Annotated in this window: 61 protein-coding genes, 1 tRNA gene, 1 pseudogene and 1 riboswitch (1 of these 64 only partly in view); of the genes and pseudogenes, 21 read left to right on the forward strand and 42 right to left on the reverse strand. The window is 35.5% G+C overall.

Going from position 1 to position 57,671, the window contains the following annotated elements; translation table 11 throughout:
* Nucleotides 1-206: 206 nt before the first annotated feature.
* Entirely contained in the window at nt 207-1,442 is a 1,236-nt protein-coding gene (gene sstT, locus CKJ95_RS14375; protein ID WP_099354134.1) for a serine/threonine transporter SstT, read from the forward strand.
* 55 nt (nt 1,443-1,497) lie between these two features.
* On the opposite strand, the gene CKJ95_RS14380 is transcribed toward sstT, so the two are convergent.
* Together CKJ95_RS14380 and CKJ95_RS14385 are read right to left on the reverse strand one after the other, a co-directional pair.
* Complete coding sequence (locus tag CKJ95_RS14380; protein ID WP_099354135.1) at nt 1,498-2,514, reverse strand: DUF3231 family protein; 1,017 nt, start codon at nt 2,512-2,514, stop codon at nt 1,498-1,500.
* Between the two features lie 133 nt (nt 2,515-2,647).
* Nucleotides 2,648-2,720: transfer RNA gene (locus CKJ95_RS14385), tRNA-Val, on the reverse strand.
* A gap of 215 nt (nt 2,721-2,935) precedes the next feature.
* Nucleotides 2,936-3,085: riboswitch (cyclic di-AMP (ydaO/yuaA leader) on the forward strand.
* Nucleotides 3,086-3,223: 138 nt separating this feature from the next.
* Here CKJ95_RS14385 and CKJ95_RS14390 point away from each other — a divergent pair.
* From CKJ95_RS14390 to CKJ95_RS14410, 5 genes are all read left to right on the forward strand, one after another.
* Complete coding sequence (locus tag CKJ95_RS14390; protein ID WP_099354136.1) at nt 3,224-4,453, forward strand: dicarboxylate/amino acid:cation symporter; 1,230 nt, start codon at nt 3,224-3,226, stop codon at nt 4,451-4,453.
* A gap of 105 nt (nt 4,454-4,558) precedes the next feature.
* Nucleotides 4,559-5,284 carry an alpha/beta hydrolase gene (locus CKJ95_RS14395; protein WP_099354137.1) on the forward strand — a complete coding sequence of 242 codons (726 nt, stop codon included), beginning with the start codon at nt 4,559-4,561 and terminating at the stop codon, nt 5,282-5,284.
* A gap of 115 nt (nt 5,285-5,399) precedes the next feature.
* Nucleotides 5,400-5,915 carry a YjcG family protein gene (locus CKJ95_RS14400; RefSeq protein ID WP_099354138.1) on the forward strand — a complete coding sequence of 172 codons (516 nt, stop codon included), beginning with the start codon at nt 5,400-5,402 and terminating at the stop codon, nt 5,913-5,915.
* A 7-nt stretch (nt 5,916-5,922) separates the two neighbouring features.
* Nucleotides 5,923-6,345, forward strand: coding sequence for a GNAT family N-acetyltransferase (locus CKJ95_RS14405; protein WP_099354139.1), 423 nt, complete (start codon nt 5,923-5,925; stop codon nt 6,343-6,345).
* A gap of 77 nt (nt 6,346-6,422) precedes the next feature.
* Nucleotides 6,423-7,097 (forward strand): DUF421 domain-containing protein, encoded by a 675-nt coding sequence (locus tag CKJ95_RS14410; protein ID WP_099354140.1) that lies wholly within the window; start codon nt 6,423-6,425, stop codon nt 7,095-7,097.
* A gap of 18 nt (nt 7,098-7,115) precedes the next feature.
* On the opposite strand, the gene CKJ95_RS14415 is transcribed toward CKJ95_RS14410, so the two are convergent.
* The 18 genes from CKJ95_RS14415 to CKJ95_RS14500 form a co-directional block, all read right to left on the reverse strand.
* Complete coding sequence (locus tag CKJ95_RS14415; protein ID WP_099354141.1) at nt 7,116-7,358, reverse strand: hypothetical protein; 243 nt, start codon at nt 7,356-7,358, stop codon at nt 7,116-7,118.
* Nucleotides 7,359-7,498: 140 nt separating this feature from the next.
* Nucleotides 7,499-7,753, reverse strand: coding sequence for a stage VI sporulation protein F (locus CKJ95_RS14420; RefSeq protein WP_099354142.1), 255 nt, complete (start codon nt 7,751-7,753; stop codon nt 7,499-7,501).
* A gap of 140 nt (nt 7,754-7,893) precedes the next feature.
* Nucleotides 7,894-8,022, reverse strand: a complete 129-nt coding sequence (locus CKJ95_RS14425) for a YjcZ family sporulation protein (RefSeq protein WP_142353952.1) — start codon at nt 8,020-8,022, stop codon at nt 7,894-7,896.
* Nucleotides 8,023-8,123: 101 nt separating this feature from the next.
* A complete protein-coding gene (locus CKJ95_RS14430; RefSeq protein ID WP_099354144.1) occupies nt 8,124-8,351 on the reverse strand; it encodes a hypothetical protein in 228 nt (75 codons plus the stop codon).
* Between the two features lie 71 nt (nt 8,352-8,422).
* A complete protein-coding gene (locus tag CKJ95_RS14435; RefSeq protein WP_099354145.1) occupies nt 8,423-9,754 on the reverse strand; it encodes a S8 family peptidase in 1,332 nt (443 codons plus the stop codon).
* A 201-nt stretch (nt 9,755-9,955) separates the two neighbouring features.
* Nucleotides 9,956-11,005, reverse strand: coding sequence for a pseudaminic acid synthase (pseI, locus tag CKJ95_RS14440; protein ID WP_099354146.1), 1,050 nt, complete (start codon nt 11,003-11,005; stop codon nt 9,956-9,958).
* Nucleotides 11,006-11,025: 20 nt separating this feature from the next.
* On the reverse strand, nt 11,026-11,721 hold the full coding sequence (locus CKJ95_RS14445) for a PIG-L deacetylase family protein (protein WP_180271522.1): 696 nt from the start codon (nt 11,719-11,721) through the stop codon (nt 11,026-11,028).
* Nucleotides 11,718-12,401 (reverse strand): methionyl-tRNA formyltransferase, encoded by a 684-nt coding sequence (locus tag CKJ95_RS14450; protein ID WP_099354147.1) that lies wholly within the window; start codon nt 12,399-12,401, stop codon nt 11,718-11,720. Before CKJ95_RS14450 ends, CKJ95_RS14445 begins: the two co-directional genes overlap by 4 nt.
* Nucleotides 12,379-12,954, reverse strand: coding sequence for a UDP-4-amino-4,6-dideoxy-N-acetyl-beta-L-altrosamine N-acetyltransferase (gene pseH / locus CKJ95_RS14455; RefSeq protein ID WP_180271523.1), 576 nt, complete (start codon nt 12,952-12,954; stop codon nt 12,379-12,381). The genes CKJ95_RS14450 and pseH overlap by 23 nt, the downstream gene beginning before the upstream one ends.
* A gap of 4 nt (nt 12,955-12,958) precedes the next feature.
* The gene (gene pseG, locus CKJ95_RS14460; protein ID WP_099354149.1) at nt 12,959-14,050 is read right to left on the reverse strand and encodes a UDP-2,4-diacetamido-2,4,6-trideoxy-beta-L-altropyranose hydrolase; all 1,092 of its coding nucleotides are present in this window, start codon (nt 14,048-14,050) and stop codon (nt 12,959-12,961) included.
* Entirely contained in the window at nt 14,047-14,796 is a 750-nt protein-coding gene (locus CKJ95_RS14465) for a cytidylyltransferase domain-containing protein (protein ID WP_099354150.1), read from the reverse strand. Before CKJ95_RS14465 ends, pseG begins: the two co-directional genes overlap by 4 nt.
* Before the next feature lie 30 nt (nt 14,797-14,826).
* Nucleotides 14,827-16,254, reverse strand: a complete 1,428-nt coding sequence (locus CKJ95_RS14470) for a CDP-glycerol glycerophosphotransferase family protein (protein ID WP_099354151.1) — start codon at nt 16,252-16,254, stop codon at nt 14,827-14,829.
* 88 nt (nt 16,255-16,342) lie between these two features.
* On the reverse strand, nt 16,343-17,461 hold the full coding sequence (locus CKJ95_RS14475; protein WP_099354152.1) for a polysaccharide pyruvyl transferase family protein: 1,119 nt from the start codon (nt 17,459-17,461) through the stop codon (nt 16,343-16,345).
* 106 nt (nt 17,462-17,567) lie between these two features.
* A complete protein-coding gene (locus CKJ95_RS14480) occupies nt 17,568-19,205 on the reverse strand; it encodes a CDP-glycerol glycerophosphotransferase family protein (protein WP_099354153.1) in 1,638 nt (545 codons plus the stop codon).
* 54 nt (nt 19,206-19,259) lie between these two features.
* A complete protein-coding gene (gene pseC / locus CKJ95_RS14485; protein WP_099354154.1) occupies nt 19,260-20,453 on the reverse strand; it encodes a UDP-4-amino-4,6-dideoxy-N-acetyl-beta-L-altrosamine transaminase in 1,194 nt (397 codons plus the stop codon).
* A 14-nt stretch (nt 20,454-20,467) separates the two neighbouring features.
* On the reverse strand, nt 20,468-21,412 hold the full coding sequence (locus CKJ95_RS14490; RefSeq protein WP_099354155.1) for a dTDP-glucose 4,6-dehydratase: 945 nt from the start codon (nt 21,410-21,412) through the stop codon (nt 20,468-20,470).
* A 50-nt stretch (nt 21,413-21,462) separates the two neighbouring features.
* Nucleotides 21,463-22,467 carry an SDR family NAD(P)-dependent oxidoreductase gene (locus tag CKJ95_RS14495; protein ID WP_099354156.1) on the reverse strand — a complete coding sequence of 335 codons (1,005 nt, stop codon included), beginning with the start codon at nt 22,465-22,467 and terminating at the stop codon, nt 21,463-21,465.
* A 56-nt stretch (nt 22,468-22,523) separates the two neighbouring features.
* Nucleotides 22,524-23,768 (reverse strand): surface carbohydrate biosynthesis protein, encoded by a 1,245-nt coding sequence (locus CKJ95_RS14500; protein WP_180271524.1) that lies wholly within the window; start codon nt 23,766-23,768, stop codon nt 22,524-22,526.
* A gap of 402 nt (nt 23,769-24,170) precedes the next feature.
* Between CKJ95_RS14500 and CKJ95_RS14505 the strand changes: the two genes are divergently transcribed.
* A complete protein-coding gene (locus CKJ95_RS14505) occupies nt 24,171-24,494 on the forward strand; it encodes a hypothetical protein (RefSeq protein ID WP_099354158.1) in 324 nt (107 codons plus the stop codon).
* A 304-nt stretch (nt 24,495-24,798) separates the two neighbouring features.
* Nucleotides 24,799-25,797, forward strand: a complete 999-nt coding sequence (locus CKJ95_RS14510; protein ID WP_099354159.1) for a spermidine synthase — start codon at nt 24,799-24,801, stop codon at nt 25,795-25,797.
* Between the two features lie 54 nt (nt 25,798-25,851).
* On the opposite strand, the gene CKJ95_RS14515 is transcribed toward CKJ95_RS14510, so the two are convergent.
* Complete coding sequence (locus tag CKJ95_RS14515; protein ID WP_099354160.1) at nt 25,852-26,763, reverse strand: spermidine synthase; 912 nt, start codon at nt 26,761-26,763, stop codon at nt 25,852-25,854.
* 160 nt (nt 26,764-26,923) lie between these two features.
* A pseudogene (gene metK / locus CKJ95_RS14520) lies at nt 26,924-28,067 on the reverse strand (methionine adenosyltransferase).
* A 282-nt stretch (nt 28,068-28,349) separates the two neighbouring features.
* Between metK and speD the strand changes: the two are divergent.
* Together speD and CKJ95_RS14530 are read left to right on the forward strand one after the other, a co-directional pair.
* Nucleotides 28,350-28,766 (forward strand): adenosylmethionine decarboxylase, encoded by a 417-nt coding sequence (gene speD / locus CKJ95_RS14525; protein WP_257215810.1) that lies wholly within the window; start codon nt 28,350-28,352, stop codon nt 28,764-28,766.
* A gap of 283 nt (nt 28,767-29,049) precedes the next feature.
* Nucleotides 29,050-29,430: a hypothetical protein gene (locus CKJ95_RS14530; protein ID WP_099354162.1), complete on the forward strand. Its 381-nt coding sequence runs from the start codon at nt 29,050-29,052 to the stop codon at nt 29,428-29,430.
* Nucleotides 29,431-29,725: 295 nt separating this feature from the next.
* Here CKJ95_RS14530 and CKJ95_RS14535 read toward each other — a convergent pair whose 3' ends face one another.
* Nucleotides 29,726-30,127, reverse strand: coding sequence for a hypothetical protein (locus CKJ95_RS14535; protein WP_099354163.1), 402 nt, complete (start codon nt 30,125-30,127; stop codon nt 29,726-29,728).
* Between the two features lie 219 nt (nt 30,128-30,346).
* Between CKJ95_RS14535 and CKJ95_RS23435 the strand changes: the two genes are divergently transcribed.
* On the forward strand, nt 30,347-31,147 hold the full coding sequence (locus CKJ95_RS23435) for a hypothetical protein (RefSeq protein ID WP_180271525.1): 801 nt from the start codon (nt 30,347-30,349) through the stop codon (nt 31,145-31,147).
* Nucleotides 31,148-31,467: 320 nt separating this feature from the next.
* Nucleotides 31,468-32,313 (forward strand): hypothetical protein, encoded by an 846-nt coding sequence (locus tag CKJ95_RS14550; RefSeq protein ID WP_099354165.1) that lies wholly within the window; start codon nt 31,468-31,470, stop codon nt 32,311-32,313.
* Nucleotides 32,314-32,385: 72 nt separating this feature from the next.
* On the opposite strand, the gene CKJ95_RS14555 is transcribed toward CKJ95_RS14550, so the two are convergent.
* The 8 genes from CKJ95_RS14555 to CKJ95_RS14590 form a co-directional block, all read right to left on the reverse strand.
* Nucleotides 32,386-33,270, reverse strand: a complete 885-nt coding sequence (locus tag CKJ95_RS14555; protein WP_099354166.1) for an S-Ena type endospore appendage — start codon at nt 33,268-33,270, stop codon at nt 32,386-32,388.
* A gap of 182 nt (nt 33,271-33,452) precedes the next feature.
* Complete coding sequence (locus CKJ95_RS14560; RefSeq protein ID WP_099354167.1) at nt 33,453-34,124, reverse strand: DUF2642 domain-containing protein; 672 nt, start codon at nt 34,122-34,124, stop codon at nt 33,453-33,455.
* 189 nt (nt 34,125-34,313) lie between these two features.
* A complete protein-coding gene (locus CKJ95_RS14565; protein WP_099354168.1) occupies nt 34,314-35,219 on the reverse strand; it encodes a hypothetical protein in 906 nt (301 codons plus the stop codon).
* A gap of 317 nt (nt 35,220-35,536) precedes the next feature.
* Entirely contained in the window at nt 35,537-35,887 is a 351-nt protein-coding gene (locus CKJ95_RS14570; RefSeq protein WP_099354169.1) for a DUF1360 domain-containing protein, read from the reverse strand.
* A gap of 182 nt (nt 35,888-36,069) precedes the next feature.
* Nucleotides 36,070-37,428, reverse strand: coding sequence for an arsenic transporter (locus CKJ95_RS14575; RefSeq protein WP_099354170.1), 1,359 nt, complete (start codon nt 37,426-37,428; stop codon nt 36,070-36,072).
* A 439-nt stretch (nt 37,429-37,867) separates the two neighbouring features.
* Nucleotides 37,868-38,272, reverse strand: coding sequence for a hypothetical protein (locus tag CKJ95_RS14580; RefSeq protein ID WP_099354171.1), 405 nt, complete (start codon nt 38,270-38,272; stop codon nt 37,868-37,870).
* A 162-nt stretch (nt 38,273-38,434) separates the two neighbouring features.
* On the reverse strand, nt 38,435-38,758 hold the full coding sequence (locus CKJ95_RS14585) for a hypothetical protein (RefSeq protein WP_099354172.1): 324 nt from the start codon (nt 38,756-38,758) through the stop codon (nt 38,435-38,437).
* 80 nt (nt 38,759-38,838) lie between these two features.
* Nucleotides 38,839-39,135, reverse strand: a complete 297-nt coding sequence (locus CKJ95_RS14590) for a hypothetical protein (RefSeq protein WP_099354173.1) — start codon at nt 39,133-39,135, stop codon at nt 38,839-38,841.
* Nucleotides 39,136-39,430: 295 nt separating this feature from the next.
* On the opposite strand from CKJ95_RS14590, the gene CKJ95_RS14595 reads away from it, so the two are divergent.
* A complete protein-coding gene (locus tag CKJ95_RS14595) occupies nt 39,431-39,700 on the forward strand; it encodes a hypothetical protein (RefSeq protein WP_099354174.1) in 270 nt (89 codons plus the stop codon).
* Nucleotides 39,701-39,744: 44 nt separating this feature from the next.
* Nucleotides 39,745-40,209: a spore coat protein gene (locus CKJ95_RS14600; protein WP_099354175.1), complete on the forward strand. Its 465-nt coding sequence runs from the start codon at nt 39,745-39,747 to the stop codon at nt 40,207-40,209.
* A 475-nt stretch (nt 40,210-40,684) separates the two neighbouring features.
* Here the strand turns inward: CKJ95_RS14600 and CKJ95_RS14605 are convergent, their stop codons facing one another.
* On the reverse strand, nt 40,685-40,933 hold the full coding sequence (locus tag CKJ95_RS14605; RefSeq protein ID WP_099354176.1) for a hypothetical protein: 249 nt from the start codon (nt 40,931-40,933) through the stop codon (nt 40,685-40,687).
* Between the two features lie 87 nt (nt 40,934-41,020).
* Here CKJ95_RS14605 and CKJ95_RS14610 point away from each other — a divergent pair, with 87 nt between their 5' ends.
* The gene (locus tag CKJ95_RS14610) at nt 41,021-41,650 is read left to right on the forward strand and encodes a LysE family translocator (protein ID WP_099354177.1); all 630 of its coding nucleotides are present in this window, start codon (nt 41,021-41,023) and stop codon (nt 41,648-41,650) included.
* Here the strand turns inward: CKJ95_RS14610 and CKJ95_RS14615 are convergent.
* The 4 genes from CKJ95_RS14615 to CKJ95_RS14630 form a co-directional block, all read right to left on the reverse strand.
* On the reverse strand, nt 41,647-42,993 hold the full coding sequence (locus tag CKJ95_RS14615) for an amino acid permease (protein WP_099354178.1): 1,347 nt from the start codon (nt 42,991-42,993) through the stop codon (nt 41,647-41,649). The genes CKJ95_RS14610 and CKJ95_RS14615 overlap by 4 nt on opposite strands.
* A 7-nt stretch (nt 42,994-43,000) precedes the next feature.
* Nucleotides 43,001-44,233 (reverse strand): MFS transporter, encoded by a 1,233-nt coding sequence (locus CKJ95_RS14620; RefSeq protein ID WP_099354179.1) that lies wholly within the window; start codon nt 44,231-44,233, stop codon nt 43,001-43,003.
* Between the two features lie 184 nt (nt 44,234-44,417).
* Nucleotides 44,418-45,053 carry a LysE family transporter gene (locus CKJ95_RS14625; RefSeq protein WP_373604856.1) on the reverse strand — a complete coding sequence of 212 codons (636 nt, stop codon included), beginning with the start codon at nt 45,051-45,053 and terminating at the stop codon, nt 44,418-44,420.
* 173 nt (nt 45,054-45,226) lie between these two features.
* Nucleotides 45,227-45,739, reverse strand: coding sequence for a DUF3231 family protein (locus tag CKJ95_RS14630; RefSeq protein WP_099354181.1), 513 nt, complete (start codon nt 45,737-45,739; stop codon nt 45,227-45,229).
* A 230-nt stretch (nt 45,740-45,969) separates the two neighbouring features.
* Between CKJ95_RS14630 and fabI the strand changes: the two genes are divergently transcribed.
* Nucleotides 45,970-46,749 carry an enoyl-ACP reductase FabI gene (gene fabI, locus CKJ95_RS14635; protein WP_099354182.1) on the forward strand — a complete coding sequence of 260 codons (780 nt, stop codon included), beginning with the start codon at nt 45,970-45,972 and terminating at the stop codon, nt 46,747-46,749.
* 42 nt (nt 46,750-46,791) lie between these two features.
* On the opposite strand, the gene CKJ95_RS14640 is transcribed toward fabI, so the two are convergent.
* Nucleotides 46,792-48,639 (reverse strand): monovalent cation:proton antiporter family protein, encoded by a 1,848-nt coding sequence (locus CKJ95_RS14640; protein ID WP_099354183.1) that lies wholly within the window; start codon nt 48,637-48,639, stop codon nt 46,792-46,794.
* 34 nt (nt 48,640-48,673) lie between these two features.
* Nucleotides 48,674-50,053: a magnesium transporter gene (gene mgtE / locus CKJ95_RS14645; protein ID WP_099354184.1), complete on the reverse strand. Its 1,380-nt coding sequence runs from the start codon at nt 50,051-50,053 to the stop codon at nt 48,674-48,676.
* A gap of 250 nt (nt 50,054-50,303) precedes the next feature.
* Between mgtE and CKJ95_RS14650 the strand changes: the two genes are divergently transcribed.
* Nucleotides 50,304-51,479: an FtsW/RodA/SpoVE family cell cycle protein gene (locus CKJ95_RS14650; RefSeq protein ID WP_099354185.1), complete on the forward strand. Its 1,176-nt coding sequence runs from the start codon at nt 50,304-50,306 to the stop codon at nt 51,477-51,479.
* A gap of 140 nt (nt 51,480-51,619) precedes the next feature.
* Nucleotides 51,620-52,357: a bis(5'-nucleosyl)-tetraphosphatase PrpE gene (gene prpE / locus CKJ95_RS14655; RefSeq protein WP_099354186.1), complete on the forward strand. Its 738-nt coding sequence runs from the start codon at nt 51,620-51,622 to the stop codon at nt 52,355-52,357.
* A gap of 152 nt (nt 52,358-52,509) precedes the next feature.
* Here prpE and CKJ95_RS14660 read toward each other — a convergent pair whose 3' ends face one another.
* The 4 genes from CKJ95_RS14660 to CKJ95_RS14675 are packed head-to-tail and all read right to left on the reverse strand — an operon-like array spanning nt 52,510 to nt 55,283.
* On the reverse strand, nt 52,510-53,409 hold the full coding sequence (locus CKJ95_RS14660) for an RluA family pseudouridine synthase (protein WP_180271526.1): 900 nt from the start codon (nt 53,407-53,409) through the stop codon (nt 52,510-52,512).
* Between the two features lie 18 nt (nt 53,410-53,427).
* Nucleotides 53,428-54,222 carry an NAD kinase gene (locus tag CKJ95_RS14665; RefSeq protein ID WP_099354188.1) on the reverse strand — a complete coding sequence of 265 codons (795 nt, stop codon included), beginning with the start codon at nt 54,220-54,222 and terminating at the stop codon, nt 53,428-53,430.
* Between the two features lie 17 nt (nt 54,223-54,239).
* Nucleotides 54,240-54,881 (reverse strand): GTP pyrophosphokinase, encoded by a 642-nt coding sequence (locus CKJ95_RS14670; protein ID WP_099354189.1) that lies wholly within the window; start codon nt 54,879-54,881, stop codon nt 54,240-54,242.
* Nucleotides 54,882-54,914: 33 nt separating this feature from the next.
* Nucleotides 54,915-55,283, reverse strand: a complete 369-nt coding sequence (locus CKJ95_RS14675) for a UPF0738 family protein (protein WP_099354190.1) — start codon at nt 55,281-55,283, stop codon at nt 54,915-54,917.
* 146 nt (nt 55,284-55,429) lie between these two features.
* On the opposite strand from CKJ95_RS14675, the gene CKJ95_RS14680 reads away from it, so the two are divergent.
* From CKJ95_RS14680 to CKJ95_RS14690, 3 genes are all read left to right on the forward strand, one after another.
* Entirely contained in the window at nt 55,430-56,029 is a 600-nt protein-coding gene (locus tag CKJ95_RS14680; RefSeq protein WP_099354191.1) for a CYTH domain-containing protein, read from the forward strand.
* Complete coding sequence (locus CKJ95_RS14685) at nt 56,026-56,640, forward strand: lytic transglycosylase domain-containing protein (RefSeq protein ID WP_099354192.1); 615 nt, start codon at nt 56,026-56,028, stop codon at nt 56,638-56,640. The genes CKJ95_RS14680 and CKJ95_RS14685 overlap by 4 nt, the downstream gene beginning before the upstream one ends.
* A gap of 196 nt (nt 56,641-56,836) precedes the next feature.
* Nucleotides 56,837-57,671 carry the 5' portion of a ClpXP adapter SpxH family protein gene (locus tag CKJ95_RS14690; protein WP_180271538.1) on the forward strand. The gene runs 5 nt beyond the window's last position, so the window shows 835 of its 840 coding nt (coding positions 1-835); the start codon lies at nt 56,837-56,839; the stop codon falls past the right edge of the window.

Below are 57,671 nucleotides of genomic sequence, written 5' to 3' on the forward strand. Positions count from 1 at the left end.
CTATACCTTCGATAGCATTCCCTTTCTGTCAAAAGAGTTCTGTATTTCTTAAATACCAAATTTTTCACCTAATAAATTCATTTCCAGCTTTTAAATTTTATACACAATTGACAATTTTCGTGTTAAACTAACAAATATTATATTATTCTTATAATATTAATTTCATAAAATAATAATGTGGACAACCATGAAAAGGGGGAAAGAAAATGAAAGAAATCTTTTACAAATGGAATCAGATTAGCCTGGTTAAACGTATATTGGGCGGTATTATCGTTGGAATCCTTTTAGCTTTAGTTGTACCAGAAGGAGCAAAATGGGTTAGCATTTTTGGTTCATTATTTGTAGGTGCACTAAAAGCTGTTGCACCGGTATTGGTCTTATTCTTAGTTATTGACGCCATCTCTAAACACAGAAGTGGAACCCAAACAAATATCAAATCGATTATCGGCTTATATGCAATTAGTACATTCTTAGCTGGATTCGTAGCTGTATTAGCAAGTTTTATCTTTCCAGTAAAGTTGTCACTGGTATCGGGTGCAGAAGACCTTTCACCTCCAAGTGGTGTTTTAGAGGTTCTTCAAACATTACTATTTAACATTGTAGATAATCCGATTAATGCCCTAATGAATGCAAACTACATTGGAATTCTTGCTTGGGCAGTTGTTCTTGGAATTGCATTAAAAAATGCAAACGACACAACCAAGACATTAATTTCCAACGTTAGTGATGCAATCGCTACAGTCGTAAAATGGGTGATCAGCCTAGCTCCAATTGGTATTATGGGCCTAGTGTTCGATGCATTTGTGACAAATGGACTTTCTGCATTGATGGAATATGGAAAAATCCTCGGCCTCCTACTTGGCTGTATGTTCTTTATTGCACTAGTTGTAAATCCTTTGATCGTTTACTTTTACATTCGTCAAAATCCATATCCACTTGTTTTTAGATGTTTAAGAGAAAGTGGAATTACAGCATTCTTTACTCGTAGCTCAGCTGCAAATATTCCGGTTAATATGAATCTCTGTGAAAAACTAGAATTAAATAAAGATACTTATTCAATCTCAATCCCATTAGGTGGAACAGTTAACATGGCAGGTGCGGCAGTAACGATTTCTGTTCTCACTCTTGCAGCTGTTCATACACTCGGCATTGAAGTTGATTTTGCAACAGCACTTATTCTTAGCGTACTATCAGCTGTTTCAGCAGCAGGTGCATCAGGTGTTGCTGGAGGATCACTTTTATTAATTCCTTTAGCATCGAGCCTATTTGGAATTCCAAACGATGTTGCTATGCAAGTCGTTGCTGTTGGTTTCATTATTGGGGTCCTACAAGATTCTTGTGAAACTGCTCTTAACTCATCATCGGACGTACTTTTCACAGCAACTGCTGAATACGCTAAGAAGCGTAAAGAAAAGAAGAAGGTTGTAGGTAAATCTGCTTAAATTTAATATCGGACTCTAAAAAAAGACAAAGGGACTTAAATTTCCCTTTGTCTTTTTAACTTTCGGCCTTATTTTTTATCAATTTTTCTCTATCATCTGTTTGTGGAGGCTCCTCCAACCACCCATGTTTAATCATAATATTGGCCCCATCCTCAGCATACAATGAGATTTCTGGAATTAATGAGGCATATTTAAATCCTACATCTCTCCTAGGGCTAGCGGACATGGCCATTCCAAAATTCCCAATACCCGCTGCAATCATTGCTGATACATGAAACATAATAAGCTTATCAGAGAAAACACTTGCATTACTATCCGTAACAGCTGAATCCCAACTCATAGGAGCAGGAAGATCCTCTTTGATTAAAAAGTCGGTAAATAGCTCTATATATTTTTGAGAAAGTTTCTTTCCTCTTATTAAAAATTGTTTAACATCCTTACCTTTTGCGATCTGTGCAAATCCTGTCATTAGTACCTTGCCAATCGCATTGGTTTGTATATTTAAAAATAAATGACTAATTTCGATTGAAGTTAGAGCTCTCTTTTTTCCAACGAATCCAGCTAGAAAGTGCTGTTTCTCTACAAAATCAACCTTGTCAGGAATAGAAATATATGGAGGTCTTACATAAGTCCCTTGTTTTAACATCAATTCACGTGTTTGGTCCTGCAACTCAACCCCTAAATTTAATATCCGCTTATGAAAAGCAACCACATCTGGACGTGTCGCAAGGCCAAGCGCTCCACTACTACCAGCCATTCCTAGAATGGACATTTGTCTTAAATACATTAATACGAAAGTATCAGAAAAAAGTCTTGGAGCCTTCACATTAACATCCTGATCTGTAAATCCTAACGGGATAGGAAAGTCCTCTCTTTCAAAGATATCGCGTGCGATTGCAATATTCTCTTTAGAAGCTTCCAATGTATATTCAATAACTGGACGTACTTCCTCATCCTCGACTTTTTCTAAAAAATATGAGTTTACACACACAGATAACGTATCGTTTATGTATTGTGTCCATAAGCTCGACATTTCCGCAGCAGTTAAACGAATTTTAGATTTATCCTCCATGTAATCAACTGACCTCCTAGTCTAGACCTACCAAGGATAATTTCTCCAAAAAGCGAAAAAATTATAATACTATCCCCCAAAAATTAAAAAAAGTAAAAAAAATAGCACTTGAGTAATCTCAAGTGCTTCGTGATGATTCCGAGAGGGCTCGAACCTCCGACCCCTACCCTGTCAAGGTAGTGCTCTCCCAGCTGAGCTACGGAATCAGTATATGAATAATTCATAATATACATTCGTTTTGAGGGTTTGTCAATTATATTCTAGTAAATTTTATAAAGGTTATTATTTTTATGAGGTTTGATGGTAATTGATGGTCACTTTTTTGCTATGAAAATATTAACATCGTAAAAAATGTAGAAATATGTTAATATTGACATAAATACATTTTATTTGTATAAATATAATATCAAGGCAAAGTACAATTTAATAATCGCTGAATTCCCATTTTGGGAAACGGGGGAACCAAAAACGTGCAAAAGGGCACACGGGGTGAATCCTTTTTTATAAAGGTAGGAGATACTCTTCATCCGAATCCGACAGCTAACCTCGTAAGCATTTGGAGAGAGCATTGTTGCGCAAATTTTTATGATAAGCCACGAGCCACACTCTCGTGGTTTTTTGTGTCTCCAAAAAATGCTATTCACCGCATTACACATCACCCTTTTGCTGCCCAAATTTACACTCGAATACATCTTAGAGGAGGTTTTTTATGTCATTAACTAAAAAGATTTTATTAGGTTTAGGTCTTGGTGCACTTGTAGGTCTTATCTTAAACGTAACGTCGCCTTCTATTTTTGAACTTGCGAATACTTGGATATTCGTGCCGCTTGGTCAAATTTTCTTGAATTTAATTAAAATGCTTGTTGTTCCGATTGTCTTAGTTTCTATTACTCTAGGAGTTACAGGCCTTGGTGATCCAAAGAAGCTTGGAAGAATTGGTGCCAAAACGATAACTTATTTTTTAGCCACAACAACGATAGCGATTACAATTGCGATCGCTCTTGCTTCCATTTTCAAGCCTGGCGCTGGTGGAGCCTTTGATACGGAAGGGGCTACTTATGAAGGGGCAACTGATGCTCCTCCATTTATGGAAACCTTAATTGGTATTATCCCGACAAATCCATTCACGTCAATGACAGATGGAAATATGCTTCAAATTATTGCATTTGCTATTTTTATAGGTTTTGCACTAACCGTGTTAGGCGAAAAAACAAAAGGTATTGTAAATTTATTTGAACAAGCAAATGAAGTGTTAATGTATCTTGTTAATCTTGTAATGAAGACGGCTCCATATGGTACGTTCGGATTAATAGCGACTGCTATTGGTGGCCAAGGGTATGCAGCAATTAAAGCAATGCTCGCTTACTTCTTAATTGTACTTGCCGCTCTACTTATTCACGCAGTTATAACTTATGGTGGTACGATTGCATTATTGGCAAAACGAAACCCCATTGAGTTTTTCAAAGGTTTTGCTCCTGCGATGACGGTTGCTTTTAGTACGTCAAGTAGTAATGCCACTCTTCCTATATCTATGGAAACTGCACAAAAAAATCTAAAGGTTCCTGAACCAATTAGTAGCTTTGTTCAGCCATTAGGTGCAACTATTAATATGGACGGTACAGCGATTATGCAAGGTGTTGCCACCATTTTCATTGCACAGGTATACGGATTTGAACTAACTTTCACTCAAATTATAATTGTTATCCTAACAGCTGTGCTTGCAAGTGTAGGTACCGCTGGTGTTCCTGGTGTTGGTTTAATTATGCTTGCAATGGTACTGAATCAAGTTGGTTTACCACCAGAAGGTATCGGATTAATTATTGGTATTGATCGATTACTTGATATGACACGTACAGCCATCAATATCACAGGTGATGCTGCGTGTGCTGTATATGTTGCAGAATCTGAAAAGAAACATACGGATGAAGCAGCTGCTTAATATGTACCGAAAGCGACAGGGAGTTTTTCCTGTCGCTTTCCTATTTTTCAAGCGTTATAATAATGATGCGGATATACTTGATCGATTGTTTGGAGGTTTAAAAAGATGACGATTAATAAAGGCACTGTTAGGGAAATGACTATACATAGTAAGGTTTTAAATGAAGAATTAGAGCTTATCGTTTATTTGCCAGCTACCTTCTCCCCTCTCTATAAATATAATGTACTCATTGCTCAGGATGGACGCGATTATTTTAATCTGGGCAGGGTTGCGAGAGTCGCTGATAAGCTGTTTGAAACAGGTGAAATAAGCAATACCATAATTGCTGGGGTTCCTTATAAAAGCGTTGCAGACCGTCGTAAGAAATATCACCCCGATGGTGAGCAGCATCATTTGTATAAGCGCTTTTTAGGGGAAGAACTAGTACCATTTCTTGATCAGGAGTTCCCCACCTATCAAATGGGACAAGGACGTGCATTAATTGGGGATTCACTTGCAGCGACGATATCACTTTTGACAGCACTTGAATACCCTCATACTTTTGGAAAGGTGATCATGCAATCTCCCCTTGTAAATGATCATGTTTTGTTGCAGGTTGAAAGTTTTGCAGAACCCCATCTCCTTGACCTATATCATATAATCGGGACAGGTGAAACCGAAGTAAAAACAACAAATGGTGTTATAGAGGATTTCTTAACACCAAACCGAAAATTACACAAGCTTGTCGCGAGCAAAGGTTTTCCTTATTTTTATGAAGAATTCAATGGTAACCATACATGGAAATATTGGCAGCCTGACTTACCAAGGGCTCTTTCAAAAATGCTCAAATAACCGTTTTTTTATTCTATCATTTTCAAATATTTGTTATAATTATGTTATTATTTTTCGTAATACGACATTAGGTACTTCACGTTTTGAAATTTAAATCTATAGGAGGGCAATAAAAATGAAATATGGCATTGTTATCTTCCCATCCAAAAATCTTCAAGACATCGCAAATTCATATCGTAAACGGTATGACCCGCATTATGCATTAATTCCACCACATATCACGGTAAAAAATGCATTTGAGGCATCCGACCATGAGATTGTGGATATTACGAGGGAGTTATATTCGGTATCAAAACAGGTAGATCCGTTTAAATTAACTGTATTAAAGGTAAGTTCATTTTCTCCTGTTAATAATGTAATTTATTTAAAAGTAGATCCTAATGAAGAATTACAAAAATTACATAATGCACTTCATTCTGGTTATTTTGCAGGAGAACCTGAGTATGCCTTTGTTCCACATATTACAATTGGGCAAAAGCTATCCAGCGATGAGCATTCAGATGTGTATGGTCAATTACGTATGTTAAAAATGGATCACGAAGAGCAAATTGACCGTATCCACCTCCTCTATCAGTTAGAAAATGGTTCTTGGACCGTTTATGAAACATTTCGTTTAGGAAAGGAAAATTGATTACACCATGGAAGCAAGAATTGTAACGAACAACAAAGAAAGAGACGATGCATATACGATTAGAAAAGTGGTCTTCGTCGATGAACAAAATGTACCTCTTGAAGAAGAGATTGATCAATTTGAAGACGAAGCTACACATGTTGTCCTTTATGATCACAATGAACCTGTAGGAGTTGGACGTTTTCGTGTGCTTGACGAATACGGCAAAGTAGAACGTATTTGTGTTCTCGCTTCACACCGAAAGAAAGGTGCTGGGAATATAATTATGCAAAGAATAGAGGACATTGCGAAAGAACGTGGCATTTCAAAATTAAAACTTAATGCACAAACACATGCAGAAAACTTCTACAAAAAGCTAGGTTATGAAACTGTATCGGGTCTTTTTATGGATGCTGGAATACCTCATGTCACAATGGTCAAAGAATTATAGGATGTCTTATAGGACATCCTTTTTTCATGGATAAAAAAGGGTAAACCTGCTCATTCTACCATAGAGGGGTGAGCAACTTGGAATTTTTTAGAATTTCTTTTGATTTAGTGGTTGGTCTTTTAGGATTACTTGTACTTACAAAAACACTAGGAAAAACTCAAATAACTCAAATAACGGCTTTTGATTTTATCTCCGCATTAGTACTTGGCGAATTAGTTGGAAATGCTGTTTTCGACCAGAAAATAGGGGTACTCCAAATTCTTTTTGCTATTACTATTTGGGGAATTTTAATCTATGTGATTGAAATTATTACACAGAAAATTCGAAGGACAAGGCCATTTCTTGAGGGAAAGCCAACAATAATTATCCATAAAGGTAAGTTAATTAAAGAACATATAAAGAAAAATAAGCTAGATATCAATCAATTACAACATCTCCTTCGTTCGAAGGGTGTTTTTTCAATTAGAGAGGCCGAGTATGCGATATTAGAAACAGATGGTTCAATAAGTGTTCTAAAGAAGTCTAAATATGAACCACCTACGCGCCAAGATTATAATATGGCGGAACAGAAGGTTCGTCTCCCTATTACATTAGTAAGTGATGGCATTTTAATTCAAGAAAATCTGAAGGAAAGTGGATTTACTGAGGCATGGCTACATTCGGAATTGAAAAGTAAGGGGATAGCCACATATAAGGATTTACTTTATGCCGAATGGCATGAAGAGGAAGGCTTGTACGTTCAGGAATTTTAACCTTCCCTTTTTTCTTTTTCATATAGACTCGTTGTAGAGCAACCCTTTGCCAGTATATTGAGAGCGGATATTTTCAATATATTGGCTTTGTTTTTTCGTCATTGCTTTCCGTTCAACTTGGTGTAGATCATAGGTACGCTGGTTATTATTCAATGACACTGGATTAACTTGATGTAGCCTCATTAGGTTTGTTTTATAAGTTGTCGTCCGATGTACATATTGATTATATTGTTCATTGTTGATTGGTAATATATATCCCATGTTTTGCCCTCCATTCCTTTTTTCATTAGTTTTATGTATCGAGCATTAACATTATGTTATTTATTAAAATTTTCGAAGCCTCCCCTGTATTTGTAAGGGTAGTATTAGAAAAGGCCTGGCAACTTGGCCAGACCACTCGCTTATTTTTTATTAATCATTTTCGAAATAGTGTTGAAGTCCATTTTTTGGTCGCCATTTACAATGCTATTTACAATTTTATCTTCAAGCTGTTTGTTTACTGGCTTATTGGCAATTTTAGAAACCTTTTTAATTACATTACGAACTGTATTTTCATCCTTAAAATTTGCATTTTGCAAAGAGTTTGCTAACTGGAGTACCTCCTGCATATTTACGCCTGTTTTCTTTTCGATATTCTTAAAAAAGTTATTGTCCATTATGAAGCCTCCTTACATTGTGTTATATCGTATGACCCTCGCCTAAAAGATGTGCAAGGTCCTTGAAAAAACTATTTCCGTTCATAAATGTAGAAAGTACGAGCCGATTGACTCGTACTTTACTTGGGGGAATGTTGTGATTAGTTATAGAAAGAAGCACCTACAATAATTAATAGGATGAATAATACTACGATTAATACAAATGTATTACCATAGCCGTATCCGCCACCGCCATAACCGTAGCCGCAACCGCCGAATCCGTAGCCCATATTTTGCACCTCCTCTTAAAAAGAGTACATTATAAAATATGTTAGACTTAGTGATTTGGTGAGGACATGAACACAGGGCATACGCGGAAATTCAGGAGACATTACCTATCTAATTTTTTATCTAACTCTTGTTGCTTTTTAGAAAACCATTGTTCCAGCTTTTCCATTCTTGTTTCAAGCTCTTTTTCGAATTCTCCCGCCTGCCTATCTAACTGATTTAATCCCTTGTCTGTTTCGGCAGACCACTTATCTAACTTACCTTTCGCCTCATCATGGTCTTTGTAGTAATCCGCAACAAAACGTTCAATCTCTTTATCAAATTTGCTCAAAATACCACACCTCCAAGTACTATATAAAATGATAAAAACAGGCTACCTGCGCCTGTTTTTATCAAATCAATTTACTTGATTGAGTTTTGTGCATTAATATAGCCAGCACCATACGTGTTGTAATCAATGCCCTTCCATTTATCTGCACCTTTTAGTAGTTCCTTTTTTATATCATCAGGAGTAAAGCTTTTATTCTGTTTTTTCTTGTTTTCAATCATTAATGCTACAACACCGGCACAGAATGGGGTAGCCATCGAAGTACCAGATAAGGTGATATAATGTTCATCAACCCTACTTGCTTTTTGGAACTTATCCAGATATGAGTTAGGAGATCGTAGTGAAACGATATTTACACCTGGAGCTACAATATCTGGCTTAGGAACATTATAAATTGTCGGTCCTCTACTTGAAAATTCTGCGATTGTATCATCTGCTCGCTCATCTAGTGTATTTTTATCATCAAGTGCTCCAACCGTAATAACTTTATCGCTAATACCGGGACTTGCAATTGTATTAGGTTCATCGCCTTCATTTCCTGCTGCCACACATACGACGATTCCACTGTCCCATGCTTTTTCTACGACTTGTACCATTGGATCAGCATCTTCATTATTTAACCTCTGTGCTGTTGCACCAAGCGACATAGAGATAATATCGATTTTGGGTTTGCTCGGATCCTGATTATTTAGGATACACCACTCAACACCCTTCATTACTGTATCGAGTGAACCAGATCCTAGTTTATTTAATACTTTTACACCAACCACATTTGCTTTATGTGCAGGTGCCTTATATTTTCCTCCAGAAGCCATCCCATTGCCAACTGCATCACCCGCACAATGGGTACCATGTCCATTATCATCATAAGGCTCCACCTGACCACTCACCAAATCTTCAAACCCGATAATTCTTCCTTCCAGATCTTGATGTGGATAAATTCCAGTATCGATAACTGCTACTGTTACACCTTCACCTGTAAGCTCAATTCCATTTCGAACAACTTGATCTGCTCTTCCCGCTGGAGTCGCAACATTTAACAGAGCTTTTACTTCCGAATTTAGATAAACTCGTTTTACATTTATACATGTTTGTAAAAGTTCCTCTAAACCAGCAGCTGTAACGGTTGCTGAACAACTTGGAATGGTTTTAAATTCATAATCAATACTGCACCCATAATGACGTTTCATCACTGCCTTTACATTGTCCTTAACTTCATTTTGATCGGTGTACTCGATGATTACTTTAAATTTCCTAGTTTTCTTAATTACTTTTTCGAGTGTTTTGTGCAAAAAACATGGTGTCCATTTAAAGGGGCGATATAAATTCACTAGATTTTTTCTGAGGTTTTTGTCCATTTTTGAACCATAATTCCTTGTAAATTGAACCATTGAAAATCCAAACAATTCTCTCACCTCCTTAATTTCTATTAGTTAATGTATGAAAGGTGAGAGAGATTTGAAGCGGTGTTTGTCCAATTACAACCGCCTATTTTTCTTGTATTCATACACCTTTATAGACTTGCACTTCTTTTTAATTTAATGTCTCTTTAAAATAAAAAAACAGGCAAAATCAGCCTGTTTTATCGAATCTATTTATATTGATTTTTATAAAAGATCCCATGTTAATGGTGTCCCACGTTTTGAATCTCTTGAAATTTTTTTCCCTAATAAACTGCCATAATACCTTGGATGTAATCCAAAACCCGGTCTTATTGATTTTAAGTTTTCAGGAGTGAAGACATCACCTGCTTTCATATCTTTAGTAATGTATAGTGAACGACGATATTTTTTTGAGGATATTTCATGATTAGTTGGTCCATACATGATTTCTCCAAGTGACTGCCAAGCTCTTTTTGTCTCAGTAACAAGAGACTCCATCTCCTGAGGTTCAATTGAAAATATGGAATCTACCCCACCATCGCTTCGGCTTAATGTGAAATGTTTTTCAATAACTGTGGCACCTAAAGCAACACTGGCAACAGCTACACCAATTCCCAAGGTATGATCTGACAACCCTACCTGACATTGGAATAATTCCTTCAAATGAGGAATCGTATTAATATTCGTATTTTCGGGTGAGGCTGGATACGAGCTTGTGCATTTTAACAAAATAATATCTTTACATCCCGCTTCTCTTGCTGATCTCACTGCCTCTTCGATTTCTGCTACTGTAGCCAAACCTGTTGAAATGATCATAGGCTTACCTGTTGAAGCTACCTTTTTTATCAATGGAATATCATTGACTTCAAACGATGCGATTTTATAAAAGGGGACTCCTAATTCTTCCAAAAACTCAACTGCAGTTTCATCGAACGGAGTACTAAACGGAATTATATCCAACTCTCTACATTTTTCAAAAATTGGTTTATGCCACTCCCATGGGGTATATGCCTGTTGATAAAGACTGTATAATGAATTTCCGTTCCAAATGCTGTCTGAATCATTTATATAAAAATCGCTGTTTTCGACATTAAGTGTCATTGTATCTGCAGTATACGTTTGAATTTTCAAAGCATGTACGCCTGACTTAGCTGCTGCTTCTACTATCTTTAAAGCTCGATCTAACGACTGATTATGATTTCCAGACATTTCTGCAATAATGAACGGAGAATGGGTGGACCCAACTAATCTTCCTCCTAGACTTATCTCCTTCATAAAGATCCTCCCTCTCTTTATTATGATTGAATTTTCCGTCCTAAAAGAAAAGCTTCAGCAGCCTGTTTACCTATATTCGCCCCTCGCCAACAGGCTTGGTATTCTAATGCTTTTATAGAACGAGCATGTGGCCATTCTCTCATCTCATAATCATAAGCCTGCAACGATTTTAATTTTAAAGACAATGTGTCTGTAATATCTACATACCAATTAGGTACAAATGGCGGTGCTGAGCCTGTTGTCATCCACTCCGTGCTTGAGGCTGTTTCAAAAAATAAAAGTTCCTCGACAAAGTTATTTTGAGGGAAAGGGCGGCAGGCTGTAATAACGGCTTCATGAATACGTCGGTGATCAATATTAACATCGCCTATATGGTGCGTGTAGATAATATTAGGTTTAATCTCATTTATAAGCTCCTCAACTATTTTGATAAGATCTAAACGATTTAGTGAATCTAAACGATTATCAGGTAAGTCTATTAATTTCAGGGAATGTACACCTAAGATTTCATTAGCCCTTTTCGCTGCAATACCTAATTCAGATAATTCTTCTTTATGCGCGTTACGATTTCTTGTTTTATCTCTACTTGTAATACCTTCAGCAAGAATAACAGTATGAACTTTATCTCCCTCTTTTACATGCCTTGCAATTGTTCCTCCACACCCCAACACCTCGTCATCTGGATGTGCTGCAATCACTAATACTGTCTTAATCATGTAACATCCTTCCTTTTTCTTATTTTTACATCTGCATGTATGTGATCATGTTTTAAAGAACATCTTTCAAACTCTAATCTAAATTCCCCTAATTCTATAAAAGCTTTCGGATAGCCATCTGCATCTAACATTCTTATATTATCAAAAACTTGTTCTATTGTTTTTAATTGGCTAATATCCCCATCTTTAGGCTTTCTTCTCTTAAAAAAGACTGGGTCACCTTCCTGCATTATTGGGGTAGGCTGATGATCGATGATATAAATAATCATTTCTTTTATTATTTTGGCAGCACGCATGTATATCTCTTCAGCATTACCAAATAAAGATAATGGTTTCTTAATATAAACCGGTCCAGCATCTAATTCCTTCTCACACTTCAATGCAGTAATTTTTGTTTCATAAATACCTCGACTGATCAGATTTTGTAATGGGCTCCCTCCTCTTCCATAAGGAAGGTCAGTCATATGGAAAATAACACTTTCAAAGTGTTCATATATTTCGGAGGGGATTATAAAAGACCAATGAAGAAAAAAGACATACCTTGGATTTATTTCAAGTAGTTTTTCCTTTTGCAAGTCTTCTTTCTTATCTATCCAATAAACCTCATGTTCTAACTCATTAGATAATTCTTGGAATACCGAGTGATACCGCTCGTGATTAGCAACTATAACTATCTTCATATACATCAATCCCTTTACATACTAAATCATTCAAAATAAAAGGTCGTTGGAATTCATACCAATCTTTACTTAAGAGACCATAAGTATATACATCTATAAAATTATCATCCTTTTTTATGTGACTCTTAAATAAACCTTCTTGTTTAAATCCTAATTTCTCATGGAACTTAACACTTGCAAAATTGTATGCTAGTATCTCTCCATAAATTTTGTTCATTTTTAGTTTTTTATACGCAAAATCGAAAGCTAGGGTTGCCATTATCGTCCCCGACCCTTTAGTCGCATCTTCCCTTCCAATATAAAACCCCCAATAGCAATGCTCATGTTGATGGTCAATTCCATTAAAGTAAACCAATCCCGTTGGAATTTCATCCATATAAAATAATAAATAAACATCTTTTTTGGATTGAAGGATATGTTGAAACCATGCTTGATGTTCTTCCATCGTAATGACTTTTTCATTGTACATATTTTTTCTAATTCGGTCTTGATTACGCCATGATAATACGATATCTAAATATTCGGATGTCAGAACTTGTAATTTGTACCTCATCATTTTATTTCCTTTCACAAATTGCATGAATAAGAGAGTGTAATTTATCCTTTTCAATTTTCAATAGATCTTTAGATAACCTTTCCATTAGTTTTAATTGTTGAGGGTTATCTAATAAAGATTGAAGTGTTGAAGTAATACATTTTTCAGTAACCTGCTCTTTTGGACCTAAATAGCAAATGATCTTATGTTTACTTAATGTAGATGCAATTAATTCTTGATTCTTTGCAATCGAAATTAAAATTGTTGGTAATCCCATCACACATCTTTCCCAAGTTGTTGTTCCCCCTGCACCAATACACAAATCAGCTTGATTCATCAACTCCGCCATATTATTCACCTGAAGATGGAATGTAATATTTTTACTTTTATTGCAAATAGTCTTTAGATGTTCCTTGTTTTCGTTATTACTTCCTACCACAACATCAACCATGATATCTTTTCGGGATAATGCCTTAATAGCGTAAATCGCCTTCAAAGTTTCGTTTGAAGGGTCAATACCTCCAAAGAAAATTAAAATTCGGCGGATCTGACCATCTCGGTTTCTCAAACAGCCTTTCCTATCCAAGAACTCTTTTCGCAATATTGCGAATTCAGGACCCAAAAATTTTTCACAATTGTCTGGTACTAAGGTTTTGTATCTGGTATCCATATTCTCGTAGAAATTCTGATCTAATAGATAGTGACATTTATGTTTTCGATCTGCTAAATCATCAATTACCATAATTCGTTCTACATAAGGTATCAATTCTTTTTCCCATTCAATATCGATTGCATAATGATCAATAACTAGTAAATCAACACATTTATCTTTTATAAAGGAGATTGTTTCGGCTGCATCTACTTTTTGTGATACTTTAAGCCAATTGGCATGTAAGACATGCCCCCGAAAATGGTGTGCCTCTTTTCTTGGCAACACGATTACCGGGAATCCCTTACCTTTTATATAATCACAAAGATTTCCTTCATGTTTCCGACAAATAAATGTAATTTGTGCTGCACCGTGTTCTTTTAATAGTTCTGCTAGAGTTAAGCACCTCATCACATGCCCTGTCCCTATTTCAAACGAAGCGTCTACACGAATATATACATTCATTCAGGTATATTCTCTCCATCACTTTTTTGTTGAACATGAGCATTAAGAAGAAATAAATCACTTCGTTTTTCTAATAAACGTATAATATCTTCTAATTCAAAATTAGGATTTTTCGGATAAAGAATTTCTATAATGTTTCTTATTAACTCATAGTCCTCTTCCGTATCGACTGTAAGACGATATTTACTTAAATCCCTCTTATATTTAACATTTTTCATTTGAAACTTGGTAGGGTTTCTGAGTATATAAGTGGTGACATGCTCCCGATACAAATATTCGAAACCTTCCTTATATGCCTGTTCCAGTGCGTTGAAGGCAAATACCTCGGTATCGAATCCTCTAGGATAAGTCCTTTCAATCGTATTTGAAACGAAATCATATCTTGGAGCATTTTGTAAAAATGTAGTGATGACTTGATCTATTACACTTGGACTAATCAGTGGACAATCTGAAGTTATGCGTACGATAATATCGGCCTCCGATTCCAAAGCTGCATTGTAATAACGTGCTAACACATCTTCTTCAGAGCCACGGGTATAATCGATTGATAACCTCTCACACAAATCAATAATTGCCTGGTCGCTTTTCTTTGTCGTTGTTGCCACTACAATTTTGTCAATTATTTTTGACTTTTTTAATCTTTCTATTTGATATTCTAATAATGGTTTTCCTAATACTTTCTTTAATACTTTTCCTGGTAACCTAGTGGATCCCATCCTAGCCTGAATAGTAGCTACTATTTTCATTAAAATCACCTTTTGATTTTCATAGATTAATTATTCATTATTCGTCAATCGATTAACTAAACGTTTTATTCGTTCTCCCGATGTTGTATCCTGAGAATAGTTATACGATAAAAAATTCATTCTTATCCTTTGTTCATAATTTACAAGTTTACCATTTAAATAGTTTATAACCTGCTTTGCAAGTTTTACGGGATCTTCTTGGATCAATTTCCCTAATGAATTAAAATACCCTGAGGGTGCGGAAAACTCATTATTAAGAACAAAAACTGGTCGGTCAGCTAACATAGCTTCTAATCCTACAGTAGAATGATACGTGACTACTGCGTCAACGTTTTGGATAATATCATAAAGTTCGACATTCATTGTTGGAAAAACAGAAGAATACTCTTTCGTTAGTTTATAGGGTTTTGTGCTAGGATAGTCCTTGACAATAATATTGACATCCGTTTTTCTTAAGAGGGCTTGAATAAATTCCCTCCACCTATCTATATCTTTCTCACCTCTAACGATCATTAATATTGTATTCTTTTTTGGATCTAAACCTATATTTTTTTGGAATTGATTCTTAGAAAGCGAAGGAGATTTAAAAATTAAATCAAATCGAGGATGACCAATAACTTCAACGGACTGATCCTTAACTCCCATTTGTCTATACCAGTCAACTTCAAATTTCCCATATACAGCATTAACCGTTGCTATTTTGGGAAAATAGCCAAATTCACTTGAAATAATACCATGCTGCATACAGATTGTTGGAATTCCCATTTCTGCTGCAACAAGTGCTAAAGTTCGACTTTCTGGATAATGGGTGGAGGCAAATAGGATACAGGATGTGGGAACACTGTTCAAAAATTTCCTTGATCCATTAATAAGTTTTATCGTTTTCTCAATTTGATTGCATAATACTTGTTGAAACCCCTTATCACTAAATAGTGGATGCTTATTATAAGTGTTAATAATTTTTATTGCACTTTGAGTATTTTTAACTATTCCCGCTTGTTCTCCACTATTTTCAAGATATTGATTTAAATAATAAGTCGGCAAACCTAAAGATTCATTTTTTTCTTTGCTGTTTGTCGTTATCATTTTTCTATCCCTTAGCATAATCGTATTTGAAGGATCGAAATGTTGAATTATCGTTTGCTCTGGAAAACGCAATAAATTTGCAACATCATGCAATACGACTTTTCCATCTTTCCTATTTACTAACTTCTCACTTTTGTGCAAGTTAATAAATGAATCGAATTTGGACTGAACCTCTTCCGTGCTTTCTGTAAGGTTATTTAAATACTTGCCAAAAGACTCGTCATGTAATGCATTCAACAGTTCTTTATTTTTTCGAATTAAACTTCGAAAATGAAATAAATAAGGTAGTGAGATGCCTTTATACGTTAATCCTTTGAAACTATCAATAAAATCAAGGTATAAAGACCAATAATTTCGTTTATAGGTGTCCATTATAACCTCCCAATTATATATTTACTGTTCTTACGGCTTCCATTAAATAAATAGAAAGTAACTAAGCAATCACTTTAATGAACTATAACTATGGAAGCAGCTCCAACAATGGCTTAAATTTTGTTGTCCAAAGGTTATCAACGGCTGTCAGGGTATTTTTAGTTTTTGGGTAACCGTTTTTTATTTCTTTCTTAAACATCTTAATTGCCCTATAAGAAGGATTTGTTTTCCTCATTTCTTTAACCATTTCATTATTTACAGTAATCATTTGATCTGCTTGTTGTATAACCGTTTTTGAAGCAGCTGAATATCCCAAACCATTTACTGTGGCCAAATGACCTAATCCCCTGCCATCTTCAGCTATTAATAAACTTGGTTTTCTAGTTCTAAGAAACCAAATATGCGCATGAAGTCTAAATCCTATATGAACATCGATTTCATCGTAAAAAGCTAACTTCTCAGCCCCTCCTGATAAATCAACCATATTCACCAATTCTCTATTCCAACTTGGATCTAGTAGTTTTTCAAATCTCCCACGATAACCATGAAATGTAAGATATACCTCACAAGAAAACTCTCTCTTTAATTTAAGTGCTAACGAATACGCCATATGCCAATGACTTTTAATATGGGGCATAGATATTGCTATTTTTTTAATCTTTTCTGGAAGTACTGGTTTTGTCCCTATTAAATCATAATCAAATAATGCACAGTCCCCTGTTGTTCCATAACACTCGATCCCATTATTTCGTAGTAGATTTTCAGTGGTTATATCTCTACATGAAATCATACCTGCTTTATTCGTTTCATTAGTTGCTCCAAAGTATTGTAGTAGATCTCTCTTCTCAACTTCATCAATTTTAAGTTGGTTTGACTGTTTGATAGTACCCGGATAAGTACTCCAGCCAGCTCCTATTGCATATATGGGAATGCCCATTTTTTTCGCATTCTCTAGAAAAAGTGTTCTATTTTTAGGAGCAACTTTACTCCCGTTTAATGTTGGCCTTAATCCTGGTGCAAGCACGGCTTTATATTTTGAAAAATCTTTTATAGCTTCAACTCCTTGATCAGGAATACTAATAATATCAATTTCAATATCGTTTCCTTTTATTTTTGTTAATAGGTCTGCAAGACTTTTACTTATTAAATCATCACCTGAATTCTTTGAACCTGTTCCAGGATAAGTTGAAAGAATTAAATACGACATTTTATTCCCCTCCTTGATAGTAATAATATTCAAATATTCATAGATTCCTATAAAGTTTAAGTTAATTTTTAATTATCCTATTCTTCTAATAAGAAAATGATTGGACTTATAATGATTGTATTTTCAATCCATGTGGTATCTTTAAAATTATGCTTTCTTTGACCAACAAAATATCTTGGGCTTTCGAAATTGAATTCAATGCCTTAGAATGAATCAATCGTTTCATACCATTTTGGATTAGATAGATTCTGTTACTCGAATCTTTTATTAGCCTCCCTTCAAATTTAGACTTAGGTGATTGATATGGAAAAGTTCCAGTGAGTTTATAAACAGTCTTTGCGATATTCCTGCCAGCAAATACTTCGGGATATGAGTATTTTATAAACTCTTGAATTTTTTGAGTATATTTTCTACTGAATAATTCTGAATGAAAATATTCGTTTATCTTTTTTGCTAGATCTTCAGGATTTTTATATGCAAATTTGCCTATACTTTCGAAGTAATACTGATTATCCATATTGTAATTCGTGCTTTCCTTCATAAAAAAGACTGGTTTGTTAAATAACATCGCTTCAATAGCAACAGTTGATAACTGTTGAACAACTATATCTACATTCTCGAGCAAATCATATAATTCCATCTTTGTACTTAAATGAACAGATTCTGAAATTGAGGTTATTTGACGATACGGTTTTAATTTATTCCTTAAAACTTCCTTTGGATGGGGTTTTATGATGATTTCTAAAATTGGATTAAGCGAGAGTTTTTCTACCAGTGATTGGAGTGCTTTCTTATTCTGAATAGCATTAGTGGCGATTAGAACGATTTTCTTATTTGGTTTAATATTAAATTTGCTCAGAAAACTGGTTTTAGAAATAGTATGATGGGTAAAGATTCTATCAAAACGTGGATGACCTGTAATCTCAATCCTATCCTCGTTTACCCCTCTAGTTTTATACCAATCCTTTTCGTAGTTACCAAAAACAGCATGCTTTGTAGCAAAAATAGGTAAGAAACCTATTTCATTCGCGATGATTCCGTGTTGGGTACAAATACTTGGAATACCTTTCAAAGCTGCAACCTGCGTTAACGTTCTGGTAAACATCCCATTAGTGTTTCCGACAATTAAACTAGAAATAGGAACTTTTTTCAAATACTCTTCAAAAGCAATGATAAGTTCTATTATTTTAGGTATTGCACTTAGAAACTTGCTCCTAAAATTTTCATGACTAAAGACAGGATGTTTATAGTACTTTTTAAAAATATCATTTGCTTCTTCAATAATTTTAGTAGAAGTAGACTCACTACTTTTGTAGTCATCTAAATAATGGGTAGGACCTATATTCGGATGAATATAATTATTCGTTATTTCTTTTTGTGGATGAAGGAATATACACTTGGTTGGGTGAAAATATTCTATGAATGTTTCAATCGGAAAACGTAAATGATCACCTTTTCCTTGTAATATCAAGGACTTCCCCTTTTTGTTTCCTATGTTCTTATATGCTGAGACCTTTAGATAGCGATCGAAAAAAGGTTGAATTTCATCCGAACGTTGGAATTGATTTTTTATATACGGTATAAGTGTTTCACTTTTCATAATCTCTCTAACTGCTCTGTTAGTAAGATAACTTTGAAAATTCCCGACCAGTGTCAAAGGGATATTTCTATAAGTCAACTTTTCAAAGGCCTCAACAAAATCTGCAAATAATCCCCAATAGTTACGGTAATAGATTGAATTCAATTTACGTCCACTCCAATTATTAGTATTCTTTCTTTACTACTAAATAAAGATGGTTTATTTAGAATAAAAAGAAAGAACCTTAGTAACTCCTTCAATAACATCTTTTACATCTGTTTTAGACATTGCAGGAAATAATGGAAGACTAATAATCTCTTCATAAATCTTCTCAGCATTTGGGCAAAGGCCTTTTTTATATCCCAGTTTTTGATAATACGGATGTAAATAAACAGGTAGATAATGAACATTTACACCTATATTTTCCTTTTGTAAGGCATCATAGATTTCCCGTCGACTAGTACCCAAGCTTTCCAAATCTAGTCGAATGATGTAGAGATGCCAACTACTGTCAATCCCAATTGGTATAATCGGTATCTGTACCTCTTTTCTATTCTCAAATGCGTTGTTATACATTTGGACATATTGCTTTCGTTTTTGGATAAATTGTTCTAACTTTTTCAACTGGGTTAGCCCTAACGATGCCTGAATGTCTGTCATCCTATAGTTAAAACCAAGAAACTGCATTTCATAATACCAAGATCCATGAAAATCATTTAATTTAGCGGTATCCCTTGTAATACCATGACTCCTAAATTGAATTAGTTTTTCATAATAGTCTTTATTATCAGTTGTAATGATTCCTCCTTCCCCTGTTGTGATATGTTTAACTGGATGAAAGCTGAACATTGTCATATCACTGATAGAACCAATTTTATTCCCTTGATATGTGGCTCCTAGTGCATGTGCGGCATCTTCTATTACAATAAGGCCATGCTCTTTTGCAAGTGACATTATGTGATCAAGTTCAGCTGGCTGCCCTGTAAAGTCAACTGGTATAATGGCTTTTGTATTTTTTGTGATAATTGGTTTAATTTCTTTAGGGGATATATTGTATGTTTTGGGGTTAATATCTGCAAAGACGGGTTTTCCTCCTAAGTAGCGGACGCAGTTTGCACTGGCAGCAAAAGTCATTGGTGTAGTTATTACTTCATCGCCTTCTTTAATACCCGCTACAAAACAGGCAGCATGTAATGCAGCTGTTCCATTAGAAAATGCTACTGCATATTTCGCTCCTACATAATCAGCAATCTCTTTTTCAAACTTAGAAATCATTGGACCTGTTGTTAAGAAATCACTTTTTAACACACTTGTAACAGCTTCTATATCTTCATTGTTTATGAATTGTCTACTATAGGGTAAATATGAATCTCGGACAGGCTTTCCGCCGTGTATCGCCAGTTTACCTACCATTTATTGGCCTCCTTCTATACTAGTTTAGTATTTTTTATCCATGCCTCTGTGCGCTTAATCCCTTCTTCTAAACTAATTTCAGGTCCCCATCCCAATAGTTTTTTCGCTTTTTCATAGTTACACAATAATTTGGGAATCTCACTTTGAGGATGAATATGTTCGACATGTTTGATTTGCGAAGAGTCTCTCGCAATTAGTTTAGCTAAATCATTAATACTGATATCTCGGCCTAAACCTGCATTTACAATTTCTCCATTCACATTATTTGAATAACCTGCTAATACTACGAATCTGGCACAATCTTCAACATAGAGTAGGTCCCGAGTTTGTGTTCCATCTCCATAGATAAATAGGGGAATTCCTTGAAGTTTATTTTTAATGAAGATAGCTACAACTCCTCCTTCACCGCCAGTTTTTTGGAAAGGCCCATATGTGTTAAAAGGCCGGATTACTACGGCGGGGAGACCGTATGCATAATAATATGACAACACCATATTCTCTGCAGCAATCTTGGAGCCTGCATAAGGAGATGCTGGTTTAATAGGGTCTGTCTCCTTAATACCATCAAGATTCGTAGCTCGATCATAGACCATACAGGTACTCATAAATACTAGCTTTACATTATTTTCTTTGCATTTTTCTAGTATATTGAATGTACCGATTGTATCATTTTCAAAGGTAGTTTTCGGATCATCAATACTATCTTGGACATTAATACTTGCCCCTAAGTGATAACAAATATCAAATTCATTCTTAAATAATTCTTCAAGTAAACCTACATCATTTATGTTCCCTTTAATAAAATCCCTAAAGTTTTTATCTTTCATAAGTTCTTCAAGATTTTTTTCTCTTCCGTTAGAAAGGTCATCTATAACCCAGACATTATGGCCATCATTCAAAAGTTTTTTTACAACCCATCTGCCAATAAAACCTGCTCCACCTGTAACTAGAACATTCAAATCGTTTCATCCTTTCCATAATGAAATGTGTAAAAACATGCTTTTCATCTTTAGATTAGTTGTTCATTTATTAGTAATTGCCGTAATTCCTCAAGCGAGAGAGGATTTTGATTCATTGAACTGTAGGTACTTTGCTTTGCCATCTTTACATCTTTATAATTTAATTCTTTCTGATAGAGTCCTGGAATCACATACATATTTGGGAGTTCCAGTGCCGTTTTTGATTCATCATATGTCATCAATTCCTCGTACATTTTTTCCCCAGGTCTAAGACCAATTTCTTCTATTGTTATTTCATTAACTTCTAAGCTATATTTATTACATGTTTCCTCGACTACAATTTCTGCCAAATTACCTATTTGAATAACAGGCATTTTTAATACAAAAACTTCTCCTCCTTTTGCTTCTTGAAGGGCTTTTAATGTGAGTTCGGTCGCCTCACTTAAAGTCATCATAAAACGTGTCATTTTATGGTCCGTAACAGTTATTTTTTTGTTTTCTAAAATTTGCTCCTTAAACAATGGAATAACTGATCCCCTAGACCCCATAACATTTCCAAAGCGGACACTTGCAAAAATTGTGTTTCTTTTTCCTTTACTATATTCAGCCGATGAAATTAATCTTTCCGCTGTAAGCTTAGTTGCACCATAGGTATTCGTAGGTGAAATTGCTTTATCTGAGCTTGTAAATATTACCTTTTTAACACCCTGTGAATTAGCGGCTTTAATGACATTATAGGTACCCTGTACATTTGTTAAGACCGCTTCAAACGGGTTATATTCACAAGACGATACGTGCTTCATCGCAGCTAGATGTAAAACATAATCAACATCTTCCATAGCAGTATATACGCGTTCATAATCACGTACATCTCCAATTAAAAATCGAACATTATCCCTCATACCTAATTCGTTTTGAAAATGGAATTGTTTAAATTCATCACGACTAAATATCCTTATAACACTTGGCGCCTCCTTGAGAATAGACTTAACGATGCTTTTGCCAATTGTACCAGTTCCTCCTATTACTAAAATTTTTTTTCCTTTAAAGAACATCTCAATCCCCCTTCTTTCGTGTTTCCCGATATTCCTTTTATTTGATTCGATAGTTCTTAATCTTCTATTGAAAGACTAATATCGAATAAGTTTTCGTCAATTTTATTAATAATCACATTATTATTTGCATTATCAATTACATCGATTTTTTTAAAAAAGCTCCTAATTTGTTCAATCGTTAAGGTAGTAAATTTATAGGACTGTTTACGAGAATCGGAAGCAGATTGATAACTCCCTCTTCCGTTAAAAGGTTTATTTCTAATGGTAATTTGATTTAAAAGTCGAATAATCTTTTCATAAGAATATCGATCATCCATAACTCCATAAAAATAAGATAAATAAGTGTTGGCAGTAGGATTATGAGGAGTATACGTACCACTGCTTGAGGAATATAATTGTACAAAGTCTATAATTTCACTAGTGTTATATGCCACTACACTTAATTTGTTCGGTAATTCTACATCATAGCTATCACATGTAAATGGTAAGTAAGCAATAACTGGCTTTCGAAGTAGAAATGCTTCAATACCTGTAGTGCATCCGTTATGAATGACAACCCTAGAAGCTAATAACCAATTAATCACATTACCCTCATGTATAACATGAATATTTTTATAATTTGAAAGCTGTTGTTTATACGTTGAGAAACTCTCCCCTGGATGTGGTCTTATCACAATATTCATAGCTGGAAATTCTTCTGCTAATTCTGTTATCATTGTTAAGAAACTCTCAAACAAGTTCTTCATGTATTGAATACCAGGATTCAATTTGGTATTTCTCAAACCCGTATAATGATTGTAAATAGGAAACCTGGTATTTATGAGTATGAAATCACCATAATTTTCTTGGATTTTATCAGCACTGTCTTTATATAGTGAATGAAATTTTTCTTTTAATAAATCAAACCTCGGATTGCCTACTATATGGCACTTTTCGCGAAATTGAGGATAGGAATTAGTAATAATCTCTTCCTGAAATTTCCCCCAACAGTATTCTTGGTCCACATAAGTAAGCAAATCATGTCTCATTCTATCTTTTAAATAATTACTAGTATCATTAATAATCAAACCCTCTTCATCAAGTTCAACTAAAATATGACCATACTTTTTCGCATTTCCTAATACTCTTTTTCGATAGCGATTAGGATATCCTTTTGAAAAAAATATCCCATTCGGAAACACAAACGATGCTCTCTCCACTCTCGTGTGTTCTCCTATAATGACTCTAAAGTTCTCCTTAACTGCGTAATAGGCTAATAGTAATTTTGCATCTAATTCTCTTACCTTTGTTTCTACAGGCAAGTATAGCCACCTTTGCACACTCTGGTTTTGTCCCACTCCTTTTCCTCCATTCACTAACAAGATCCAAGAGATTAGTAAATATGGATTTCACATATTGTTAAATATATGAAACTAGGTATTAAAAAGGTGCTAGAAATCAATGTCCAATTTAAAACTAGTCTTTTTTATGTTTTTGAAATAATGCTAGATTTGCACTTTAGACTCGGTAAGAAATGGCATTAAAATTTCCTCATTTTAGTATTACTAGATAAAATAACTAGAAACTAATTAAATTTTCCCTACAAAATATCCTAAATACACCATTAATTTATAAAATGTGCTTTTTTTATAGTAGTTTTGCCGTCCCCTTTTTAAGAGTTAGCTTATATAATTCAGTATTGAGATGAAAGGAGGGAAATTGATATGCCTAAACATCATAATCATGATCATAATCATGACCATAATCATGGGAATGGGAATGGGAATGGAAATGCAGGGCAGCAACTTGGTGTATTATTTATCTACTGGAATTTTGATACCCAACAAGTTGTTGAAGTTCACAAAAGCCCAGAATATTATGACACAGGTTGCCCATTACTTGGACCTGGTGATTCGATTCTTGATGCCCTTGCTTGTTTATTTGCACAAGGATATCAACTTCAACCTGGTGCTGTTGTTGTAACTAATGACGACGTAAGCGATGCAGAACGAATTGTACTATACACTTTAGTACGAGGTGTAAACTAAACATTTGCTTAAAAAGAGAAACCAAGAAGAATATTTCTTGGTTTCTCAACTTCAGGATACAAAACAACCCATCATTTATTCTTTGATTGAACAACCATTTTTCACATCCGTTGAGTACTGACTTAAATATGTCTACATAATAAAAATGTTGCAATTTACTCAATGAACCCCAGAAAATTTTAGGCTTTTTTATCAATTATCGTTTATATAGGCATCAATACAGGCTATTCCTAGAGTAATTTTATAGAATAATATCATGATATGACGTTTGTCTATAATATTTCATTGATTGGTGGGAATAGAAATGTATAATCCTAAAATATGGCTATCGGAAGAAGTAACAAGAATTCCTCACTCTAATAAAAAGGGAAAGCAAGGAAATGATCATACATCAAAAATTACGACTAATAAAAACCACTTTAGGGGCGACGAGTGGGACCGAATAAATCTTACCGAAATGTTAAAAAGTCCTCACAAAAAACTATATGCAGGTCAAAGCAGCTTTCAAAACATTCAGGTTTTGGAAGCAAAAGAAATTAGGATGTTTTTAGATGGACAATTACAATTTAGTTCATTGGATGAACGGATTTATCATGAAGCATTCGTTCATGTACCTATGTCTCTCTCTATGTCGCATGAACGTGTCTTAATTTTAGGAGGCGGTGACGGTCTCGCATTAAGGGAAGTTTTGAAATACCCTGATGTAAAACATGTAGACCTTGTTGACATTGATTCAGAAATTTTACGTATAGCAAGAGATATACCTGAGATTGTATCGCTTAATGAACGAGCATTCTATGATAAGCGTGTGACTGCCTACGCTGAGGACGCTCGGGTCTTTTTACAAACCAACAAAAGGAAGTATGATTTAATAATTGTTGATTTCCCAGATCCTACAGATCCTGTTTTAGCAAGCTTATATTCAATAGAAATGTTTCAAGCATTAGGTGACTGTTTAACAAGTAACGGTTTGCTTGTATGTCAGGCAAATTCTCCCGAGGATACTCCTATCGTATATTGGAGCATTGGATTAACAATGGAAAAAGCAGGATTTTATACTCAGAGCTACCATACAATCATTCCTTCATTTGGAGATTGGGGATTTCAATTAGGATCTAAAACTCCTGTATCCACTCAACTAAGAGAAATTAATGTTCCATATCGAACATTACCTACAAACTTAGGTAAGTTGTTTCATTTTAGCAGTCAGTTGTTATCTTATAGAGCAGAGGCAATTGTTAATCATGAAAGTAATCCTCAATTAGATAAAATTTTCCAAGAGGAAATAGTTAAAGTATATTAAAAAATTAAATTACAAAAAAGCTACCCCCGGGTAGCTTTTTTTGTGCTAATTGTATTAAAACACTCTATTCGTTATATCAATTAAAACAGTATTTTGATCTGTTTGTACCTTTCCGGTGTTTTTATTTATTTTAAGATAATATGGCAGTCGGAACATATCCCTTAATCGATTAGTTGTTAAATAATCAGCTTTAGTTATCATAGATAAATTTTCGACTCGAACATTGTTTGTCGTAGCAAGACAAAATAACCAATCCTCTCCATCTTCTGGTTCAAAGTAATGGTATGGAAAAACATTAAAGCCAGCTTTAAAGAGAGTTTTATAGACACTCCATAAATACTCAGGGGTTGTATCCGCAGTCGAACACCCTACACTAATGGCTCCTCCTGTTTTTAAACGACTTTTTATGAGACTGTAAAACTCCACACTAAAAAGACGAGAAAGAGATGGATTTTTATCCGTGGGCTCTGGGAGATCTACAATTATTACGTCCCATTTGGTTGTATTATTTTCTAAAAATTTTCTTCCATCTTTAATTATTGTTTGTACTTTTGGGTGGTTCAACGAACCGTTATTAAATTGAACCATACCCTTTAGTTTTTTACCGAAGTATACCATCTCTTTATCAATATCTAATGTAACCACTTTCTCTACATCAGAATAAAGTAGAACTTCTCGGGTCGTTATCCCACCTCCACCTCCAATGATCAAAACCTTTTTCCGGTTTCGAGCAGCAAGCATCGGAGCATGTACCATTGCTTCCGCAAATCTACGCTCATCAGGTGTTGTACCAAACATCATATGCCCATTACTATAAATCAACAGTTCACCATCTTCTTCTACAAGTGCTATTCTTTGGGTCGGCGTCTTATAAGTTCGTAAAACTACATAATCACCATCAGGTTCTTCTTCCAAACTAATGTAGTCTCTAATAGAATCATAATCAACATCCTTATAATTACTCATAACCACAACTCCTTGTTATTAATGTCTTTTTTAAATGCTATTCATTGGATATTGTGGATGTTCGTAATATCCGCTCTTGTAGTAATAATATGGACCAATTAATTGTTAAACCCAAATAATAAAATCGATTTTTATACTTTTTTATGGTGTATACACGTTTCTAATTTCCTGTGCCTCTAGCCCCTTCTTTTAAAACCTCTATCTTATCCGTTTTTTCCCAAGGTAAGGAAAGATCTGTTCTACCAAAGTGTCCATAACAAGCAGTTTGTAAATATATTGGCCTTCTTAGGTGTAACATGTTTATAATACCTGCAGGGCGAAGATCAAAGTGTCGGCGTATTAATTCAACTATTTGGCTATCTTCTATTTTGCCAGTTCCATAGGTTTCTACAGCTATAGAAACTGGTGAAGCCACACCTATAGAATATGCCAGCTGTACCTCACATCTTTCTGCAATACCCGCTGCAACAATATTTTTAGCAACATAACGTGCTGCATATGCTGCAGAACGATCTACTTTGGTTGGGTCTTTACCTGAAAATGCTCCACCCCCATGCCTAGCAAAACCACCATACGTGTCAACGATAATTTTACGACCAGTTACTCCTGCATCCCCCGCAGGTCCCCCTATAACAAAACGACCTGTTGGATTTATGAAATACTTTGTCTCATTGTCTATTAAATTTCGGAACCACATGTGAGATTACATGATGGTGCAGATCCTTTTTAATCTGTTCAATCGATACTCCAGGATCATGTTGCGTTGAGATAACGATTGTATCAATACGAATAGGCTTTGAATCTTCGTACTCCACTGTTACTTGTGCTTTCCCATCTGGACGTAAATACCCAATCGTCCCATCCTTCCTTATTTCTGATAAACGTCTTACAAGTTTATTAGATAAAGAGGTTGCTAAAGGCATTAACTCTGGCGTTTCATTACAAGCAAACCCAAACATGATTCCTTGATCTCCGGCACCAATTGCTTCAATGTCACCTTCATTCATAGCACCTTCGCGTATTTCTAATGCTTGGTCAACCCCCATTGCTATATCAGGAGATTGCTTATTTAACGCTACTAAAATTTTACAAGAATCCGCATCAAAACCATACTCAGGATTGGTATAACCAATGCTCCGAATTACATCTCTTACAACTTTTAAAAAATCAATCGAGCAGCCCGTTGTAATCTCACCAGATATTACAACTAAATCTGAACTAACCATGGTCTCACAAGCTACACGAGCGTTTGGATCTTTTTGATAAATGGCATCTAAAACAGCATCAGAAATTTGATCACACATTTTATCTGGATGTCCTTCAGTAACAGATTCTGTCGTAAATAAGTGTCTTTGTTTTTTATACAAAACACCTCATCTCCTTTCAATTAAAACCACTACAATATGCTACGATTAACCGAAGTTTCATGCTTGGACTCCCATCTACTTTACATAAATTCCTACCTCTATGAACCAAAGGTATAGCAGACCATTTTCAAGTAAATAAGGACAACCGTACAATCTATTTCTTTGTATACTCATAACATGATTGAAAAGGAAAAATGAGGGGAATGATGTATTTTGATCATGGAAGGGCAGCATATTATTATTGATGCTTTCGAATGCGATGTTGTATATTTAAACGATATCACTTATTTAGAAAAATTGTGTAATGAAGCCGCTTTAAACACAGATATGGAGGTCTTATATACTTACTTCCATCAATTTGAGCCACAAGGAGTAACAGGCATGTTAGTTTTGTCAACATCACATATTTCAATTCACACTTGGCCTGAAGAAGGTTACGCCTCATTAGATTTTTATACGTGTGGCGATCATAATCTTACTTCACAAGTTAAATTTCTACTACAAGGCTTATCTTCAAAAAATGCAATGGTTTATAATTTTTCCAGGGGCGTGTCCTATCCACAAATTATTCAATGTAAAAACATACGATTCAACGACACTATGCTAGATGATAACTCTGACTTACAACAAGAATAAGAAGCCTAGATGAAACACATTAGAAACAGTAGTACTCCTTCGTATCTAAATCTGTTTATTACTATTAATTTAATGAAAAAATAGGGTAGATAGAAATTAATACCAACTGCTATTTTAACAAGGCATGACTTCTACTAGTCATGCCTTATATTTTGTTTCTACATTTCTATCAAATGATTGAGGAAATACTCTATGAAAAATGGTTAAAATGGCTGTTACTTCTGTCCACGCTATTTCAGAATACTTGCATTTAATATAATACGAGCCAAGAGGAGGTGAGATAATGACACGGGGATTTTATGAAAATGCTCATTTTCCCGACTTTACAGAACGACTTAACGATAATGCAAAGAATCTTGCTTTAGAAAATAATTTTAATGAGGAATCTTGCGGGGTGACTGTGGTAGCTGAGAAAAGTCCCAATACTACTTTCATTGGTACGAATCCACTGATTCAAATTGAAAGTGAACATGTTACTCTAGAAACCCAACTTACCTCTAGGGTTGTTTTGTTTATACCAGGATTTCGTTTAGATGATCATATCAATATTGTATTAAGCGGAAACGAAGAAGACATTGAAAAAGTAATGGTCTATGCTCTACTTGAAGATCCGTCTGGTGAAAATTTTCTTTCTACCGAAATAATAACTGAAAAAGAAAATTAGACAACCTTGCAAAAAAAAGTAGCAGATCCCTTCTATGGAATCTGCTTTACCATTATTTTGATTGTCTATTTTTCCCGCATCCACATCCACCAGTACTTTTTTTCTGTTTAGGTTGAATTTTAGATGATGTAATAATTTTTACTCCAGAGCGATTTTGCGTTCTTTTGTTCATAACTTGATTCCTCCCTTAGTACATGTTACTAACAAGTTATGAAGTTATAAAATAAATTGACACTACCTCTGGCTAATTTTAAAAAATATATTGTTGGCTTCTTTAATAATTGTTGAAGGTTCTCTATTTCTTTTTATCGTGGTCCCATTCAGAATTGAGCGGTCTGTTATGGCGTTTAATTGCATTTTGATTTTCTAAATTATTTACAAACCAAGAATTCAGCGATTGCTTTTTTCCACCTTGGTCAAAATTTATCTCCTGATTTTTTGCTCCACCATTACTTCTGAGAATCCTATTTTCTGTTTTTAACTCTTCAACTTGTTGCATTAATGTATTTATTCTTTGTTTTAATTCTGTTACCTGATCCTCCAGTATTTGATTGTTGTCATTACTATGAGTGTTTTGGTTTACCTGAGCATTTTTTTCGTATTTCTTTAATCGTTCCTTATATTTAGATACCTCAGATTGGTAATGAATGAGTTTTTGTTTTAACATGATGTTTTCATCAGATATACTTTTCTTCAAAGTACCTCACTCCTTTCCTCATATGATAAATATCTATAATATATGTAATTCAAAATGCTAGGTATTTATACCACTAAGTTAAGATTTTCAGAGAAAATTCCGCTTTTGTCACAGAACATTTGACTATTAGATTCATACTATACAGTAGCCCCGATACCCAAAGGGAATATTATTTAGAACCAGCTCAAGGGTAAATATTTTTATATAGGAGGAAAAAAGGTGAGTAGATTTAACCATAAAGAAAAAGAAAAAGTTTGTATTAAAACACGTAAAGTTTATGACTGGATTACTCGTCAAGTAGAGGTTCCAATCATCAATATGGCCGACGATAAGCTTGATGCAAAGTTTAAGTGCAACAGCGGAGGCGGCCACGGTGGTGGAGGCAACCACGGCGGCGGCGGAGGCGGCAGCCACGGCGGCGGAGGCGGTGGTAAATCCGGCGGTGGTACAAATGATATCCAAAAACTTTGCCAAATTCTTGAAAATGCAGGTGATGATTTTACAGTAAATTGTTTCCTAAGTGATGAAGATGGACGTAGAATTGATCCTCGCATGGATAGCTATGATTTTACTTGTAAAGAAATCGTACCTTCAAATGGGCGTACTCCAGTAACTGTTACTTTACCAAATGGAGATACAGTAACACTTCAAAGAGTAAAAGCGTTAGTAAAAGGGTTTGTAGCTGTTCAAATCCTTAACGACTATGGCGAAGTTATCTGCTCCTCTAAAGGGATTCCATTTGCGACTGTACAAAATTTCTTATTATGTGCTCCTGATGGAACAGATTTAGAATGTCATGTATCATTCTTTGAATGTGATGCTAACCTAATTTGTGCCCAAGATTTCCAACAATTAGATGTATCTCTTACACTATGCCTTGAAGTACAAGTTGAAGCAGATGTAAAACTTGAAATCGAAGCAAAATTCTGCCACCCACGTGATGAGATCCTAGAACCAGCACAACTTTGCCCAACGGATATTTTTCCGCCACAATGTCCTGAAATTTTTCCAGCATATTAGAAACTTTAAAATGTAGGGGCTGTTGAACAATGCAACAGCCTTTTCTTTTTTTATCTTATTTCATCAAATTAGAAATCCTTTTTAAAAATATATGACTACTCGCCCTTCTACATCACATACATATAATATAAAGGCATGTAAGGAGATGTTCAAAAAGTCATCTTCATAAACTTATTATGAAACTTCAAATCAAACGTCACTCCGCCTATAAGGTTTTCATGTGTTTAAAACATTTATTTTTTTCCTTATAGGGGGTTCATGAACATCTCACTTCTGATTTGTCGACTTTTTGAACACATACTGTAAAGGAGGAAAAGCTCTTGAGTAGAGGTAAATTTGATGATGACTTCCAAAATAAAGATTCAAAGCTGCAACTACAACAAAAAATTATTCATTACCGTTCGGAAGTCATTACATTGCAAAATAAATTAAAAAAAAACGAGCAGGAACTGGAAAAAGAAAAAATACGAAATCAGTACCTCCAAGAGAAATTATTTGAAGCTCAAAACACAAACCTTGAGTCATATGAGAAAGAAATTTCTTCTCTCCAAATGCAACTTTTAGCCAGTGAAGTTGCCTTAGAAGAGGAAAAAAAACGCGTTAAATTGATTCAAGAAAAGCTCATACAATCAACTCAGATTGAAAAACAAGTGATAGAAGCAAAACCAGAACCACTACTAGGATTACAATCCTATTTTAACTATTCTTTTTTGTATACACCTGAGGAAGAAAGATTCGAAGAGGAAACCGGGTACCATGATATTTCAATCATTGGTGACTGCCTAATTGAAAATTACGGTACAGCTGACCTTCAGCAGCCGATTATTTGTATTCGTATAACTCCACACACTGCTGGACATTTAAGTGGAAAAATTGCAACAAATAGATCAGAACTAAATGACGAAATCGATGATAATTCACGACAAGAAGAATGGCATTTTGTACATGACGATTGGAAAGAAAGAATCAAAAAAAATGGGGAGTATTGGATTAAACCCCAAAAAACCTCTATTATTCAGCCAAAAGGTAAACTCACTTTTTCCAATTTTGAATTGACTATTAGAAGTCCAATGGAACATAAATCAATCATTCTAGAGGCATTTGCTTATTGCAAGGAGTTTCCAAGCGGGATTCCATCACTAAATAAAATTATCATAAACCTGTAGTTACTCTTCCATAATCAATGGAGATCATCTTTATTGATTATGGAAGTTTTAATACAATCTTAAGAAGTCTCATCAAACAATTCTTGGTTTACTAAAGTGACCTTCTACTTCTACAATCACCTCTTCAACAGTCATTATTTTTTGATAGAGGGTGATTTTGAGCTTAATTTCAAAGGAAGGACCAATTTCTCCTATATTAGTTTCAACTACTTGACAATCAGCCTCTAGTACTTTACAATCCACCCTCGTCTGTTTAGGTGCTTTAAGCAGCACTTTATCTTCAGCTTTAAAAATAATCGGTTCTGTCGTGAAAACACAATCACTATTGTAAAAAAATTGTAAAATGACAAACCCTTCCTTCAGCACTTTAACCTTTTGTAATTCAACGGTATTCCAATCAGGTAGCGTTAAAGTTAAGGAGTCTCTTCCGTATATTTGTGGAACTTCTATACACGTAATCGGCGGTAATTTATGTGAAAGGTGTAGTATCCCCTCTTTGTTAGAAAGAAAGCATTTCACATCCGAACTGTAGAGCCAACTTAAAAACAAATGTGGATTAAATCCAATCTCAAATAACCCCATAAATTCCCCTTCATCACCTTCACTGCTTACTTCTATAGTCTTTAAATGTTCGGTCTCAAATGTAAGACATTCCCCTTCACTCAGAGTGTATTGCACTTTTCCATTTACCACTATGTTCATCTCCCCTCCACAGCCACTTTCAAACAAGATTGTCACAGCAGCAGGGAGTCCTTTTGTAAATTTGTGATCCGCACTCCATACAATCTTTGGGGCTTCCCCAGTAGGAACAATAAATTCATCAACAATTGTACTAAAATCAACATTTTCTAAAATATCTGCTATCCATTCAGTTCGAGTAAGTTGGTACGTCCAGTCAGTAAACTTTGTAACTTTAATACAATGTGTTTCACTTTTATTTAGTTCATTGAGAGTCAATATCCATACACCCCCATTGCTACACATATAGTATGTGACAATAGCGGAATTGTTCCGGACCGAAAGTATATAGACAAACACCCTTTAGAGGGAACCACATATACTGATAAGGAATGTACAATCACGAAAAAGCAGGAGTTTCCAACATAAAAAAACCTTCGAAACGAAGGTTTTCTAATCGGTTACGAAAAGTGCAAAGTTTTTATATGACGAGTATTGCTAAAAACCGTTTCCTCCCGTGCAGTAACCAATTCAATAATATTATCTTTCACGTTTTTTAGTTGACCTATCTTATCTTTATCTTCACCTAAATCAAATACGACCATCTGTCCTTGTAGCTTTTTAACTTGTTCCTCAAACGTTCTAGCCAACGTAATTGAAGAGGGATTAACTGGAAACTTCTGCTTATCAAGTCCATAAGGAGTTTGATTTTGATTATACGGAATTAACCATTTTAAGTGCTGGAATGGGATAAACATTGTTTTAAAGACTGGTGAATAAAATACGATATAATCATTCATTAAGTTTGTCACATACCCGTGAATGGAATTTTTCGAGGTAACACAAAGTTCAACGAAAAGACCCTTTGCATTATTCACGATTTTTCGTAAGGAGATCTCATCAGTATAAGTGTTTATTGGTGTATTCCCGGGATTCGTAATTTCTTCTGTCTCATCCAACCTTGGAATTTTCACTTTTTGTATATGAAAAATAGGCATGTAGTAGAAGTTTCCTTCTTTTGTATATAAGACGATTATATCAGAACCTATTTCAACAAGGATGCCGATTATTTGTTTATGACCAGATATTTCAACAACAACTTGTTCATCGATATAATGGCTTAGATGCTTCAAAAAACTCACCTCAATTCTAAAATTTTTTACTTTTGTACAGAACATGTACACTTTTATAGACATAAATTACTTTTAATCTACCAGGATAAGAAAAAAGTATCGGCATCTTTCGCATGAGACACCGCATAACGCAAGAAGAGACCGATACTCTTTGTTATCTATTTCTTAACCATTTACGTTGTAAAGATGTTATAGCCTCGATTTTGTTGAGCCACTGTACATTTTGATACTAAATGATTTTTTGCTGTCATTTTTGTTTTGATTCTTCTGGTTGTTGGAATCATTATTTTGATTTTGGTTTTGGTTTTGATTGTTGTCATTAGATTCCTGTTGATTTTGATTATTTTCTGCATTTTGGTTATTTTCTTGTTTTAACACATAGCTAATGTTTCGAATATGGAAAGTTGCAATACGACAAACTTCTTTCTCGCAAATTAGAACTAAATGTCCGTCTGAGCTATCCGCAAGAACGCCTTGCATACTTTCTGGACCACCGCGATTAATTGTAACCCATTTATATCTCATATTTTTTAATAACTCAGTAAAGTTATCTGCTTCGACATATTCTGGTTTTACAAAAGTTGCCATAGACATCATGTTCCCATTTTGTGCTTGATTTTCATTATTATTTCCTGATCCATTTTTATTGTCGTTCACTGCATAACTCAAACTCTTCACATGTTCCAACTGATAATAAACAACCCCGTCTTTCTCAGTGTAAAGAACTAAATAATCACCCTTCACATCAAGTAATCTACCATTTCTTGCCTCTGGCCCGCCTCGGTCGATACGAACCATATTGTCTTTCATTGCTGTTAAGACATCTGAAAAAGTATTGGTTTCCTCAATCATCGACATCGTCGTCATTACAGATTCATTATTATTTGTGTTCATGCTTGTTGTTGAATCTTCAATTACACTCTTAATATGACTAGTCTGATAAATGATAACCCCCTCTTCATTTGTACTTAACACTAAATAATCAGATTTAACTGAGATTAGTTGGCCTGTTCTGGATTCAGGACCACCTTTAAACACTTTGACTGCTTTACCTTGTAAAGATTCAAGGTAGCTTAGATTAATATTTTCATTCATCAACATTTGCCTCCTTATCAAATATCATTGTGGGGTGTTTATAATGTATCTATATGCGTAGACAACGTTTTGGTCCTAATCTCTTGCCTATTTCTATAAAAATAAGCATTTGTCCATCAGAGAAAAACCTAGATTCCGATTCAATCAATGAAAATGTCCCAATTTTGTAATAGATTCCGTTGAGAAACCGTTAAAAACATGGTTTCATTGTTAGATATTTGAACCGAAAGGAAAATCACCTATAAGGTATTTATTAAGGAATCTATTTAAAAAACCTGCACCGAGACAGGAATCTAGTGCAGGTTTCTAATCAATAATTAATTTATTGTTTTTTCAATAGCAGCTTCAATTATTGCTGCAAATCCAGCTATGGCCAGAATCAAGATGAACGGTTCTATCCATCTGAGATTAAAATAATAGGCCCCATAAAGTAATAGGGAACTCCAAATCCCGGTACACCAGTAACAACTTAATAACTCACCAATCCATTTACGTAAACCTTTTCCCTTTATATGAAGATAGGATTCAACGGTTCCGTCCGGAAGTTCTTCTTCAATGATCTCATGAAAGGGACGACGCATAAAAGAAGTAATTTTATCATAGATTAATAATCGTGTTAATCTAAACGATGCCAAACTAATTAAGATAAATTCAAACCAAGTAATCATGTATTTGGACCTCCTCCCCGTATTACATTTGAACAAGAATAAATAAACATATAACCATTTTATGCATAGGATATAGGAAGGAACATTGGCATTTTAAAAATGGGCATTTGCATCAAATAAGTTATGGATACATCTATAAAAAAGAGACGTCTAAATCATTGATTTAGACGTTACACTGAATGTTATAGAAATACCAACTTTATCCAGGCATTTAGAATAAGTAGGGTCACTATTGTTGTTATTGGAATAACGATTATCGTTATCTTTAAATAATCTTTCCAAGTCACTTTTATCTTATTTTGACGTAAGATGTGCATCCAAATCAACGAAGCCAGGGTACCTATTGGTAGTAATAATGCACCTATATCACTGCCAATTATGTTCGCTAAATAAATGGTCTGTAGCGTAAGTGTATCGAGCTCCATTTCTGTCAATGCAATGGTACCAACCATTAAAGCAGGATGGTTATTAAAGATATTAGACAAAATGGAAACTAATCCTCCCATTACTAAGCTGGCTTGAAATATCCCCTCATCTACTATTGGTTTAAAAGCGGAAACTAGTAATGTCGTTAGACCTACATTGTGAAGTCCATAAATTATGACGTACATTGAAAAAGCAAACACTAAAATGTGCCATGGCGTCTTTTTAATTAAATCAATTGGATTTGTCCCTAAATAATACCACCTGAACATTAGCAGCACTAAGGATCCAAGAACTGCAACAAACTCAATTGGAATAGAGAAATAGGATGCAACAAACAGAAGACATCGGATTACTAACACAAATAATATAATTTTAAACATAAAATTTGTGCGTTTTTTCTTTAATTCTGGTGGTTGACTACCTACTTTTAATGGATGAAAATCCGGTGTAACAATAGACTCCTTATTTTCAGAAAGTAAGATTGGAAGCTTTTTCGGGATCTTATTTTTCACTAATAAGAACATTAACAGTGACATGATTAGTAATCCTAACATTGAAGGTACAAACATCATTGCAGTTTGTGTATATAGGGTCATATTTACAATCTTCAAGGCAATTAAATTTACTATGTTACTTACTCCAATTGGTGCACTCGATGCTGTTGCAATTAATGCTCCACTCAACAAATAGGGGATCTGCTGTCTAGGTTTTATACGAAGGTTTTTTAGGAGGATTATTAGGATAGGTGTTGTGATTAATATACTTCCATCGTTGTTAAATAATAACGTCATTAGAAAGCATAACAATTGGATGTACCAGTAAAGACGGTATCCCGACCCTCTCGCTAGGCTAACTAATCGCGAAGCAGTCCAATGGAAAAAACCAAAACTTTCTAAAGTAATTGCCATCACGATAGTTGAAATTATCGTTATAGACGCTCCGCCTATCTTACTTATTATATCTGCTATGTCCCCTTGTGTAACAATTCCCGATATCAAGATTAGAAAGGCTCCTACTGATGCTGGCCATGCTTCATTTAATCCTCTAGGCCTCCAAAAAATAATAGACATTGTTAGTATAAAGACACTTACCGCTATCCATATCTGAACATTCATTTTTTCACCCCTTTCAAATGCCTTACATTGACATTTGTCCTTACTTGTCTTATACACTATATTTATATTCTTTTTTAGAAATATGGAGATAGATATACGTCTAATTCTATTAAAATTGTACGCTTGTCATCACGGTCAAAATGTACCACAGAGAGAAATAACTAGAAAAATTCTAGCAATAGTTGTACCTTAGGGTGAAATGACTAGAATGTATATAGTGAGGATATACCAGAATGATAAATAACCAAATTGCAAATAACCCTTAAAACGATAGCATTCACCTACATTTACCTAACACGAAGCAAATAAAAAATGACTCCAGTAAAAATCTGAAGTCACTTTTATTATAAATTTATAACGATGAGGATTTGAATAAATAATCTATTGTCATGGAGTAATTTATATCTTATATTATTTGATTTTATGAGTAGAGACCTTATTATCGAACATACGTGTAAACAGCTCCATCACCATCTTCATTATTTAAACTTGCTACAATACGGAAACCTTGTTGGTATAAACATGAATTTGCTTCAGTAAAAGAGGTAACACCATTTACAATTTCGCAACCGCTGTCTTGAGTTTGTGAACTTGTAAATACTTCAGTCACTAAATTATTTACAACATCGACTAGAAGGTTCACAGTATCTCCAGTATATTGATCGTGATGGTGTTTATGTTTCGCATTAGCCTGACCTCCAGCTTTTGCGTTACCTTGACCTGCAGCTTTTGCATTACCTTGATCTACAGCTTTTGCATTATTTTGATCTGCTACTTGTGCGTTTTCTGAAGCATCTTTGTTGTGTCCATGATCTTTGTTGTGTCCATGATCTTTCTTAGGCATCTAATTCCCCCCTTTCTGCGAGTCTAATGTATTATATAAATGTTTCCTATTTTAGAAACGGCATTTATACTAGAATATATGTCTATTTTTTGGGGACATAAAATAATAATCTATTAGAAAACCATTCACTCTAACTTCTCTTATGTAATAGAGAAGTTACAATTATCTTCTCCATATATTTTCATTAAAATATTTCACATTTGAATTTCGTCTCTTTTTAGTTTCTCGATATTTGTCGGTTTGATCTAATAATTTCTTCGCAGCAAATTCAAACTCTTCATTTGATATTTCCTTTTTAACAAGTGACAGACATAAAAAGGCAAGCGCAATTGGTATCACATCGACTTCCACAAAAACATTGACATCGACATCTGAATTTCCGCTTTGCTTTACTCCCGCCTCCACAATTTTTGAATTTGATAGTCTATTATTAGTTGATGCACTGGACTTTCCCCTGAAGACATTGTCATTAAATAATGATTCCATAAAAAAACCTCCAACTTTAAAATTCAATAATACGGGGTATATAAAAATACACCCCGTAAAGTTCTCTAATCAAGATCACCTTAGATATTAAACTCTTGGTTCTGATCTTGATCTTGTTCTTGATCTGAATCTGCTTCAGCACGAGTTCTTGCTCTTGCTCTTGAATTTGAATCAACATCAATATCAACGTCTACTCGTGAATTACCACTGTGTGCGATCTTTGCAATATTTACATTTTTATCTTTTACTCTAACATCGTTTTCGTTATCTAGATCGTTGTCAAGTCGCGCATCGACTTCAGCATCAGTACGATTGTTCGCTTCATTTCTTGATCTTGTATTGCCGCCAAATATATCTGGGTTTCTCCATACACTCATGCTATCCCCTCCTTCCAATTTAGATAGTTTATATTATTCCAAAGCTAGTAAAACGTTTGGACAAAGGTCCATTAAAATGATAGACAAAGGTATATTTTTTGAAAAATACAATAGATTATAATCCTTTCGTATAGGTTTGTAAGGGGCATCTCTTGTTTCTATTAATAATTAGGACACTATCACGAAGGTATAAAAACACATTTATTAAATTCAGTAGATTTCTCCACTAATTGCTTATACACATTATTTGACAAGTACATAAATTAATCATGAAGAAAGTAAAGGAGGGGAGCAAATGAGGTTAGATTCATCAAATCTACAAGAATCCCAACAAAAACTTATGGAAATTCTTGTAAAGAATGTTTTTAGGAAACATGGTATTAAACCTAAATCAAATACCCTAACAAGTCAGCAACGCCAGGAAATTCGAAATACAATGCAAAAGTTGCAAAAACAAACTCAACATTTTTTAGAAAACGCACAAAAGAATGTTACAGAGAACGATGTGAACACACAAACTCATTTAGCTGACAATGTATCAAACCGAGCCAAAAAGAAAAAGTAAGGCTTCCCAATAAATTTTCAAAATAATAAAGGAGGAAATTATTAATGAATCAAGAAACTTATCGTTTCAATACTGCAAATCAAGGAAATAGATGGTCAGCTCTTGACCCAACTTCAAACCATCCTTGTTTTAATGACGACGATGTGGTACAGGAGGGCACTCAAGTTGCTTCAAACTTCCAATTAAATGAGGAATTAATTTTTATTAAGGATTCTTGTGATGTAACTGTTACAACTACAGATACAAAAGCTGCACTTAATTTACAAGCTGCATTACAAGCTGCTATTGCTCTAGTAGTAAGTATTTCTATAGCTGATGGTAATGAAGCAGAGAGAGTGACTCAAGAACTCTTACAATCTACTAGAAACAAACAGATCTCTCGCCAAAAGACTGTTATCGAAAATTCTAGAAACGTAAACGTTACAACTACAGATACTCAAGTTGCAATTAATATTCAATTATTACTTCAACTTTTAATTGCACTATTAGTAGAAGTAGATATTCTCTAGTCACTTTCATTCAACAGTATATGTATAAATACCTACTGTTGCCATTTGCATCCTAACTTTTTACAACTTTATATTTGTTATCTAGCTATGGAACAGCACTTTCAAAAAGACACAAACCCACGAAAGTATCTGTGGGTTTGTGGTTTACACGATTCTTAAAACACAAGAGCTCAGGAGAATATTCTCCTTTCCATTAATAAACTGGTTAGTGAACTATATAGTACAAATTTATATTAAAGGAGGATATAAATTGGGAAAGGTTTACTTTGAGAAATCAGATAAATCAAAATGTAAATGTAAAGATAATGAGAAAAAAGACAACAAAAAAGATAACAAAAAGGACTAATAATGCTAGTACAAATCTATCACTTTACTAGTCCAATTTTTGGGGGCTGTTTTATGTTTTATTTACTTATTTAATGGCCACTTTATAAAAAAACCCCGCTTTTTCGAAGCGGGGCTTCATTTTGCATTGTTAATACTTATTCGTCGCCTCGTTTGCACGTTGTGTTTCTTCTAGCCTACGAAGCAGTGCTTTTGCGCGTATGTATGCCAGATCTTCCGTTACGCCTAAATTTTCTACTTCTCGCAATTGCTCCTTGGCTTGTTGTACCAAGTTTTGAGCATGCTGAAATCGCTCCCTGTCACCATTTCCTTGTGACTCAATTACGGCATGTTGAGCTTCATCAACAGACTGTACAAGTTGATTCAATAGATTATCCAATTTCGTCATCTCCTTTAAAAAAAGTGATACAAGCTCTCCCTCTTGAATACAATTCCTAAGACAAGTCTTTTAAGAGGTGTATATAAAATGGGCGTTCTTTTCAGTTATGTTCTACTAGGTCTCAGCCTTGCAGCACCCATTGGTCCCGTTAATGCTGCACAATTAGACAGAGGTATCAAATACGGCTTCCTCCATGCCTGGCTCGTAGGTGTTGGTGCAGTACTCGCTGATGGAGTATACATGCTAATAGTTTACTTAGGTCTTGTATCCTTCATCAATACCCCATTTATCCAAACGTTTCTGTGGCTTTTTGGGTGTTTTGTATTGCTTTATACTGGTATTGAAAGCATGTTAAGTGCCGGACAAATTAAGATGGAGAATTCCAGAAAGCAGGAACCTGCATTTAAAGCCTTTCTCTCCGGTTTTATCATGTCGATAACAAACCCGCTAACTATTTTATTCTGGTTAGGGATTTATGGCTCTGTATTGGCCAAAACAGCTTCCACTTCAACAAGTAGTGAACTAATCCTCTATAGTGCAGCCATTTTTTGTGGGCTACTGCTATGGGATATAACAATGGCAATAGTATCGAGCGGTTTTCGGAGGATCTTGACCTCGCGCCTATTAGCACTCATTTCCATTGTCTCTGGGCTATCTCTCGTGGGCTTTGGTATCTATTTCGGTATCCAAGGTATCAAGCTTTTATTTAGTCATTAAGTTTTTTGAAGTTTTTCAAATAATGTGTCCATTCCCTTGGACTCTTTCTTTTTACTACCTTTGCTTTTGAAGAAAGCAACTATAAAGATAATTACAATAAAGCCAAGACTTATAAAGAAGCCTGGACGAATTTCTTTACTAAACAACGTGCCACTAACAGCAAGTAAAATAAATAGCACTCCAAGATAATATTTCATTTTCCCAACAAATCCAGGCTTTAATAGTCGATTTGCAGACAGAAGGATAAATAACCAATTGTATAAGAGCATGAGCCCTGCTCCAGTCGTTACATATTCATAAATACTATCAGGCATTAAAAGCGAAAAAATAATTGAAGTTAGTAGGCCGGATGCTGTTAGGATAAAGGCTGGTAATGGCACCTTTAATTTACCTTTCTTTGAAAAGATCTTCGGGGCATCTCCGTCTTCTGACAAGTTCACTAAAATACTCGTTACTCCGTATAGAGCAGCAACCATTGTGGAGAACCCTCCAATTATCAAGGCCCCATTAAAAATATCAGCAATTAATGGGATATTGTAACTATCAAGTGCTACTACAAATGTGCTTTCTTCACCTGTAAAAACCTTCCACGATACGAGCATCACAGCAAGTCCAACGGAAGCCAAATAAATGATGGTTAGAAGAAGAAGCATCATCTTTCCAGCCTTTGGTGCTTCACTCTTGTCCTTTAGCTGGGTTGCCATTAACCCCATTACTTCAATCCCACCGAAGGCATAAAACGCAAAAATCAAAGCGGACCAGAGCCCCATTATTCCTTTTGGGAAATATTCAGGAGGCAGTTGAGGATCCCTTGTTCCATCAATAGCACCTGTTACTGCCAATACTGCAATTACAATGAACATAAGGATTGCCGAGATTTTGATGAGTGCAAAGACATTCTCTAATTTGTTAATCCCACTTGTACCAATCAACAATACAGCTAAACCTAACACACCATAGATGGCAGCAAAGACCCATAAAGGGGTTCCAGGAAACCAAAACTTAGTAAAAATAGACAATGCAGTAAGCTGACTTCCCATGATAAGCATTTCGGCACTCCAGTAAATCCAGCCTATACTAAAGCCCGCCCATCTTCCGAATGCTTGTTTTGCGTAAGTACGAAACGCCCCTTTTTCAGCTTTTTTTGCAGTAAGTTTAGCTAATCCATCATAGACAAAATAAGTTCCGATTGCAGCAATAATAAATAGAATCAATACAGAGGGGCCAGCTGTTCGAATCGCAATGCTGGACCCTAGAAAAAAACCTGTTCCTATTGTACATCCAACCCCAAAAAGGGAAAGTTGCCACCATTTAATTTTTTTCTCACTTTTTTTCTTTGCCATATTTCCTCTACCTCTTTACCTTTTGGAATAAAGAATCTGTTCGAACCCGCTTAGGCGGTTTAATAAAGAATAAGACAAGAACGGTTGCTACAGCAGAAATGCCAGCTACCGAAAAAAATAATATATCATGTGAAAGCTTCATTAATATTGCAAATACAGGTGGCCCAACAGCTACTCCAATAAAGCGGGCACTACTGTAAATAGAAGTAATTGTACCTCTTTCTTCTTTTTCAGTACCATTCGTAATGAGTGCATCCAAGCTTGGAAGAGCGACTCCGATACCAATCCCACAGATGACAAGAGCAGCTATAAAAATGTACAGATTTTCCGTGTAACAAATACCAAAAACAGCTACAGTAGCTGCAAAAATCCCCGAAAAAATAATCCATTTGATTGTATTTTTATCGTCACCAAGCTTCTTTCCGGTGATAAATGAAGATAAGCAAAGTGCACCGAGTGGAATTGCCAGGATTAGACCTTTTATAATTCCATCAATTCCGTACTTATCCTCCAAAATGGACGATAAAAAGAAAAGCATACCAAATAGAATATAAAAACAGATTGCTCCCACGATAAAAATGGAAATCAGCCAACGCCCCTCTTCCTTTAGAGTGCGTTTGATTTTCTTCAGAAAAAAAGAAAAGCTTGATGTATCCACTTCATTATTCTTTGGAGTTTTAACAAGAAATTGAATCAAAAGAATTGAAATTAAGCAAAAAATGGGAAAGGCAAAAAAAGGCATATACCAAATAAAAGCAGCAAGTACCGCACCTAAAATGGGACTTAGTACCTTCCCAAACGTGTTTGATGTTTCAATCAATCCTAGCCCTGTATTCACATCTTTCTCACTTTTGCACATATCACCTACTAGCGGTAAAACAATTGGGGAAGCACCAGCAGCTCCAACGCCTTGTAAAAACCTTCCGATTAAAATGATCAAATATGGACTTTCAAATAGCCAGGAAGCTAGTCCAGAAATTAATCCCCCTATCCCTGCGATTATTAAACTAGGGATAATGACTTTTTTCCTTCCGATTCGATCAGAAAGAAAACCTGCGATTGGGATTAAGATGATGGCTACAACTGAATAGATCGTTATAATTAAACTTGATTGAAATGGTGTAATATCAATTTCTTTTTCCATTATTGGTAAAATGGGAATAAGCATAGAATTACCTAAGGTCATGACTAATGGGATGGATGCTAGTGAGAGCACTCCCCATTTCTCCGATTTTTGCATTTCTCCTATCTCCTTCGGAATTCTAATATTTATATCAAGATTAACCTATCCTTAAACCACACTTACTATGCATGGTGGAAAACTGAACAATATGATAAAAAAACCCACTAAAAGTGGGTTTTTTTAACTAATTATATTTTAGTGGGTCTTTTCCATTGCAGACGGATACAAAGAATAAATCCCCTTAAATCAGGGCTTTAATTCCCTGATAACTAAAATAAACACCAAATAGGATTAAAGACGCTCCCGAAATAACAGAGATTGCAATTAGGGTTTTTACATTAAACAGTTTTCTAAAACCAGTGGTAAGGGCCGCAACAAGGATGTCCCAAAAAGTTAGCCCAAGGAAGATCATACTGCTATAAATCAATAGTAACTCTGTTCCATTTGTTTGAGCCGTTTTCGCCAACACAGATCCATAAATCCCCAACCAAAAAAGAATGGAGAGCGGGCTAGAAATCGATAAGATAAAACCAGTCAAAAAACATTTAAATAAGGAGTCCTTTGCTCTCTGGTATGTTAACGAAATCGTATTTGCATTTTTAATGCTCTCAAATCCAGAATAAATTAGGATAAAGCCTCCAAATAACCAAAGAAAAATTTGTACAACAGGAATATCTAAAAATTGAACCATTCCTAAATAAACCATTAACATAAAAACTCCATCTGCCATCATCGAACCTACACCCACAATCCAGGCATGCCAGAACCCATTCTTGATTCCTTTATCTAGTCGCGCAGAGTTTACTGGCCCGATTGGAGCTGCTAATGTAAAACCTAAAATTATGTAACTTACTAAAATACCAACACTCAAATACATCACCTCTATACGCTTTAGATCAACTTGTAAATTTTATGACAAGCAGTTGGAATACATGTCCAAAATTTATTTAAATAGACCTAAAGCAAAGAGGTTTCCAAGTTAATATAAATTAGCAGAGCTATTCATAAGAATCACTCTGCTAGTCATTTTTATTCTAGTCCTAACAAAAATTAACAATCTCCTTGTTTGTGGAGATGTAACGGTGGCGGAATTAGCCAGCCTTTTTCTTTATTTAATCGAAGTACTTTCGCACCTAATACAGCTTTTTGATTATGGAATTGGCCAAACATCATCGCAACATCTTCTCTGATTGATTTACCAATTACCTGACTACATAGTACTAAACTTGCAGCAATATCCGCTGAAAGTGTAGCTGCAATTGCTGGGTCCGGAACTCTTGCACCTACAGGAATGTCTTCTAAACAAGCTTCAGGTGGTTCTGGTGAGGCTGGTGGTAATCCAATACCATTTTCTTTCAATAATTCCTCCACCTGTTTCGTTTCCTGCTTGCCAAGATTGATGGCTTCAGCTAATAATTTTTTCAGATCATCATCCCCAGCATGGTTAATCAAGGTTTGATAACCTGAAATCATCGCATTTCCAGCTAGTACTGAAGACCAAAGATCAAAAACCTCGCCGTAATGTAAAGGCTCTTCTTTTGGATTTCCACTTAAGATTCCCATTGTTGCCCTCCTTAAAATAGTTGAGATTTTATCCATGTCCTGTGCACTCCTTTGTTAAAGCACATAGTTAGCTTATCCATCACCCTACAATTTATTTATGACCTTTTTTAAAATTTACATTAACACTACTCTTGGGTTAATTACTAAAAAATGATATGATTAGTATCAGATACTAAAACTAGGTATAATAATAAAGGAATAACATTCTTGATGCTGTTATGGAGGTTACTATGGAAGATTTAATTCAGTTAGAAGGTAAAAATATTGTTGTTATGGGTGTAGCCAATGAAAGAAGTATTGCTTGGGGCGTTGCAGAATCCCTATATAAAGCTGGAGCAAAAGTAATTTATACATACCGTCTAGATCGTTCTCGTGAAAAGCTTGAAAAATTATTAGAGAAATACAATTATCCCGCAGAAATGATTGTTAGATGTGATGTGAACAGTGACGAAAGCCTCACACAAGCGTTTAATAAAATCGGTGAAAAAGTAGGAACCATTCACGGATTAGTTCACTCTGTTGCGTTTGCAAACGCAGATGACTTAAAAGGTGATTTTATCGAGACATCCCGTGATGGATATGCATTTGCACAAGATACAAGTGCATATTCCTTAGTAGCTGCAGCAAAAGCAGCACGACCATATTTAGCAGAAAATGCTTCAATCATAACGATGTCCTACCTTGGTGCTGTACGTGCTTTGCCAGGATATAATGTAATGGGAGTTGCAAAAGCTGCACTTGAAGCGTGTGTAAGATATCTTACATTTGACCTTGGAAAAGATGGGATCAGAGTCAACGCAATTTCAGCTGGTCCAATTAGAACATTAGCTGCCAAAGGTGTACCGGGCTTCAATGATATTATGAAAATGATTGAAGAAAAAGCTCCACTAAAGAGAAACGTTACAAAAGAGGATGTTGGAAACATGTCCATTGCTATGCTAAGTAACCTTTCACGTGGAGTAACTGGTGAAGTTATTTATGTAGATTCAGGATATAATATTGTAGGTTAAAAATAAGAGGGCGACCAAAGTGCTTGGTTCGCCCTCTTTCCTTCAGAACTCTAAATCCACTCTTAATTCATCAACATACTCCCTCGAGCCTGTTACGATTAAACGATCCCCAAGCTGAAGCTCAGTGTCACCATGTGGAACAATCGAGTCTTTGCCTCTAAAAATTCGAACAAAGATTACATCCCCTGTAAACGGGAAATTTCGTAGCATTGTGCCATCATAAAGACTATTGTTCATTTCAATCTGATACAAGGACTGCTCCTGATTAGTCAAGATTGTCATGATACTAGGCGCCTCGATTAACGCACGAAGTAATGTATTGGTAGACATTAGTAAAGAGAAGACATCTATATTAAGGTCTTTTAGCTCATCACCAAGCTCGCCTGATTCAATTCTTGCAATTACACGGTCTACTCCATTTTCCTTCGCGAATTTTGCAATTTCAGCATTCATCTCATCAGATCCCGATGTTATCACTAAGATATCCACATCAAAAACATCGGAAGCTTTTAGCGTGTCAATCGAATAATCAGAGAGTTCAACAATATCAAACACTGAATCAGAATGTCTTTTATCAATTTTATCCTGCACAGTATGATAAAGTGTCGTATCATATAGTTTCGAATTCAATTCTCGTGTTACTGGTAAGGTCATCTGGTTTGCACCAATAAATGCAACACGGATAACAGGTTCTTCGACCACTTGCTTTGGAAAAAGCTTTTTAAACCCAATAGGTGAAACAATACTTGCAATAACCGCCACCAAGATTAAAGCGCCTGACATTCTATCATCAATGATTCCCATCTTCTCCCCAACAGTTGCAGCAGCAATAACTAAGGATAACGTTGATGTTAATAACGCACCTGCTCCTATCGTCGTTCTCCAATCATACCATCGCTTAATATAAAGAATCGGAAGCATTTTTGAAATGACTAATGCTATAAATAACAAGGGAATGAGCAATAAAATCTTCGGATCTTGGAAGAGTGCCCATAAATCAAGTTCGACCCCAATCATTACAAAAAAGATTGGAATTAAAAATCCATAACCAAATGAATCAAGCTTTTGCACCATTTCATGGTTTGGAGATAATAATGATACTAAGACACCCGCTAAAAATGCTCCTAAAATATTTTCTGCACCAATTGTCTCAGAAAGAGCAACTAATATCATAATTAACGCAAAAATGGCTCTTGTTCCAATTTGGATTGTTCCCTTTGACATCGTTTCTAGGAAAGAACGATTTTGGAATCTTTTTCCAACGAAGTAGAGGAGTACACCTGCACCGAATAGGATTAATAGTAGCCACATATTGCTCTCTCCGCCACCATAAATTGAAGCAAAAACAGCAAGTAAAATCATTGTCACGAGGTCAGCCACAACTGCGACTAATAAAATAATCTGACCGATATTCGTTTTCATGATTTGTGCATCCTTAAGAGTTGGTACGACAACTCCTAAAGAGATAGTGGAAATGATTAATGTCATTAAAAATGCATTATCCGTAAACCCAGTCCACACAAACATATATGATAATAGTAGTGATAAAATAAATATTCCTGCAAAAACAATTAACGAAACTAAGAAAGTATTTGGAGCCTTTTTGCCATTAGGAAGCTTTTGTCGCTTCTTCCCTCCTGCAAAAGCAGTAAAGTCAATCTCAACTCCACTTAAAAACATTAAAAAGATAAATCCTAATGTAGATAATGTTTCAAGCCACATATCAGGTTCGACAACATCGAAACCACTTTTTCCAATAATAATCCCCATGATAATTTCAGCTACAACGACAGGTATTGCCCGTAATTTAAACCTATGTAATAACAGTGGTGTCAAAAAGGCCACCACCATCACGATAACTAACGAAGTTAATGAAGCACCATGTTCCATACTTTACCCCCTTGTGAATAAGAATAAGATAAAATTAAACTAAATAAGTCATAAAGAAAGTTGCTAACCCGAAATAAATTAAAATACTGATAATATCATTGATTGTGGTGATAAAAGGCCCTGACGCAACCGCCGGGTCAACCTTTAACCGATGCATAAGTAATGGTACAAGTGCACCTGCAAGAGTCGCGACTATCAATGTAACAAATATAGACAAACCAACAAGTAATCCAAGATAGAGGTTTTCTTGCCAAAAATAAACAATAAACATTATTACCGTTCCACAAACAGCACCAGTTATAACTCCTGTGCCGGCTTCTCTCATGATCAATAGCCATTTATTTTCTTCCTCATCTTCACCAATCGCTATTCTCCGGACAGCAACAGCCAAGGCTTGTGTTCCGGTATTACCTGCCATACCAGCAATTAACGGAATGAAGACAGCTAATATTGCAACCTGATCGAGTGTTGCTTCAAATCGCCCAATTAGGCTTGCTGTTAGCATTCCAAGGAAAGATAAAATAATGAGCCAGGGCAATCTCTTTTTTGCTGAAGTAAAAATGTTTTTATCTGCAGAATCAACATCTGAAATTCCCGCAAGTTTTGAGTAATCATCAGATGCTTCTTCATCCATAACATCGATAATATCATCTACTGTAATTATCCCCAATAAATGGTTTTGGAAGTCAACTACCGGAACAGCTAAGAAATTATAGTCTTTCATCCTACGAGCAACTTCTTCCTGATCTTCACTAACAGACACGGAGACAACTCGGTCATTCATAATTTCACTAATCATTGTGTCATCATCAGTTACAAGTAAATCTCGAATAGAAATAACACCCACAAGGTGTTTTTCCTCATCTATCACATAAATATAGTAAATCGTTTCAGCACGAGGAGCTTCCTTTTTCAAAATATACATCGCTGATTTAACCGTTTGATTAGCATGTATCGCGATAAATTCGGTAGTCATGATACTACCGGCAGTATATTCCTCATAATGAAGGAGTTGTTTAATTTCCCCAGCAGCTTCATCATCCATAATTGTTAAGTAGCTTGCGACCTGCTCTTTATCTAATTCATTTAATACGTCAACAGCATCGTCCGCATACATTTGAGAAAGCATATCTGCAACAAAGGTTGGATCCATCTCAGATAGAAGCTCTTCATATTCATTCTCATCTATTTCAAGGTTTTCGAAAACCTCCGCCATTTCCGATGGAGACAAAAAAAGATATACGTGCATTCTAGCATCTTTTGGTAATTTCGCGTAGAATTTTGCTCTTTCATATGGGTGTATATCTAAAAATACGGTCCGGAACTGGTCAATATTCTCATTTTCGAGAGCTGTAAGCAATTGTTCATTTTCTAATTGCTGCTGCTCTTTTTCATTTACCTCTTGTTGTAACATGTAGTTCCCCCCCTTACAACTGAAAAAACAAAAAATTTACATACATTTTCAGATATGTAACATACGACCATTTACTTTTTGTGGCTATATGTATATCATTTTTTATTTAGTGAACTGCTATGTAAAGATTTGCAATCAATCAAAAATAAGCTAAGATAAAATTGGCTATTTATGATAAAGTGGATATTGAATTATACCCTGTTTTCTATAATATAAAACTCGTGCCAGATTAGAAAGGATTTTTTTATCCATGAATAAAGAAAATACTCCACAAAAAATTGATTATACATTGTTGTTTATTTTATTTCTAATGGCTATCCTTAGCGCCATTGCAATCCAAAGTGCACAACCCTTTTTACCGGAAAAGCTTAAAAATATCAATTTCGCTGCACAACAACTTCAATGGTATGTAATAGGAATTGTCGCGATTATTGGAACAATGGTGATCGACTTTGATCGATTTAAAATGATTTCCTGGTATTTATATGGGTTTGGAATGGTGTTATTATTTGGTCTGTTTGTTGAAAAATATATTGTTGACATCCCCTTCGCTTCTAAAGTAAAGGGAGCAACAAGTTGGTACAACTTTGGTTTTGCAAGCTTCCAGCCCTCTGAATTAATGAAAATATTTATGATTATTGTACTAAGTAAAATTATTTCGGATCATCGTGAAAATTATCCTATAAATACAGTAAAGGATGACCTGCTTCTTATCGGAAAGATTTTACTAGCGTCTGCTCCTCCTATTGGGTTTTTAGTATTACAGCCTGATATGGGAATGACTATGGTCTTTATGTCAATCATTGCTACAATGCTACTTGTTGCTGGTATTAAATGGAGAATTATTTTTACAGCTATATTTTCAGCAGTTCTTGCAATATCTACAGGTGTGTTTTTATACTTTTATTTTCCTGACTTTTTCTTTAAATATATTATACAAGACTATCAGATGAGTCGATTTTATGGTTGGCTTGCTCCTTTTGAAACTGCTGGAAATGAGGGTCACCAATTAGTTCGTTCCTTACTCGCAATCGGTTCTGGCCAATTGCATGGCAAAGGATTCCAGGAATCTGAGGTTACGATTCCAGAAGGTCACACCGATTTTATTTTCGCTGTAGTGGCAGAGCAATTCGGATTTGTTGGAACAAGTATTATTATTTCTTTATTCTTCTTATTAATCTATCGAATGATTCATATAGCATTAGAAAGCCATGACCCATTCGGGAGTTATCTATGTGCAGGTGTAATTGGAATGATCACCTTTCAAGTATTCCAAAACATTGGAATGACAGTTGGAATTCTACCAATCACAGGTCTTCCATTGCCATTCATTAGTTACGGGGGTAGTTCCCTAGCAACCTATATGATCGCAATCGGGATTGTACTAAATGTTCGTTCTAGAACAAAGAAATTCATGTTTGATTAACTTAAACATTATGAAATAAAATCACGCCATTTTTCTTATAATAGTGAGAGTGGCGTGATTTTTTTACGTTTATAACTTGTGAATAAGATATATATATGGCACAAAACTGCCGAGAACGCATTTTTAGGATGGTGCTTAAGATGAAAATTGATGTAATTGGTGACATACATGGATGCTTTCAGGAGTTTAAAGAGTTAACAACTAGGCTAGGGTATTCCTGGGAAAGCGGGATTCCACTACATAATGAACGTACATTAGCCTTTGTCGGTGATTTAACAGACCGAGGTCCTGAGTCATTGAAAGTGGTTGAAACAGTGTATCAGCTTGTCGTCCAAGCAAAGAAGGCATACTACGTGCCGGGCAACCACTGCAATAAACTGTATCGGTTTTTTATTGGGAATAAGGTTCAAACCACACATGGCTTGGAAACAACCGTTGCAGAATATGAGGCGTTGTCCAAAAAGGAACAAGAGTCAATCCGTAATCAGTTTATTGAATTGTACGATGCCGCCCCCTTGTACGAGAGGTTAGATGGAGGAAAGCTAGTAATAGCTCACGCAGGGATTCGTGAGGATTACATCGGCCGCAATGATAAAAAAGTTAAAACGTTTGTGTTATATGGAGATATTACGGGAAAGAACAACCCTGATGGAACGCCGGAAAGACGTGATTGGGCTAAGCATTATAAGGGATCTTCGTGGATAGTCTATGGGCACACACCAGTGAGAGAACCTAGACGGGTAAATCATACACTAAATATCGACACCGGATGTGTGTTTGGCGGTAGTTTAACTGCATTAAGGTATCCTGAAATGGAGACTGTATCTGTGCCTTCTACAATGCCTCTTGTTGAGGAGAAGTTTCGGGAGTTTGGGTAGGTGGTGTTGGATTAGAGCTTGGGAACGTGCTCGAAACTGGGTCTTACGTTTCCCCTTTTGTTTGAGTTCCTCGGCGATCGGGTACGATTCACACCATTTTGTTCGAGATTCTCGGTAAACAGGACACATCCTCCTCCACACAAAAAGCGACCTCACAAGGTCGCTTTTTCCAATAATCCCCTCATATCCTTAGGTAGTTCTGCTTGAAAGACTAACTCTTTTTTATCCATTGGATGCCAAAATGAAAGTTCTCGGCAATGGAGTGCTTGCCTGCCCATTTCCGCTTTCTTCCCCCCATACAGATCATCTCCTACAATCGGATGGCCAATATGAGATAGATGGACGCGGATTTGATGGGTACGTCCCGTCTCAAGCTGCAACCACACATGCGTCCACTCACCAAGCTCTTGAATAACTCGAAAATGAGTAACCGCCCTTTGTCCATCCTGCCGCACTTGGCGCTCAATAATACTATCGTCCTTCCTGCCGATTGGGTCATCAATCGTTCCAGAATCCACTTCCAATTTACCGTGTACAATCGCTTCATATGCCCTTTTCAATCTTCCAGTTTTCTGCTGCTCCGATAATAGATGATGAATATGGCGATGTTTAGCAACTAATAATAAACCTGACGTATCTCGATCAAGGCGATTAACCAAATGAACGGTCGCATTAAGACCTGTAGAATTATAATAAAACAATAATGCATTGGCTAAACTGTCTGCCCGGCTTTCCCGTGAAGGGATTGATTGCTGATGGGGAGGTTTGTTCACCACCAATACATAAGGGTCCTCATACACAATCTGTAATGGTAGATTCTTAGGAAGTAATTCCATGCTCGGCTCCTCAGGCGGGAATACGACCTTCAAGACTTCCCCCTCCATTAATAGGTGACGAACTGTAACAGAAGTATCATTAATAAAGATACCCCCACCAGCAAATTTAATATCTGTAAGAGCCGTTTTCGAAATTTGCTGCTCTCTTAAAAATTCTCTAATCAATTTTCCCGTGTCCCGTGAAGAGATTTTCCATTCTAATGTAAATTGAGCCACAATCCTTTTTTCCTTTCCTCAATCCGAAATAAACGAATCACGCACTCTTTTCCAGAATGGGAAAGGTCGGAAGCGTGCGAAACGTACTTTTTCCGGAGCTACTCGGCATTGAATGGATTTAACATCCTTGTGTAAAAGGGTTAAATGGTCAATCGTGATATGAAAATCCACGTCGTTCACGGGTTTCATCACAATCGTATGATGATTCGGTAAAATCAATGGCGAACCCACTGTTCGAAACACCCGATTATTAATCGAAGCCATTTCTGCTACCTGAATTGCCTCGATAGCCGGATGTAATATAGCACCACCAAGCGCTTTATTATACGCAGTGCTTCCAGAAGGTGTGGAAATACACAACCCATCCCCACGGAATGTTTCAAAAAGCTGACCCTTGATCTCAAGGTCCATTACGAGTGAGCCTTCCACACTTTTCACCGTACACTCATTCAATGCGAGATATCTTGACTCTCTTCCCCCATTAATATACCGGATATATACTTCAAGTAATGGATATTCAACCACTTGATACGGGGTTTTTGCAATAGCAATCACGAGTTTTTCAATCTCTTCCGGAACCCAGTCGGCATAGAAGCCAAGATGCCCTGTGTGTATACCTACAAATGCTGTTTTATCCAAACGACTGCGGTAACGGTGAAAGGCATATAATAGTGTTCCATCTCCTCCGACAGTAACGACAATATCTGGTTGGTCCTCATCATAAGTGAGCCCGAAGTCCATTAAATACGTTTTAATTTTATGCATTAATGTATTAGAGTTCGAGTCACCTCTCGAAGTTACAGCAAATTTCATATTTTACACCCTATCTATTATGATTTATCAGAGTCATTACCTTCAGCTTTTCTTGAAAAAATAACTTGAGCTTCTTGAATTTCGCCACGAATCTTAGACATTTCCTCATCAAGCTGAAAAGCAGCCTCTGCAGCACGTTGTAGACGGTTCTCAATTTCTTGCGGGAATCTGCCCTTATATTTGTAATTTAAGGAGTGTTCGATGGTTGCCCAAAAGTTCATAGCAAGTGTGCGTACTTGTATTTCTACAAGGATCTTCTTTTCTCCATTAATCGTTTGTACCGGGTATTTGATCACAAGATGATAGGATCGATACCCACTATCTTTCTTTTTGGAGATATAGTCTCGCTCTTCAATGATTTCAAAATCATTCCGCATCTTCAATATTTCAACGACCCTTTTAATATCGTCTACAAATTGGCACATCATTCTTAGGCCTGCAATGTCTTGCATCTCTTCTTCGATATGATCAAGTGGTATATTTTTCTTAGCAGCTTTATCTAAAATACTAGGGATTGGCTTTACTCTTCCAGTTACGAACTCAATCGGGGAATGGGTACCTTGCATTTCGAATTGAGTTCTCATTCCTTTTAGCTTAACCTTTAGCTCATCAACAGCTTGCTTATATGGAGCCAAAAAAAGATCCCAGTCTTTACTCATAATAGCCCCCCCTGTTTGTCTAAGCTATAACAATCAAAATGTTTTTTCAACAAGCTCGACCATTTCATTTCCATAGTTGGTGTTACCTTCAATGTTTTGTAACAGGTACTCCAATTCAGGGATGATGTCGATAAGTTCAATTTCGTTTTCTTCAAGGTGTAAAATAACTTTTTGATTTTCAGAGATAACATTTTTAAGTGATGGCCATATAGATGACGGCAAGCTCACATATATAAATTCTTTTTCATTTTCTAATTTGTAGATAAATGCTAATGAGTCAGAATCCACAAGCATTTGTCCACTAGCCTGCAAACCGGCTGTGTCAAAATTTGGTCTTTCTGCAATTAGCTCTAATTGGTTGTTAGAGGTGTTCATTTCACTAATTTCAATACGTTTCTGCATCAGTAAGCTCCTTTTTCTCTTTTCAAAATCCACACTTATTTTATCATATGTACATCCATTCTTTAAAGAATTGCTAACCAAATCCTAAAAAAGATACACCATAATGATATAATAATAAAAACTAAAACAAAGGACAGGTTGAAATTATGTCACAAGAGCTTGAAATTGAGTTTAAAAATATTCTAGAGGAAGATGAATACCGACAATTGCTGTCTGCGTTCTCAATTAGTGAGGACAAAAAAGTAATTCAAGAAAATTTTTATTTTGATACACCTGATTTTTCTTTAAAGGGAGTGGGGGCTGCCCTCCGTATTCGTGAAAAGAATGGGATATATACGCTTACATTAAAACAGCCCGTTGAACGCGGTTTACTTGAGACTCATCAGGTACTAAGTAAGGAAGAAGCCGAGCAAATGCTTAATGGTGGAAACATCATTGAAGGTGAAGTTGTATCAATTCTAAAAGGGTTATCCATTAAAACCTCGGATGTTCGTTTCTTTGGCTCACTAAAAACGAAACGAGCAGAAGTTGAATATAAAAATGGCTTACTAGTACTGGATAAGAGTTACTATTTAAACCAAACTGATTTCGAGGTAGAATATGAAGTAACTGATGAAGTTAGCGGAAAAGTAATATTTTCTGAGTTACTACAACAATACAACATACCTATTCGGAAAACAGACAATAAAATTCTTAGGTTTTATAATCGAAAAAAACAAACTCTACTAGGAGAGGAACTCACTTGAAAATAGATTTTAAAGTATTGATGGAGCTCCAGGCTTTGCGTAACGTTTCGTCATCCGATACACCGACAACAAGTAATGATGGTTCCTTATTTAAGGACATGCTGTTACAGCTTATGTCTAATGCTTCTAGTTCAACAACTGAAACTATACGTTCGAAGGTTAATCCTTCATCTTTAAATATCAATAATCATTATCTGCCACTTACAATTTCGGGCTTTGCGCCTATGTCAGTTCCGAACACTTTTGATGAAATGATTCAGAATGCTGCACAAAAATACAATGTGGATGCCCGGTTAATCAGTTCTGTAATCAAGCATGAGTCTAATTTTAATCCAAATGCGAAAAGCCATGCAGGAGCTACTGGCCTCATGCAATTGATGCCTGCAACAGCGAGAGGATTAGGTGTAACCAACCTAACTGATCCTGCGCAAAGTATTGAAGGGGGCACAAAATACCTTCGAAGTATGCTTGACCGTTACAATGGAAATGTTTCACTTGCCCTTGCCGCCTATAATGCAGGACCAGGTAATGTCGATAAATATGGTGGAATTCCACCTTTCAAAGAAACACAAAACTATGTTAGAAAAGTAACAGAAACCTATATCGGGTAACAAAGTTCTCCTGGTCTAAAACAGGAGAACTTTTCTTTTATAAGCGATTTAACACTAATTCCATAAATTTCAATCGATCAAAAGTGCGCTTTATTTGAGTTAAATCTCATCCATTGATAAAATATTAGTACACTCAACATATGATAGAAACTCCTTACGAGTAGAAAGGGGTAAGGTCTTGAAACATTCTGAAAATATGGGCTTCAATCAAACATCTAGCAACCGTCCGTTAGAAATCTATATGTTTATTGATCCATTGTGTCCTGATTGTTGGGCACTAGAGCCCATTTTAAAAAAGCTAACAATTGAATATGGAAAGTATTTTACAATTCGCCATATTTTAAGTGGCCGCCTTGCTTCCTTAAATATACAAAAGAAGAATAAACCTGCAGATATGGCTCAGGTATGGGAGCGCACTGCTAGCAGGTCAGGAATGTCTTGTGATGGTAGTTTATGGCTTGAAAACCCCATTTCAGCTCCGCATTCTGTATCGATTGCGATTAAAGCGGCTGAGCTGCAAGGTAAAAGAGCTGGAATACGTTTTTTACGAAAACTCCAGGAAAATCTCTTCCTTGAAAAACGTGATATTTCTGATATAGATGTATTAATGTCTTGCGCAGATGAAGTCGGACTTGATGTAAATGAATTTATGAACGACCTACATTCATCAAGTGCAGCCAAAGCATTCCAATGTGACTTAAAGATTACATCTGAAATGGAAGTCGATGAAATCCCTACTCTCGTTTTCTTTAATGAAAACATTGAGGAAGAAGGTTTGAAAATTACTGGCTGTTATCCATATGATATGTACGTCCATATCATTTACGATATGCTTGGTGAAAAAATCGAACCAACTCCGGCACCTCCATTGGAAGAATTCTTAAAATACTTTAAATTTGTTGCTTCAAAAGAAATTTCAGTTTTATACGACTTGCCTATACCAGAGGTTGAACGGGAAATGAAAAAGCTTATACTAAAGCAAAAAGTAGAGCAAGTTCCTGTTAAATACGGAACCTTCTGGAGATATATAG

Source organism: Fredinandcohnia onubensis (assembly GCF_002734285.1).
GTDB lineage: Bacteria > Bacillota > Bacilli > Bacillales > Bacillaceae_L > Ferdinandcohnia > Ferdinandcohnia onubensis_A.

Bases quoted from the DNA above. Each gene is read 5' to 3' on its own strand.
- CKJ95_RS14580 (WP_099354171.1), bottom strand. From the start codon at position 38,272: ATGCCTAAGAAAGATCATGGACACAACAAAGATCATGGACACAACAAA.
- speD (WP_257215810.1), top strand. From the start codon at position 28,350: ATGGAAGGGCAGCATATTATTATTGATGCTTTCGAATGCGATGTTGTA.
- CKJ95_RS14415 (WP_099354141.1), bottom strand. From the start codon at position 7,358: ATGGGATATATATTACCAATCAACAATGAACAATATAATCAATATGTA.
- CKJ95_RS14615 (WP_099354178.1), bottom strand. From the start codon at position 42,993: ATGGCAAAGAAAAAAAGTGAGAAAAAAATTAAATGGTGGCAACTTTCC.
- CKJ95_RS14650 (WP_099354185.1), top strand. From the start codon at position 50,304: ATGAATAAAGAAAATACTCCACAAAAAATTGATTATACATTGTTGTTT.
- CKJ95_RS14395 (WP_099354137.1), top strand. From the start codon at position 4,559: ATGACGATTAATAAAGGCACTGTTAGGGAAATGACTATACATAGTAAG.
- CKJ95_RS14405 (WP_099354139.1), top strand. From the start codon at position 5,923: ATGGAAGCAAGAATTGTAACGAACAACAAAGAAAGAGACGATGCATAT.
- mgtE (WP_099354184.1), bottom strand. From the start codon at position 50,053: ATGTTACAACAAGAGGTAAATGAAAAAGAGCAGCAGCAATTAGAAAAT.
- pseI (WP_099354146.1), bottom strand. From the start codon at position 11,005: ATGAAGGAGATAAGTCTAGGAGGAAGATTAGTTGGGTCCACCCATTCT.
- prpE (WP_099354186.1), top strand. From the start codon at position 51,620: ATGAAAATTGATGTAATTGGTGACATACATGGATGCTTTCAGGAGTTT.
- CKJ95_RS14610 (WP_099354177.1), top strand. From the start codon at position 41,021: ATGGGCGTTCTTTTCAGTTATGTTCTACTAGGTCTCAGCCTTGCAGCA.
- CKJ95_RS14510 (WP_099354159.1), top strand. From the start codon at position 24,799: ATGTATAATCCTAAAATATGGCTATCGGAAGAAGTAACAAGAATTCCT.
- sstT (WP_099354134.1), top strand. From the start codon at position 207: ATGAAAGAAATCTTTTACAAATGGAATCAGATTAGCCTGGTTAAACGT.
- CKJ95_RS14675 (WP_099354190.1), bottom strand. From the start codon at position 55,283: ATGCAGAAACGTATTGAAATTAGTGAAATGAACACCTCTAACAACCAA.
- pseC (WP_099354154.1), bottom strand. From the start codon at position 20,453: ATGGTAGGTAAACTGGCGATACACGGCGGAAAGCCTGTCCGAGATTCA.
- CKJ95_RS14380 (WP_099354135.1), bottom strand. From the start codon at position 2,514: ATGGAGGATAAATCTAAAATTCGTTTAACTGCTGCGGAAATGTCGAGC.
- CKJ95_RS14620 (WP_099354179.1), bottom strand. From the start codon at position 44,233: ATGCAAAAATCGGAGAAATGGGGAGTGCTCTCACTAGCATCCATCCCA.
- CKJ95_RS14595 (WP_099354174.1), top strand. From the start codon at position 39,431: ATGAGGTTAGATTCATCAAATCTACAAGAATCCCAACAAAAACTTATG.
- CKJ95_RS14680 (WP_099354191.1), top strand. From the start codon at position 55,430: ATGTCACAAGAGCTTGAAATTGAGTTTAAAAATATTCTAGAGGAAGAT.
- CKJ95_RS14630 (WP_099354181.1), bottom strand. From the start codon at position 45,739: ATGGGAATCTTAAGTGGAAATCCAAAAGAAGAGCCTTTACATTACGGC.
- CKJ95_RS14600 (WP_099354175.1), top strand. From the start codon at position 39,745: ATGAATCAAGAAACTTATCGTTTCAATACTGCAAATCAAGGAAATAGA.
- CKJ95_RS14565 (WP_099354168.1), bottom strand. From the start codon at position 35,219: ATGAATGAAAATATTAATCTAAGCTACCTTGAATCTTTACAAGGTAAA.
- fabI (WP_099354182.1), top strand. From the start codon at position 45,970: ATGGAAGATTTAATTCAGTTAGAAGGTAAAAATATTGTTGTTATGGGT.
- CKJ95_RS14505 (WP_099354158.1), top strand. From the start codon at position 24,171: ATGCCTAAACATCATAATCATGATCATAATCATGACCATAATCATGGG.
- CKJ95_RS14475 (WP_099354152.1), bottom strand. From the start codon at position 17,461: ATGTCGTATTTAATTCTTTCAACTTATCCTGGAACAGGTTCAAAGAAT.
- CKJ95_RS14445 (WP_180271522.1), bottom strand. From the start codon at position 11,721: ATGATTAAGACAGTATTAGTGATTGCAGCACATCCAGATGACGAGGTG.
- CKJ95_RS14465 (WP_099354150.1), bottom strand. From the start codon at position 14,796: ATGAAAATAGTAGCTACTATTCAGGCTAGGATGGGATCCACTAGGTTA.
- CKJ95_RS14640 (WP_099354183.1), bottom strand. From the start codon at position 48,639: ATGGAACATGGTGCTTCATTAACTTCGTTAGTTATCGTGATGGTGGTG.
- CKJ95_RS14530 (WP_099354162.1), top strand. From the start codon at position 29,050: ATGACACGGGGATTTTATGAAAATGCTCATTTTCCCGACTTTACAGAA.
- CKJ95_RS14665 (WP_099354188.1), bottom strand. From the start codon at position 54,222: ATGAAATTTGCTGTAACTTCGAGAGGTGACTCGAACTCTAATACATTA.
- CKJ95_RS14495 (WP_099354156.1), bottom strand. From the start codon at position 22,467: ATGTTCTTTAAAGGAAAAAAAATTTTAGTAATAGGAGGAACTGGTACA.
- CKJ95_RS14590 (WP_099354173.1), bottom strand. From the start codon at position 39,135: ATGAGTGTATGGAGAAACCCAGATATATTTGGCGGCAATACAAGATCA.
- CKJ95_RS14585 (WP_099354172.1), bottom strand. From the start codon at position 38,758: ATGGAATCATTATTTAATGACAATGTCTTCAGGGGAAAGTCCAGTGCA.
- pseH (WP_180271523.1), bottom strand. From the start codon at position 12,954: ATGAGGTACAAATTACAAGTTCTGACATCCGAATATTTAGATATCGTA.
- CKJ95_RS14450 (WP_099354147.1), bottom strand. From the start codon at position 12,401: ATGAAGATAGTTATAGTTGCTAATCACGAGCGGTATCACTCGGTATTC.
- CKJ95_RS14420 (WP_099354142.1), bottom strand. From the start codon at position 7,753: ATGGACAATAACTTTTTTAAGAATATCGAAAAGAAAACAGGCGTAAAT.
- CKJ95_RS14625 (WP_373604856.1), bottom strand. From the start codon at position 45,053: ATGTATTTGAGTGTTGGTATTTTAGTAAGTTACATAATTTTAGGTTTT.
- CKJ95_RS14570 (WP_099354169.1), bottom strand. From the start codon at position 35,887: ATGATTACTTGGTTTGAATTTATCTTAATTAGTTTGGCATCGTTTAGA.
- pseG (WP_099354149.1), bottom strand. From the start codon at position 14,050: ATGAATGTATATATTCGTGTAGACGCTTCGTTTGAAATAGGGACAGGG.
- CKJ95_RS14515 (WP_099354160.1), bottom strand. From the start codon at position 26,763: ATGAGTAATTATAAGGATGTTGATTATGATTCTATTAGAGACTACATT.
- CKJ95_RS14470 (WP_099354151.1), bottom strand. From the start codon at position 16,254: ATGGACACCTATAAACGAAATTATTGGTCTTTATACCTTGATTTTATT.
- CKJ95_RS14575 (WP_099354170.1), bottom strand. From the start codon at position 37,428: ATGAATGTTCAGATATGGATAGCGGTAAGTGTCTTTATACTAACAATG.
- CKJ95_RS14400 (WP_099354138.1), top strand. From the start codon at position 5,400: ATGAAATATGGCATTGTTATCTTCCCATCCAAAAATCTTCAAGACATC.
- CKJ95_RS14670 (WP_099354189.1), bottom strand. From the start codon at position 54,881: ATGAGTAAAGACTGGGATCTTTTTTTGGCTCCATATAAGCAAGCTGTT.
- CKJ95_RS14390 (WP_099354136.1), top strand. From the start codon at position 3,224: ATGTCATTAACTAAAAAGATTTTATTAGGTTTAGGTCTTGGTGCACTT.
- CKJ95_RS14425 (WP_142353952.1), bottom strand. From the start codon at position 8,022: ATGGGCTACGGATTCGGCGGTTGCGGCTACGGTTATGGCGGTGGCGGA.